41 protein-coding genes and 1 pseudogene are annotated in these 49,339 nt (G+C 65.1%); 21 read left to right on the forward strand and 21 right to left on the reverse strand.

Going from position 1 to position 49,339, the window contains the following annotated elements; genetic code table 11:
* Positions 1 to 130 precede the first annotated feature (130 nt).
* Positions 131 to 2,560: a glucan 1,4-alpha-glucosidase gene (locus VGM61_RS08065; protein WP_331522244.1), complete on the forward strand. Its 2,430-nt coding sequence runs from the start codon at positions 131 to 133 to the stop codon at positions 2,558 to 2,560.
* A complete protein-coding gene (locus VGM61_RS08070; protein ID WP_331522245.1) occupies positions 2,557 to 3,342 on the forward strand; it encodes an ROK family protein in 786 nt (261 codons plus the stop codon). The genes VGM61_RS08065 and VGM61_RS08070 overlap by 4 nt, the downstream gene beginning before the upstream one ends.
* A gap of 58 nt (positions 3,343 to 3,400) precedes the next feature.
* Here the strand turns inward: VGM61_RS08070 and VGM61_RS08075 are convergent, their stop codons facing one another.
* Positions 3,401 to 4,012: a helix-turn-helix domain-containing protein gene (locus VGM61_RS08075; RefSeq protein WP_331522246.1), complete on the reverse strand. Its 612-nt coding sequence runs from the start codon at positions 4,010 to 4,012 to the stop codon at positions 3,401 to 3,403.
* A gap of 53 nt (positions 4,013 to 4,065) precedes the next feature.
* Here VGM61_RS08075 and VGM61_RS08080 point away from each other — a divergent pair, with 53 nt between their 5' ends.
* The gene (locus VGM61_RS08080) at positions 4,066 to 4,641 is read left to right on the forward strand and encodes a hydrolase (protein WP_331522247.1); all 576 of its coding nucleotides are present in this window, start codon (positions 4,066 to 4,068) and stop codon (positions 4,639 to 4,641) included.
* On the opposite strand, the gene thrC is transcribed toward VGM61_RS08080, so the two are convergent.
* The 6 genes from thrC to VGM61_RS08110 form a co-directional block, all read right to left on the reverse strand.
* Positions 4,563 to 5,921, reverse strand: coding sequence for a threonine synthase (thrC, locus tag VGM61_RS08085; RefSeq protein WP_331522289.1), 1,359 nt, complete (start codon positions 5,919 to 5,921; stop codon positions 4,563 to 4,565). The two genes, VGM61_RS08080 and thrC, sit on opposite strands and share 79 nt — an antisense overlap.
* A gap of 5 nt (positions 5,922 to 5,926) precedes the next feature.
* Positions 5,927 to 6,877, reverse strand: coding sequence for a homoserine kinase (locus tag VGM61_RS08090; RefSeq protein ID WP_414694828.1), 951 nt, complete (start codon positions 6,875 to 6,877; stop codon positions 5,927 to 5,929).
* Entirely contained in the window at positions 6,874 to 8,001 is a 1,128-nt protein-coding gene (locus tag VGM61_RS08095) for a homoserine dehydrogenase (RefSeq protein WP_331522249.1), read from the reverse strand. The genes VGM61_RS08090 and VGM61_RS08095 overlap by 4 nt, the downstream gene beginning before the upstream one ends.
* A gap of 106 nt (positions 8,002 to 8,107) precedes the next feature.
* Positions 8,108 to 8,242 carry a hypothetical protein gene (locus tag VGM61_RS08100; RefSeq protein WP_331522250.1) on the reverse strand — a complete coding sequence of 45 codons (135 nt, stop codon included), beginning with the start codon at positions 8,240 to 8,242 and terminating at the stop codon, positions 8,108 to 8,110.
* Between the two features lie 71 nt (positions 8,243 to 8,313).
* A complete protein-coding gene (gene iolG / locus VGM61_RS08105) occupies positions 8,314 to 9,306 on the reverse strand; it encodes an inositol 2-dehydrogenase (protein ID WP_331522251.1) in 993 nt (330 codons plus the stop codon).
* A complete protein-coding gene (locus VGM61_RS08110; RefSeq protein ID WP_331522252.1) occupies positions 9,299 to 10,162 on the reverse strand; it encodes a MurR/RpiR family transcriptional regulator in 864 nt (287 codons plus the stop codon). Before VGM61_RS08110 ends, iolG begins: the two co-directional genes overlap by 8 nt.
* A 173-nt stretch (positions 10,163 to 10,335) precedes the next feature.
* Here VGM61_RS08110 and VGM61_RS08115 point away from each other — a divergent pair, with 173 nt between their 5' ends.
* From VGM61_RS08115 to VGM61_RS08150, 8 genes are read left to right on the forward strand one after another with little or no spacing between them, the layout of a single operon-like run.
* Positions 10,336 to 11,370: a substrate-binding domain-containing protein gene (locus VGM61_RS08115; RefSeq protein WP_331522253.1), complete on the forward strand. Its 1,035-nt coding sequence runs from the start codon at positions 10,336 to 10,338 to the stop codon at positions 11,368 to 11,370.
* A gap of 9 nt (positions 11,371 to 11,379) precedes the next feature.
* Positions 11,380 to 12,516: an ABC transporter permease gene (locus VGM61_RS08120; RefSeq protein ID WP_331522254.1), complete on the forward strand. Its 1,137-nt coding sequence runs from the start codon at positions 11,380 to 11,382 to the stop codon at positions 12,514 to 12,516.
* A 9-nt stretch (positions 12,517 to 12,525) separates the two neighbouring features.
* On the forward strand, positions 12,526 to 13,314 hold the full coding sequence (locus VGM61_RS08125) for an ATP-binding cassette domain-containing protein (protein WP_331522255.1): 789 nt from the start codon (positions 12,526 to 12,528) through the stop codon (positions 13,312 to 13,314).
* Positions 13,315 to 13,340: 26 nt separating this feature from the next.
* On the forward strand, positions 13,341 to 15,278 hold the full coding sequence (locus tag VGM61_RS08130) for a bifunctional 5-dehydro-2-deoxygluconokinase/5-dehydro-2-deoxyphosphogluconate aldolase (RefSeq protein ID WP_331522256.1): 1,938 nt from the start codon (positions 13,341 to 13,343) through the stop codon (positions 15,276 to 15,278).
* Positions 15,275 to 17,149, forward strand: coding sequence for a 3D-(3,5/4)-trihydroxycyclohexane-1,2-dione acylhydrolase (decyclizing) (iolD, locus tag VGM61_RS08135; RefSeq protein ID WP_331522257.1), 1,875 nt, complete (start codon positions 15,275 to 15,277; stop codon positions 17,147 to 17,149). Before VGM61_RS08130 ends, iolD begins: the two co-directional genes overlap by 4 nt.
* Positions 17,146 to 18,048 carry a myo-inosose-2 dehydratase gene (gene iolE / locus VGM61_RS08140; RefSeq protein ID WP_331522258.1) on the forward strand — a complete coding sequence of 301 codons (903 nt, stop codon included), beginning with the start codon at positions 17,146 to 17,148 and terminating at the stop codon, positions 18,046 to 18,048. Before iolD ends, iolE begins: the two co-directional genes overlap by 4 nt.
* 23 nt (positions 18,049 to 18,071) lie before the next feature.
* Positions 18,072 to 18,869 (forward strand): 5-deoxy-glucuronate isomerase, encoded by a 798-nt coding sequence (gene iolB / locus VGM61_RS08145; RefSeq protein ID WP_331522259.1) that lies wholly within the window; start codon positions 18,072 to 18,074, stop codon positions 18,867 to 18,869.
* Between the two features lie 27 nt (positions 18,870 to 18,896).
* Complete coding sequence (locus VGM61_RS08150) at positions 18,897 to 20,426, forward strand: CoA-acylating methylmalonate-semialdehyde dehydrogenase (protein WP_331522260.1); 1,530 nt, start codon at positions 18,897 to 18,899, stop codon at positions 20,424 to 20,426.
* Here the strand turns inward: VGM61_RS08150 and VGM61_RS08155 are convergent.
* Both VGM61_RS08155 and VGM61_RS08160 read right to left on the reverse strand, forming a co-directional pair.
* Complete coding sequence (locus tag VGM61_RS08155; protein WP_331522261.1) at positions 20,423 to 22,405, reverse strand: bifunctional 2',3'-cyclic-nucleotide 2'-phosphodiesterase/3'-nucleotidase; 1,983 nt, start codon at positions 22,403 to 22,405, stop codon at positions 20,423 to 20,425. The genes VGM61_RS08150 and VGM61_RS08155 overlap by 4 nt on opposite strands.
* A gap of 47 nt (positions 22,406 to 22,452) precedes the next feature.
* Positions 22,453 to 24,384: an alkaline phosphatase family protein gene (locus VGM61_RS08160; RefSeq protein WP_331522262.1), complete on the reverse strand. Its 1,932-nt coding sequence runs from the start codon at positions 24,382 to 24,384 to the stop codon at positions 22,453 to 22,455.
* A 107-nt stretch (positions 24,385 to 24,491) separates the two neighbouring features.
* On the opposite strand from VGM61_RS08160, the gene VGM61_RS08165 reads away from it, so the two are divergent.
* The 8 genes from VGM61_RS08165 (at position 24,492) to VGM61_RS08200 (ending at position 33,808) form a co-directional block, all read left to right on the forward strand.
* Positions 24,492 to 26,261: an alkaline phosphatase gene (locus VGM61_RS08165; protein WP_414694829.1), complete on the forward strand. Its 1,770-nt coding sequence runs from the start codon at positions 24,492 to 24,494 to the stop codon at positions 26,259 to 26,261.
* Between the two features lie 58 nt (positions 26,262 to 26,319).
* Positions 26,320 to 27,375, forward strand: coding sequence for a glycerophosphodiester phosphodiesterase (locus VGM61_RS08170; protein WP_331522263.1), 1,056 nt, complete (start codon positions 26,320 to 26,322; stop codon positions 27,373 to 27,375).
* Entirely contained in the window at positions 27,372 to 28,613 is a 1,242-nt protein-coding gene (locus VGM61_RS08175; protein WP_331522264.1) for a sterol desaturase family protein, read from the forward strand. Before VGM61_RS08170 ends, VGM61_RS08175 begins: the two co-directional genes overlap by 4 nt.
* A gap of 91 nt (positions 28,614 to 28,704) precedes the next feature.
* Positions 28,705 to 30,213 carry an amino acid permease gene (locus VGM61_RS08180; protein WP_331522265.1) on the forward strand — a complete coding sequence of 503 codons (1,509 nt, stop codon included), beginning with the start codon at positions 28,705 to 28,707 and terminating at the stop codon, positions 30,211 to 30,213.
* Between the two features lie 49 nt (positions 30,214 to 30,262).
* On the forward strand, positions 30,263 to 30,871 hold the full coding sequence (locus tag VGM61_RS08185) for a 2OG-Fe(II) oxygenase (RefSeq protein WP_331522266.1): 609 nt from the start codon (positions 30,263 to 30,265) through the stop codon (positions 30,869 to 30,871).
* A 140-nt stretch (positions 30,872 to 31,011) separates the two neighbouring features.
* On the forward strand, positions 31,012 to 31,785 hold the full coding sequence (locus VGM61_RS08190) for a DNA/RNA non-specific endonuclease (RefSeq protein ID WP_331522267.1): 774 nt from the start codon (positions 31,012 to 31,014) through the stop codon (positions 31,783 to 31,785).
* A 67-nt stretch (positions 31,786 to 31,852) separates the two neighbouring features.
* Positions 31,853 to 33,301 carry an NAD(P)/FAD-dependent oxidoreductase gene (locus VGM61_RS08195; protein ID WP_331522268.1) on the forward strand — a complete coding sequence of 483 codons (1,449 nt, stop codon included), beginning with the start codon at positions 31,853 to 31,855 and terminating at the stop codon, positions 33,299 to 33,301.
* 99 nt (positions 33,302 to 33,400) lie between these two features.
* The gene (locus VGM61_RS08200; protein ID WP_331522269.1) at positions 33,401 to 33,808 is read left to right on the forward strand and encodes a hypothetical protein; all 408 of its coding nucleotides are present in this window, start codon (positions 33,401 to 33,403) and stop codon (positions 33,806 to 33,808) included.
* On the opposite strand, the gene VGM61_RS08205 is transcribed toward VGM61_RS08200, so the two are convergent.
* Positions 33,781 to 35,493 (reverse strand): ABC transporter ATP-binding protein, encoded by a 1,713-nt coding sequence (locus tag VGM61_RS08205; protein ID WP_331522270.1) that lies wholly within the window; start codon positions 35,491 to 35,493, stop codon positions 33,781 to 33,783. The genes VGM61_RS08200 and VGM61_RS08205 overlap by 28 nt on opposite strands.
* Positions 35,490 to 36,509, reverse strand: a complete 1,020-nt coding sequence (locus tag VGM61_RS08210) for a serine kinase (protein WP_331522271.1) — start codon at positions 36,507 to 36,509, stop codon at positions 35,490 to 35,492. Before VGM61_RS08210 ends, VGM61_RS08205 begins: the two co-directional genes overlap by 4 nt.
* A gap of 231 nt (positions 36,510 to 36,740) precedes the next feature.
* Here VGM61_RS08210 and VGM61_RS08215 point away from each other — a divergent pair, with 231 nt between their 5' ends.
* Both VGM61_RS08215 and VGM61_RS08220 read left to right on the forward strand, forming a co-directional pair.
* A complete protein-coding gene (locus VGM61_RS08215) occupies positions 36,741 to 38,237 on the forward strand; it encodes a radical SAM protein (RefSeq protein WP_331522272.1) in 1,497 nt (498 codons plus the stop codon).
* Positions 38,212 to 39,504, forward strand: coding sequence for a nucleotidyltransferase family protein (locus VGM61_RS08220; protein WP_331522273.1), 1,293 nt, complete (start codon positions 38,212 to 38,214; stop codon positions 39,502 to 39,504). Before VGM61_RS08215 ends, VGM61_RS08220 begins: the two co-directional genes overlap by 26 nt.
* On the opposite strand, the gene VGM61_RS08225 is transcribed toward VGM61_RS08220, so the two are convergent.
* From VGM61_RS08225 to VGM61_RS08270, 10 genes and pseudogenes are all read right to left on the reverse strand, one after another.
* Positions 39,435 to 40,553 (reverse strand): glycosyltransferase family 4 protein, encoded by a 1,119-nt coding sequence (locus VGM61_RS08225; RefSeq protein ID WP_331522274.1) that lies wholly within the window; start codon positions 40,551 to 40,553, stop codon positions 39,435 to 39,437. The two genes, VGM61_RS08220 and VGM61_RS08225, sit on opposite strands and share 70 nt — an antisense overlap.
* Positions 40,550 to 41,665 carry a glycosyltransferase family 4 protein gene (locus tag VGM61_RS08230; protein WP_331522276.1) on the reverse strand — a complete coding sequence of 372 codons (1,116 nt, stop codon included), beginning with the start codon at positions 41,663 to 41,665 and terminating at the stop codon, positions 40,550 to 40,552. The genes VGM61_RS08225 and VGM61_RS08230 overlap by 4 nt, the downstream gene beginning before the upstream one ends.
* 12 nt (positions 41,666 to 41,677) lie before the next feature.
* Positions 41,678 to 43,222, reverse strand: a complete 1,545-nt coding sequence (locus VGM61_RS08235) for a B12-binding domain-containing radical SAM protein (RefSeq protein WP_331522277.1) — start codon at positions 43,220 to 43,222, stop codon at positions 41,678 to 41,680.
* Complete coding sequence (locus tag VGM61_RS08240; RefSeq protein WP_331522278.1) at positions 43,219 to 43,917, reverse strand: class I SAM-dependent methyltransferase; 699 nt, start codon at positions 43,915 to 43,917, stop codon at positions 43,219 to 43,221. Before VGM61_RS08240 ends, VGM61_RS08235 begins: the two co-directional genes overlap by 4 nt.
* Complete coding sequence (locus VGM61_RS08245; RefSeq protein WP_414694831.1) at positions 43,917 to 45,146, reverse strand: amidohydrolase family protein; 1,230 nt, start codon at positions 45,144 to 45,146, stop codon at positions 43,917 to 43,919. The genes VGM61_RS08240 and VGM61_RS08245 overlap by 1 nt, the downstream gene beginning before the upstream one ends.
* Entirely contained in the window at positions 45,143 to 45,961 is an 819-nt protein-coding gene (locus tag VGM61_RS08250; protein ID WP_331522280.1) for a class I SAM-dependent methyltransferase, read from the reverse strand. Before VGM61_RS08250 ends, VGM61_RS08245 begins: the two co-directional genes overlap by 4 nt.
* Positions 45,962 to 45,967: 6 nt before the next feature.
* A complete protein-coding gene (locus VGM61_RS08255; RefSeq protein WP_331522281.1) occupies positions 45,968 to 46,783 on the reverse strand; it encodes a Wzz/FepE/Etk N-terminal domain-containing protein in 816 nt (271 codons plus the stop codon).
* Positions 46,784 to 46,806: 23 nt separating this feature from the next.
* Positions 46,807 to 47,976 (reverse strand): hypothetical protein, encoded by a 1,170-nt coding sequence (locus tag VGM61_RS08260; RefSeq protein ID WP_331522282.1) that lies wholly within the window; start codon positions 47,974 to 47,976, stop codon positions 46,807 to 46,809.
* Positions 47,973 to 48,914 carry a glycosyltransferase gene (locus VGM61_RS08265; protein WP_331522283.1) on the reverse strand — a complete coding sequence of 314 codons (942 nt, stop codon included), beginning with the start codon at positions 48,912 to 48,914 and terminating at the stop codon, positions 47,973 to 47,975. Before VGM61_RS08265 ends, VGM61_RS08260 begins: the two co-directional genes overlap by 4 nt.
* A pseudogene (locus VGM61_RS08270) lies at positions 48,914 to 49,339 on the reverse strand (O-antigen translocase); the annotation flags it as partial. The pseudogene VGM61_RS08270 and the gene VGM61_RS08265, both read right to left, overlap by 1 nt.

Below are 49,339 nucleotides of genomic sequence, written 5' to 3' on the forward strand. Positions count from 1 at the left end.
TCCTTCGGACGATCGTTCGATAGCTGGAAAAAAAGCGAACCTAACAACAGCTTGGGGTCACTCTTGTGAGGGTGGCGACGGTCATCGGGCGGGCGTACAGTCGGGCATTCCAGCCTGACCGGAACGCACCATGTCACAGAACGAAGATCGGCCCGCGCCTGGCCATCCCGGGGTCGCGGCGAGGTGGTCTTCGTCGGCCAAATCCGGTGTCGGCACCGCGCTCACGGCCGAAAGCCGGGTGTGGTTCACCCTCGGCCGCGGGATCCTGAACGAGGTGTACTACCCGCGCATCGACATGGCCTGCATGCGTGACGCGGGCCTGCTGATAACCGGCCCCGACGGGTTTTTTTCCGAGGAAAAGCGTGACGCCCATCACGCGGTGGAATCTTACGAAAGTGGCCTCCCGGCCTACCGGCTGGTCAATACCTGTACTCGCGGGCGGTTTCGCATCATCAAGCGCGTGATCACCGATCCCCGGCGCGACGTGGTGCTCCAGAAGATCCGCTTCGAAGCGCTCGAAGGCAAGCTTGAGGACTACCGCGTCTACATGCTGCTGGCCCCTCACCTGGTGAATGGCGGTGACCACAACACCGCCTGGACCGGGCAATACAAGGGCAAGGACCTGGTATTCGCCCGCGGCGGCGGCCGTACCTTGGCCCTGGGCGCGGAACCGGCGGTACTCCGGCGCAGCGTCGGCTTCGTCGGCCGCTCCGATGGCTGGCGGGATCTGAAGGAAACCGGCGACCTGTCTGCCCTCTACACCCGCGCCGACGATGGCAACGTGGCGATGATCGTCGAGCTGGACATGCGCGATGACGACGGCTGCACCGTGGCGATCGGTTTCGGCACCACGGCCGAGGAGGCCGCCTTCCGGGTACGCGGGAGCCTGCAGGACGGTTTCCTTCACGCGCGTAACCTGTACGTGGCGTCCTGGCGGGAGAAGACCAGGACGATCTTCGACCTGAAGGGTGGCAAGCGCCCCAGCGGCGACGATCTGTATCGCATCGACGTCGGCGTCCTGCTTACCCATGCGCCGGTGGGCTATCGCGGCGCGATGATCGCGAGCCTGTCCATTCCGTGGGGCCAGTCCAAGGGTGATGACGACCTGGGCGGTTATCACCTGGTGTGGCCGCGAGACCTGGTGGAGAGTGCCGGTGGCCTGCTGGCCGCGGGCCTGGGCGATGCCGCGCTGGACGTGCTCAATTTCCTCCAGGCCACCCAGGAGATCGATGGCCGCTGGCCGCAGAACATGTGGCTCGACGGCAAGCCGTACTGGGGCGGGGTGCAACTGGATGAATGCGCTTTCCCGGTCCTGCTGGTCGAGGCGTTGCAACGGGCCAACATCACCGCCGGGCCGGGCACCGCGCGGTACATACCGATGATACGGCGGGCGGCATCGTTCATCGTCCGCAACGGACCGCTGACCGCCCAGGACCGCTGGGAGGAGGATGCCGGTTTCTCGCCCTTCACCCTGGCCGTGACCATCGCCGGGTTGCTGGCCGCTGCCGAGTTGATCGAGCACCATGGCGATGCGCCCTGCGCGCGCTACCTGCGCGAGACCGCCGATGCATGGAACGACGGCATCGAGGACTGGTGCTTCGTGCTGGATACGCCGCTGGCACGGGAAGCCGGCGCGGCCGGCTATTACGTGCGCATGGGTTCGGTGGGTGTCGCAGGCGACCTGGCCTCCAGCCAGATCGTGGTGAAGAATCGCGATGGCGCGAATACCTTCCATGCCACCGCCGAAATCGTCAGCCCCGATGCCCTGGCCCTGGTGCGCTTCGGCCTGCGTAGTGCGCACGATCCCCGCATGGTCGATACGGTGAAAGTGATCGACCACAAGCTGAAGGTGGAATTGCCGCAGGGCCCCTCGTGGTATCGCTACAACGAGGATGGCTATGGCGAGCACGCCGACGGATCGGGCTTCGATGGCGTCGGCATCGGCCGGCCGTGGCCATTGCTCACCGGCGAACGCGCGCACTTCGAACTGGCCGCGGGTCGGGTGGAGGAGGCACGCCGGCTGCTCAAGTCCATGGAGCTGTCTGCCAATCGAGGTGGCCTGTTGCCCGAGCAGGTGTGGGATGCCGACGATATTCCCGCCCTTTTGCTCAAGCGCGGCCGCCCTTCAGGCTCCGCCATGCCGCTGGTGTGGGCACACTCCGAACACCTGAAGCTGCTGCGGTCCCTGGCCGATGGCGTGGTCTTCGACATGCCGCCACTCACCGCCAAGCGGTACCTCGAGCAGGGCGTCACCTCGCGCTTCACCCTGTGGCGCTTTGACCTTCCCAAGGCGCCGCTGGCGCGTGGGCGCGACCTGCGCATCGAAACACTCGAGGCCGCGCGCGTGCATTGGTCGGACGATGATTGGGCTACCGTCCACGATACTGACTCCCGGCACAGCGGTTTCGGCACCCACGTCACGGACCTGCCTGTTGCCAACGCGTCGACATCGGTGACACTACGCTTTACGTTCTGGTGGCCCGGCGGATCGCGCTGGGAAGGGCGCGACTTCTCCCTCACCTTCGGTGACAACGGCAAGCACGCAAGGACCAAGGCATGAAAAAGCAGCAGGCGGGGATCCTCTCCATCGATGTCGGTGGCAGTCACGTGAAAGCCGACGTACTCGATGCGAAGGGAAAAAGCCTCGCCGAGCGCGTCCGCGTGCCTACCCCCAGGCCGTGTCCACCGGATGTGCTGGTGAGCCTGGTCAAGGAGATGGTTACCGGCCTTCCACCCTTCGACCGCATCTCCATCGGCTTTCCCGGCGTGATCTGCCGCGGCAAGGTGATGACGGCGGTGAACCTGGGCAACGATGTCTGGGTGGGCTATCCCCTGGAGCGCGCCCTGGGCCAGGCGCTGGGCGACCACCCGGCAAAGCTCATCAACGACGCCGACATGCAGGGCTTCGGCCTGATCAAGGGCAAAGGGCTGGAATTCGTGGTCACCCTCGGCACCGGCATGGGTACGGGTCTTTTCCTTGATGGCGAACTGATGCCGCACATGGAACTGGCCCATCACCCGCTGAAGAACGGCAAGACCTACGAACAACTCCTTGGCAACGCCGCCTATGAGGATGCCGGCAAGAAGAAGTGGAACAAGCGCCTGCACAAGGCGCTGTGCATGATGAACCGCCTGCTTAATCCCGACCACATCTACCTGGGCGGCGGTAATGCGGACTACGTCGATCCCGACTGCCTGCCGGAGAATGTCAGCGTAGGTGACAACAAGGCCGGTATCGTCGGTGGGGCGGCGTTGTGGCGCAATGAGCCGAAGGCCCGCGCGCCGGTGTCTTCGAGGAAGGCTGCGAAGAAAACCGCGAGGAAGACTGCGCGAAAGCGTTGACAGCCTGGTTACCCGAGGCTGCCTGCGGCCTGATGGCTTCGTACCTCCGTGGCGAGTGTCAGGCGTCCAGATGTTCCAGCGCCAGCACGAAGGTATCTTCCAGTGCGGCAAGTATGTCCTTGCGGCCCTTGATGCTGGGCTCGGCACTGAGCGCTGCGAATGATTTCATCAACTGCAGCAACACGAACGACTGCGGACGCAGTTTTTCCCGCGCGATGTCCGGTGCGAAGGCGACCAGGATGTCGGTGATGAGGTCACGCAAGGTATTGCGCAAGCCCAGCACGATGGTGTCGGGAAGGTTGGTGGCCTCGCCCAGGGTGACGAAACCGGGATTCTTGCGGCGGAAGTCGTAGACGGTCCGCAGCAGTTTGGCGCCCAGGCCCCGCGCGTCCATCGAACGCGCCTGGCCCGCCATGCGCCGGAGGTCCGCATGCAGCGCTGAAACATAACGCGCGACCAGCGCTTCGGCCACCAGCTCCTTGGTGGGAAAAAACTGATATAGCGAGCCGATCGACGCGCCTGCCCCTGCGGCGATCTGGGTCATCGTGGCGGCGTCATAGCCCCTCTCTGCAAATGCCTCCCCTGCCGCCTCCAGCAACGATTCCACCCGCGCAACGCCACGCTGGCGCTGCGGCTTGCGGATCGCCGGGCTTGAATTACTCGAGGCCATCCTCATAAACTCCCATGTGAGACTATCCTCATAAATCTACGAAGGTGGCGGCCATGGCCGATGACAAGCTCGACCCGGGCACCACTGCGCTGGTTCTGATCGACCTGCAGGCAGGCATCATCCCGTTTGCAAAGGGACCTTACACCGGCGAAGAGGTGGTGACCCGTGCCGCTCGTCTGGTATCGCGCTGCCGCGACGCCGGCACCCTGGTGGTGCGGGTAAGCGTGGGCTTCGCGCCGGACTTCGCCGATGCCCTCAAGCAGCCGGTGGACCAGCCCAACGCCGCCCGTACGCTGCCGGATAACTGGTGGGCGGATCCTGAAGGTCTGCCGACCGCGGCGAACGACATCCGCATCACCAAGCGCCAATGGGGCGCGTTCTACGGTACGGAACTGGATCTGCAGCTTCGCCGCCGCGGCATCAGGGACATCATCCTCGGCGGCATCTCCACCAACATCGGCGTGGAGTCCACCGCACGCTCGGCCTTCGAGCATGGTTACGGCCTGGTGTTGGTGGAAGATGCCATGAGCTCGCACGATGCCGCTCATCATCACTTTGCCGTGGAATCCATCTTCCCCAGGATCGGCCGAGTCCGCAGTACCGAAGCGGTGCTGGCCATGCTTGGCTGAAGCAACCATTCGCGCAGAGCGTCGTCGTCCGCGGCCATGGGCTCCGCGTGGCTTGGCCGCGCCAGCATCGCCGCCAGCGCGGGCGGTACCGGCACGGCGCGCGAGGCCCGCGGTTCGACGACACTGTCGAACTTCGCCGGATGCGCCGTGGCGACGATCGTCCAGCGCCGCCGGTCGCCCGCTTCAGCCATGCGCTCACGGACCTTCATCGCGGTCGCCGTATGCGGGCAGAAGAGGTAATGCGATGCATGGCGGCCAATGACATCGCCGATGTCGGTGTCGTCCACGGCCTCGGCGAATCCTGCCAAACGCGCTTTCTCCTCGTTGCCGTGGTACAGCGACATCAGCCGCTCAAAGTTGCTTGGCGCGCCTACGTCCATGGCATTGGCCAGGGTGGCAATGGCTTCACGCGGGCGGTACGCGTCTCCGGCGAAGAAGGCCGGCAGCGTGCGATTGGCATTGCAGGCCAGGCGGATATCGCCGATCGGTAGACCCATGGCCCGCGCCCATAGGGCCGCCAGCCCGTTGCCGAGGTTGCCGGTAGGGATCACCAGGTTGATGCGCGTGGCGGTGGCACGCCAGTGCATCAGGGAAGCCTGGGCGTAGTACGTCATCTGCGGCAGCAGCCGTCCCAGGCTGATGCTGTTGGCGGAGGTCAGTGGCACCTGGGTGTTGAGCCCGGTGTCGCTGAGCGCTGCCTTGGCCATCCTCTGGCAGTCGTCGAAACTTCCTGCCACGCGTAACGCATGCACGTTGCCGCCGAAGCAGCCGAGCTGGTGTGCCTGCCGCGCCGAGACGCGCCCATCGGGATAAAGGATCACCACGCGCAGGCCGGGACGGCCGTGGAACGCCGCCGCCACGGCAGCCCCGGTGTCGCCGGAGGTGGCCACGAGCACCGTGAGTTCCCGTCCATCCGTGCGCGGCAGATGCGACATGCATGCCGCTAGGAAACGCGCGCCGATGTCCTTGAAGGCGGCGGTGGGGCCATGGAACAACTCCAGCACCTCGGTCGATTCATCGAGCGCGACCACCGGCACCGGGAAATCGAAGGCTTCGCTGCAGATCGCCTCCAGTGCCGGTGCGAGCGTGCTGCCAGCGAAGAACGGTGCCAGCAGGCGTGTGGCGACGTCCGGTAGTGTCTGCACGCCGTCGAAGTGCGCGATGTCCAGCGTGGGCAGCCCATGCGGTACGTACAGGCCACCATCGGGCGCCAGACCTGCGGCAATGGCGTCCTCGACAGTGGCCGCGGGTGCACCCCCGCGGGTGCTCTCGAACAACATCCGGCTCACGCGTGCACCACGTGCGCGGCGGGTCCGGCGATCGGTGCCACGAAGCGGTCGCTGTCCAGCCCTTCGGCGGCGAAGGCGGCCACCATTTCCGCCGCGGCCGCATGGGCCAGGGCCGCCGATTCGAACCAGCCGAACACACTCGGGCCAGCGCCCGAAATGCTTGCACCCAGTGCCTCGTGGTCGAGGGCGGCGGCCTTGACCCGCGCGAAGCCCGGGATCAAGCGCGCGCGCCGTGGTTCCACCAGCACGTCGGACAAACCGGCACGAACCAGCCCGGCATCGCCGCGGTAGCAGCCGGCCAGCACCTGGGCCAGGTTCGCGCTCTGCGCGATGAACTCTGCCAGACGGTAGTCGCCAGCCAGCGCGGCACGTGCCACGCGGGTTTCCAGCACGAAATGTGGATGCACCAGCGCGCAATGCCAGTGCGCGGGAACCGGGATCGGCACCAGGTGTTCAGCGGTGGCCAGTACCAGGCCACCCATCAGCATCGGGCCAACGTTGTCCCCGTGCAGGCCGCCGCTGGCCACCGCTTCGCCGTGCATGGCCAGCGGGTACAGGGCATGGATGTCCAGCGGTTCGTCCAGCAGTGCATTGCCCGCCACCAGCGCCGCCACGCAGCTGGAGGCGGAGCCGCCCATGCCCGAGCCCAGTGCGATGCCCTTGTAAAGCTCGAGCTCGAAGCCGAAGGAGAGTTGCTGCCGGTCGCGCAGCGCGATCAGTGCGGCGCCCGCGGTGTTGAGCGGGGCGTCGAGGGGCAGGTCCCGGAACACGCCGTCGACCAGCTTGATGCGCACTTCTGGTTCGTCGATGCGACGCACGCGGGCGCGGTCGCCGGCACCGGCCAGGGTATGGCCGAGGATGTCGAAACCCACGCCGACGTTGCCGACGCTGGCCGGAGCGACGGCTTCGGCCTGGAGCCGGGAAGAAGGGAGCGATTCATGGTTCATGCGCATACGTTAGCGCCCAGCGAGCCTGCAATGCGCAGGATGTCGGTGAAGACACCCGCCGCCGTCACTTCCGGGCCGGCCCCGGGACCCTGCACGATCAATGGGTTGTCGCGGTAACGGCGCGTGCAGAATTGCACGATGTTGTCGGTGAGCCGGGTATGGGCGAAGGGGTGCTCGCGCGGCAGCACGGCCAGCCGCACGCTGGCGTGGCCGGCGCGATCCAGGTGGGCTACATGCCTTAGCACGCCATCGCCTGCGCGGGCTTCCGCCAGCCGCGCATCGAGAGGTGCGTCCAGTTCATCCATGCGTGCCATGAATTCATCCAGGGCCACCGACTGCAGGGCAGCCGGGACAAGGCTTTCCACCTCCACATCTTCCAGGGCCAGCGGCACGCCGGATTCCCGCGCCATGATCACCAGCTTCCGGGCCACGTCGCGGCCGGAAAGATCATCGCGTGGATCAGGCTCGGTGTAACCCAGGGCGTGCGCCTCCCGGACGCAGGCGGAAAAAGGCTCCCTGCCGTCGAAGCGGTTGCACAGCCATGCCAAGGTGCCGGAAAGCATGCCGTCCACGGCGACCAGTTCATCACCGGTATCGAGCAGGTCGCGCAAGGTCTGCATCACCGGCAGGCCCGCACATACCGTGGCCTCGAAACGGAAGCGGGCATGGCCGTCGTGCGCGGCCTCACGGATGGCGCCATAGCGGGCCAGGTCGCCACTGCCTGCATGCTTGTTCGGGGTGGCCACGTGGATGCCCTGGCGAAGCCAGCCGGCATAGCGCGAGGGCACCTCGTCGCTGGCGCTGCAATCGATGATGAGCGTCGGGAAGCCGTCGGCGCCCACATAGCCGGCGAAGGCTTCAAGGTCCGTCGGGCGCCAGGTCTGCGCGCCATCGTGGCGCTCGTGCATGGCCTCGTCGTCGACATCCAGCCACATGCGGCGGCTGGCAGCCACCCCGCGCAGGCGCAGGTCCAGGCGCATCGGCAGCAGGCGCGAGCGCGCGGCGTGCAGTTGGGCGACCAGGGCGGTGCCAACCTTTCCCGGACCGATCAGACCGATATCCAGGCGTCGGACAGGCGCCAGTGACGGGGCGGGGCTTATGTGGTGGATGGCCTGGCTGTACACGGGAATACCCTTCCTTTGTATGAAAGGCCCGTGTTCTTCGAGGGGAGGGTTCGCATTTACGGCCCGCGTTCCCTTGTCGAGGGACGGGCCGTTGGCGATGGGGTTGCTAGTCGCGCGCGGGCTGCCGTCCGGTGACGGTAGTGGTCGTGGTACCCGAGCCGATCATCGAACGCAGCGCGTGCGCCGCCAGGCCGGTGGATACCGGGTGGCTAATGCTGGCGATGGCGGGAATGTTCGACATGGCTCGACGTTATGTGTGGCGCCGGGCCCGTGTCAAGGCCCGGCGACTAGGCCGTTCGAGGTAAGGCAGGGTTAAACGGCGCATTCCAGGGCGCGTCCTTCGCGCCACGACTGCGTGGCAAGTTCGGCCAGTTCCAGCGCCTTCAGGCCATCGGCCACCGTGGTGCGCACCGGTGTACCGGCTGTAAGGGCATCGAAGAAATGGGCGATTTCCGCAGCGTAGGCGTCTCGGTAGCGTTCGAGGAAGAAGTGCTCGGGAAGGTCGCTTGAGATGTGCTTGCCGCCCCAGGAAACTACTTGCGTGGGACGTACGTTGCCAGCTTGCAGCATGCCCTTGTCGCCGAGCACCTCGAAGCGCTGGTCGTAGCCGTAGGCCGCGCGTCGCGAGGTATTTATCTGGCAGATACGCCCCTTGCGGGTGCGGATGGTCACCGCCGTGGTGTCGATATCGCCCGCCTCGGCAATGGCCGGGTCCGACAAACAACTGCCGGTGGCGTGGATCGACACCGCTTCATCGCCCAGGATCCAGCGGAAGATGTCGAAGTCGTGGATCAGCATGTCCTTGAAGATGCCGCCGGAACCCTTCAGGTATTCCACCGGCGGGGCGCCGGGGTCGCGGCTGGTCACCACCAGCACTTCCGGCGTGCCGATCTCGCCCTCGTCCAGCCGCCGCTTGAGCGATGAGAACGTGGGATCGAAACGGCGCTGGAAACCGATCATGCAGGTCACCCCGGCCGCTTCCACTGCCGCTGCGCATTCGCGGGCGCGGGCAATATCCAGGTCTACTGGTTTCTCGCAGAAGATCGCCTTGCCGGCCGCCGCCGAGCGCAGCAGGAGGTCGGCGTGGGTGTCGGTGGAGGATCCGATCACTACAGCGCCGACAGCGGGATCCGCCAGCGCCTCTTCGATGCTTGCCACGCGGGCGCCGTGCGTACCGGCCAGCGCCTGGGCGGACGGGGCGTGTACGTCCACCACGTAACGCAGTGTCGCGCCCGGATGCGACGCGACATTGGCCGCGTGGATCTTGCCGATGCGTCCTGCACCGAATACCGCTACCTCAATCATCGAACTCTCCTGGTTCACTGGTTTCTTCCACGTTCAATTGCAGCCGGTAGGCCAGGGCCACGAAAAGCGCCTGGCAAAGGCACATGGTGCTGGTGAGGCCGCGGAAGGCGAAAGCGCTGCCCTCGGTCACCTTCAGCAGCACCGACGAGCGCTGGGCCAGCGGGCCCAGGTCGCTCTCGGTGATCGCAAGCACCTTCGCCTGCCGCTCCACGGCCATCCGCACGCAGGTGAGTGTTTCCTTCCCATAGGGAGGAAAACTGATCGCAATCAACGCGTCACCTTTGCCGATGCTGCGGATCTGCTGCTGCTCCATGCCGCCAAGGCCGCTGATCAGGTGCACGCGCTTGGGCGTGTGCTGCAGTGCATAGGCGATGTAGCTGGCGATGGCGAAGGACCGCCGTACGCCCACCACGTAGATGTTCTGCGCCTCGGCAAGCAGTTCCACCGCCTTGTCGAAGCGCTTTTCGTCCAGGCCGTGGGAAAGTTCGTCCAGGCCCGCGCGGCTGGCTTCTATGAAACGCGCGGCGATCGACGCCGCCGGCATCGGCTGGCTCTGCTCGATGACGCTGCGGATGCGTTCCTCGTAGCTGCGCGAAGGCGCCGTGCGCTCGGTATAGGCGGAGCGGAACACCGCCTGCATCTGGGTGAAGCCTGAATAGCCAAAACGCTGGGCGAAACGAACCACGGCCGACGGATGCACGCCGCAGCCTCCGGCGATCTCGTTGACGCGACGGACCATGATGCTGCCGCGGTGCTGTTCCAGGTATCGGGCCACGCCCTGCAACTGGCGCGGCAGGGATTCGAAATCCGCCTTGATGCGCTGCATGAGCTGGTCGACTTCGTTGTGCTTGGCCATCGGCCCTCCGTCCTTACCTCAAGGATGAAAGCACGAAATAGAATGAAAATTCCATTTATTTCCATGTTGCAATGCAAGTTGCAATCCCGGCGGGAGCACGCCTATGCTCGGTGGACCCCGGAGTTGGCCGGCAAGAACGCTAGCCATCCCGGTCACCGCAAGCGGAGACAAGCATGCGCGTCATGAACCTTTCCACCATCGCGGCGGCATGGATGCTCGGCCTCGCGATGATTTCCCCGGCACACGCCGGTCCGGGTGAGCGCTACGTACTGGTGAGCCACGCGGCGGATTCCGATTCCTGGTGGAACACCATCAAGAACGCCATTCGCCAGGCCGGCCAGGACTACGGCGTGGACGTGGACTACCGCAACCCGCCCAATGGCGACCTTTCCGACATGGCCCGGTTGCTCGAGCAGGCCGCGGCGCGCAACTACACCGGCGTCGCCTACGACGTGGCCGACATCGATGTGCTTACCAAGCCTGTTGCGCGCATCCGTGCCAAAGGCATCAACACCGTCACCATGAATTCCGGCACGCTGGAACAAAGCCGCAAGCTCGGCGCCATCATGCACATAGGCCAGCCCGACTACGAAGCTGGCAGGGCCGCAGGCGAGAAGGCGAAGGCGGCGGGCGTTTCAAGCTTTCTGTGCGTCAATCACAACGCGACCAACCAGGCGCAATACCAGCGTTGCAAGGGTTTTGGCGACGCCCTGGGCTTGAAGGACCTGCGTTCCTCGATGATCGATACCGGCGTTGACCCCACGGTCGTGGCCGCCAAGGTCGGCGCCTACCTGCGCAACAATCCCAAGACCCAGGCCATCCTGGCCCTGGGGCCCGATTCGGCCGAACCGAGCGCGCAGGTGGTGCAGCGCATGGGGCTGACGGGCAAGATCTTCTTCGCCACTTTTGATCTTTCGCCCGGCATCACCGATGCAATCAAGAAGGGCACCATCACCTTCGCGATCGACCAGCAGCCCTACCTGCAGGGTTACATCAGCATCGCGGCGCTGGTGATCGCCCACCGTGACAACACCACCGATCCGGTTCGCATCATCGCCGCCCTGAAGGCCGATCCGAAGTTCCAGGCGCGCCTGGCCGCCTATGGCCTCAAGCCCATCTACGGCGAGCGTGACATCGCCTCCGGCCCGGCATTCGTGACAAAGGAAAATGTTTCCCTCGTCGAGAAATACGCCGGACAGTATCGATAAGGACATCCCATGACTGTCATCGAAGAGACCCTGGGCATGAGCGAAGCAGGCAAGACCGGCCCCGACGAACGTGTACGGCGCCTCACCGCAATGCACCTGCTGATGGGCCGGCCGGAGCTCGGCGCCATTGCCGGCGCCATCCTGGTGTTCAGCCTGTTCGGCGTGTTCGCCGGCGACTCGGGCATGTTCGCCATCGACGGCGTGATGAACTGGGCGCAGGTTGCCGCCTACCTTGGCATCCTGGCCGTGGGTGCCTGCCTGTTGATGGTGGGCGGCGAGTTCGACCTGTCGATCGGCTCGATGATCGGTTTCGCCGGCGTGATGGTGGCGGCACCGGTGATGTACCTGGGCTGGCCCCCGTGGGCGGCGGTACTGTTCGCCTTCGCCGGGGCCATGGCGCTGGGTTCGCTCAACGGCTACCTGGTGGTGCGCACGAAGCTGCCTTCGTTCATCGTCACCCTGGCTTTCATGTTCATCCTGCGCGGGCTCACCCTGGTGCTGTCCACGTACTTCGCCAACGGCACCATCATCTCAGGCGTAGGTGATCGCCTGGCCGAGGACCCCATCGTCAGTACCCTGTTCGTCGGCAGCACCGGCGCGTGGATCTTCCACGGCCTGGCGTCGCTGGGCTGGATCGAAGTACTGGCCGGTGGCCAACCGGTGGTGGAAGGTATTCCCAAGGTCATCCTTTGGTGGGCGGCGCTGGGAGCCATCGCTGCGTTCGTGCTGGCCCGCACGCGTGCGGGCAACTGGATCCGCACCGTGGGTGGCGATGCCAATGCCGCGAAGAACGTGGGCGTACCGGTGAAGCGGGTGAAGATCTCCCTGTTCGTGTTCACCGCGTTCTGCGCGTGCCTGTTCGGTGTGCTGCAGGTGTCGGACGTGGGTTCGGCCGCGGCCGATCGCGGCCTGCAAAAGGAATTCGAGGCGATCATCGCGGTGGTGATCGGCGGCACCTTGCTCACCGGCGGCTTCGGGTCGGTGGTCGGTGCCTGCTTCGGCGCGCTGATCTTCGGCGTGGTGCAGATCGGCATCTCGTTTACCAACATCAACTCCGATTGGTACCGCGTGTTCCTGGGCGCCATGCTGCTGATGGCGGTGCTGTTCAACCATTACATCCGCGGCCGCGCCGCGGCTGGCAAATAGGGACGCGCCATGGCCGACGATTTCATCCTCGAGCTGGATAACGTAAGCAAGTTCTTCGGCACGGTGATCGCACTGAAGGACGTCACCCTGCGCTTACGCCGCGGGCAGGTGCACTGCCTGCTCGGTGACAACGGCGCGGGCAAGTCCACCTTGATCAAAACCCTCGCCGGTGTGCACCAGCCGAGCGTCGGTGAGTACCGCGTGGACGGCAAGGCCGTGGCCTTCCGTTCGCCGCGCGAAGCACTGGACATGGGCATAGCCACCGTCTACCAGGACCTGGCCCTGGTGCCCCTGATGAGCGTGGCGAGGAATTTCTTCGCCGGGCGAGAACCTGTGAAGAAGCTGTTCGGCCTGGTGCCGGTGATGGACATGGCTCATGCCAATGCCACCGCAGTGGAAAAGCTCGCCGAGATGGGTATCTCCGTGCGCGATGCCAGCCAGCTGGTGGGATCGATGTCCGGCGGCGAACGCCAATGCCTGGCGATCGCGCGCGCCATCCACTTCGGCGCCCGCGTGTTGATCCTGGATGAACCCACCGCCGCACTAGGGGTGAAGCAGAGCTGCAACGTCCTGAAGCTGATACACACCGTTCGCGCCCGCGGTATCTCGGTGATCTTCATTACCCACAACGTGCACCACGCTTATCCGATCGCCGACAGCTTCACCGTGCTCAACCGCGGGCAGTCGCTGGGCACCTTCGACAAGGCGGATATCAGCAAGGAAGCGGTGCTGGAGATGATGGCCGGTGGATCGGAGATCCAGGGCCTGTTCGATGAACTGGAAGGCCGCGCGGCCTGACGATGCGCCCAATGATGGAAGAAACCATGATGTTGCACGCTCCCCCGGCTGCCTCCCGCGACTTCGATGTAGCGTGCCTTGGCCGCCTTGCCGTCGACCTCTACGCCCAGCAGATCGGCGCGCCGCTGGAAGACGCCACCAGCTTCGCGCGTTACCTGGGCGGCTCGTCGGCGAATATCGCCTTCGGCAGCGCGCGCCTGGGCCTGCGGTCGGCGATGATTTCCCGCGTCGGCGACGATCATATGGGCCGCTTCCTTACCCGCGCGCTGCAGGCGGAGGGCTGCGATACCAGCCAGGTGTCGCGTGACGTGGAGCGCCTGACCGCGCTCGCCATGCTCGGCATCGAGGACCGCGAGACTTTTCCGTTGCTGTTCTATCGCGAGAACTGCGCCGACATGGCGCTGGACGAGCAGGACATCGACGAGGCCTTCATTGCCCGATGCCGCGCGCTGGTGATTACCGGCACGCATTTCTCCACGCCGCGTGTGCATGCGGCCAGCACCCGCGCCATCGCCGCGGCACGGCGCGGCGACGTTCGCACGGTGCTGGATATCGACTACCGGCCGGTGCTGTGGGGCCTTACCGGTCGCGGCAATGGCGAGCAGCGGTTCATCGCTGCCGCGCACGTCACCGGCCATTTGCAGTCGATCCTCCCCGGCTTCGACGTGGTCGTGGGCACCGAGGAAGAATTCCACATTGCCGGCGGTAGCCAGGACCTCATCCAGGCCCTGCGTGACGTACGCGAAGTTACCAAGGCGCTGCTGGTGGTCAAACGCGGTCCGATGGGCTGCAGCCTGGTCGAAGGCGATATCCCGGCCGATATCGACGACGCGCCGACCTGGCGCGGCGAGCGTGTGGAAGTACTCAATGTGCTCGGCGCCGGCGATGCCTTCCTTTCAGGGTTCCTGGCCGGCTGGCTGGGCGATGGCAACCTCGACCGCGCATGCACGCTGGCCAACGCGTGTGGTGCCCTGGTGGTGTCCCGCCACGGCTGCGCTCCGGCCATGCCCACGCGCGCGGAACTGGCGCACTTCCTTGACGCGGGCCGGCCGCCGGAACTTCCGCACCGCGACGAGGCGCTGCAGCACCTGCACCGGGTGAGCGTACCGCGCAAGGCGTGGCCGGACCTGCACGTGTTCGCCTTCGATCATCGTACGCAGTTCTTCGACCTTGCCCGCCAGATCGGCGTCGATGACGCCCGCGTGCCGCGCCTGAAGCAGCTGCTGGTGCAGGCCGTGGCGACTGTCGAACGCCGTCAGGGCCTGGAAGGTCGCATTGGCGTACTGATCGATGACCGCTATGGCCAGGATGCCCTCAACGATGCCACCGGCCGCGGTTGGTGGGTGGGGCGCCCGGTGGAGCTTCCCGGCTCCATGCCGCTGGAATTCGAACATGGCCGTTCCGTGGGCACGGACCTGGTGTCATGGCCGCGCGAACATGTGATCAAGTGCCTGGTGCAGTTCAATCCCGATGCCGCCGCCGAAGAGCGCGTGGAACAGGAGACCCAACTGCTGTCGCTGTGGCGCGCCGCCTGCGCCAGTGGCCACGAGCTGCTGCTTGAGGTTATCCCGCCCGCCGGTGGCGCGGACCGCGTGCTGCGGTCGATGAAGCGCATCTATAACCTGGGCATCCGTCCGGAATGGTGGAAGCTGTGTTCGGCACAGCCGATGCCCTGGACGCAGATCGACGCACTGATCGCCGAACGCGACCCCTACTGCCGGGGCGTGCTGTTGCTGGGGCTCAATGCCTCCTTCGACCAGTTGCGTGAAAGCTTCCGTGGGGCGGCCACTGCGGATAGCTGCCGCGGATTTGCCGTGGGCCGCACATTGTTCATGGAGCCGGCGCGGGCATGGCTGGCCGGCGAGATCGACGACGCCACGCTGGTCGAGGGCGCGGCGCTGGCCTTCGAACGCATGATCGGCATATGGCGCGAGGCCCGCGAGCCTGCCGGGGTAAGCGCATGAAGGACACCGTGCGACTGACCTGTGCGCAGGCCCTGGTGCGCTATCTCGCCGCGCTGCGCACGCGCGACGACGATGGCGAACGGGTGCCGCTGTTCGGTGGCGTGTTCGCCATCTTCGGGCACGGTAACGTGGCAGGGCTGGGTGAGGCGCTGCATGGCGTGCGCGATGCACTGCCCACCTATCGCGCCCACAACGAGCAGGCGATGGCGCATACCGCGATCGCCTATGCCAAGGCGCACATGCGTCGTCGCATGATGGCAGTCACCAGCTCCATCGGCCCCGGCGCGACCAATCTCGTCACCGCCGCCGCCCTGGCCCATGTCAACCGGCTTCCGGTGTTGTTGCTGCCGGGCGACGTCTTCGTTTCGCGCGCGCCCGATCCGGTACTGCAGCAGCTTGAAGATTTCCAGGACGGTACTGTTTCGGTGAACGATTGCTTGCGGCCGGTGTCGCGCTACTTCGACCGCATCGTGCGGCCGGAACAGCTGCTGGTGGCGTTGCCACGCGCCATCGCCGTGCTTACCGATGCCGCGCTTTGCGGGCCGGTGACACTGGCCTTGCCACAGGACGTGCAGACCGAAGCCTACGACTACCCCGCAAGCTTCTTCGAGCCACGCGAAATCACTTTCCGCGCAACGCCGGCCGCCGCCGATGAACTCGATGCCGCCGTGGCGATGCTGCACCAGGCCAGGCGCCCGGTGGTGGTGGCCGGCGGTGGCGTGTTGTATGCCCGTGCGAGCTACGCCCTGCAGCAATTCATCGAGCAACATGGTGTACCGGTATGCGAGACGCAGGCAGGCAAGGGCGCATTGCCCTGGGACCTGCCGTTGCAACTGGGACCTGCCGGCGTAAGTGGCTCCACGGCGGCCAACCAGATGCTCGCGCAGGCCGACCTCGTCATCGCCCTCGGCACGCGCCTGCAGGATTTCACCACCGGGTCGCAGGCACTCATCGGTGATACGCCGGTACTGGGCATCAACGTCAATGCGATCGACGCGATCAAGGCCAATGGGGCGGGTCTCGTGGCCGATGCCCGCCTCGCCGTGGAAGCCATCTCCGATGCCCTGGGCCACTGGCGCGCCGACGAGGCTTGGACAAACCAGGCCGTACGCGCCGCCGACGACTGGCGCGGTGTCGTGCAAACCATCACCAGCCGCCCGGCCCCGCAAGGCCGTCTCCCTTATGACGGGGAAATCATCGGCGCGGTGCAATCCTCCGCGGAGGACTCACCGGCGCGGGACATCGTGGTCTGCGCGGCCGGCACCCTGCCCGCGGAGCTGGAAAAGCTCTGGCGCACCAGCGTGCCCGGCGGCTACCACATGGAATACGGCTACTCGTGCATGGGCTATGAGATTGCCGGCGGACTCGGCGTGAAGATGGCCCACCCCGATCGCGAGGTGGTGGTGATGCTCGGTGACGGCAGCTACCTGATGATGAATTCGGAAATCGCGACCTCCCTCATGCTCGGGGCCAAGCTCGTCATCGTGCTACTGGACAACCGCGGCTACGGTTGCATCAACCGCCTGCAGCAGGCATGCGGTGGTGCGCCTTTCAACAATCTTTTTGATGATTGCGTACAAGGTCCCCACGGCGCGCCGCCCATCGATTTCGCGGCTCATGCCCGCTCACTGGGTGCTTTGGCCGAGCACGTGGACGGCCTGGACGGACTGCGCGACGCACTTGTCCGTGCGCGTGCCGCCGACCGCACGTATCTCATCAGCATCGACACCGATCCGGACCGCACCACGGACGAAGGTGGCGCGTGGTGGGAAGTGGCGGTGCCGGAAGTCTCCACCCGCGGCGAAGTGCATCATGCCCGCGCCGCCTACGAACAGGCGCTCACGCGCCGCCGCGAAGGAAAGCGCCCGTGAACGACATCCGCATCGGCATCAACCCGATCTCCTGGAGCAACGACGACCTTCCCTCCCTGGGTGGGGAAATTCCCCTGGCCACCGCGCTGGAAGAAGGGCGCCGGATCGGCTACGAAGGCTTCGAACTGGGTAACAAGTTTCCCCGCGAGCCCCAGGCGCTGAAGTCGCTCATGGCCGGCTACGGCCTGGCCGTGGTATCCGGCTGGTATTCCGGACGGCTGGCCGAGCGCTCGGCAGGGGAAGAAATCGCGGCCGTAGAAAGCCACCTGGATCTCCTCGCGGCCAATGGCTGCAAGGTGATGGTGTACGGCGAAGTGGCCCACGCCATCCAGGGCGAGCCCGTGGCGCTGTACCGCCGGCCGCAATTCCGCAGCCCCGAAGACTGGAAGCGCTATGGCGAGAGGCTCGACACTTTCGCCCGCCATACGCTTTCGCGCGGCGTGCGGCTGGCGTATCACCATCACATGGGCGCCTATGTGGAATCACCTGTCGATGTCGACCGCCTGATGACGAACACCGGTGACGATGTCGGCCTGCTGTTCGATACCGGTCACGCCTTCTTCGGCGGCGCCGATCCGCTGAGCCTTCTCGAACGCCACATCGACCGCGTCTGCCACGTGCATTGCAAGGACGTTCGCCCCTCGATGGTGGCGATGTCGCGCAACCGCCAATGGAGCTTCCTGCAGTCGGTATTGAATGGCGTGTTCACGGTACCGGGCGACGGCGCCATCGACTTCGCCCCGATCATCGCCCGCCTGCGCCAGCACGGTTACCGCGGCTGGCTCGTTGTCGAGGCAGAACAGGACCCGGCCGTGGCGCCGAGCTACGACTTCGCCGACAAGGGCTACCGCACGTTGCGTGGCCTGCTTGGCGACACCACCACCCATGAGGCGGCCTGAGATGGCCGCGGGAGCCTAAAGGCATGAGTTTGCTGGTGAAGGCGCGCCCGGACGGGCGCGAGATCGTCGAAGTGACGCCGGCTTCGGCAGGCTGGAGCCACGTGGGCTTCCGCGCCGTGCGCCTGGATCCAGGCGATGCGTTCGAGACCGATGTTCCCGCAGGCCGCGAAGCGTGTTTCGTGGTGCTCGAGGGCATCGTCGACATCGTCGCGGGAGACCAGGGCTGGACGGGCCTGGGCACCCGCAGCAGCGTTTTCCAGGACCGCCCGACGCATGCGGTGTACGCCCCGCCGGGCACGCGGGTACGGATCGTGGCTGACGTGGTCAGCGAGATCGGCATCGCCTCGGCCCCGGCCAAGGGCGGCCTGCCGGTACGGTTGATCCACCCGGACGGCATGCGCAGTTCCGTGCGTGGCGCGGGCAGCAACACCCGTTACGTATGCGACATCCTGCCCGAGACGGAGCTTGCCGAATCGCTGCTGGTGGTGGAAGTACGCACCCCCGCGGGACATTCCTCCAGCTATCCGCCGCACAAGCACGATACCGACGCCGTCCCGGCGGAGAGCGTGCTTGAGGAAACTTATTACCACCGCCTCGACCCGCCCCAGGGCTTTGCCTTCCAGCGGGTGTACACCGATGCGCGTGACATCGACGAATCCATGGCGGTGGGCAACCACGATGTGGTGATGGTGCCCCGCGGCTACCACCCGGTGGTGATGCCGCACGGCTACAACGGTTACTACCTCAACGTCATGGCCGGCCCGCGCCGCGCCTGGCATTTCAAGAACGATCCCGACCACGAATGGATGCTCGCGCGCTAATCGGCGCGCGTACTGGAGAGCCACCCAATGTCTGCCCTGCCCAACGACACGCCCAACGCGATCCATAGACGCCACTTTATCGACGGCGCCATCGTCGACGGCCATGCCGCGCGCCATGCGCCGGTGTTCAACCCAGCGACCGGCGAAGTGGCGTCCACCGTGAGCCTTGCCGATGCGCAGGACGTCGATGATGCCGTGCGCGCCGCCGACGCGGCCTTCCCGGCCTGGGCCGCGGAGCCGCCGCTCAAGCGAGCACGCGTGATGTTCCGCTTCAAGCAGCTGATCGAACGCGACATGGACATCCTTGCCGGCGCCATCGTGCACGAGCACGGCAAGGTGTTCGACGATGCGAAGGGCGAAGTGGTCCGCGGCCTGGAGGTGGTGGAGTACGCCTGTGGCATTCCCGAACTGCTCAAGGGCGAATACACCGCGCAGATCGCCCGCGGTATCGATGCCTGGACCATGCGCCAGCCGCTGGGTGTGTGCGTGGGCATCACGCCGTTTAATTTCCCGGCGATGGTGCCGATGTGGATGTTCCCCATGGCCATCGCCTGCGGCAATACCTTCGTATTGAAGCCCTCCGAACGCGATCCGGGCACGGCGCTGCTGCTGGCCGGGCTGCTGAAGGAAGCTGGCCTTCCCGACGGGGTGTTCAATGTGGTGCAGGGCGACAAGCTTGCGGTGGATGCGCTGCTTGATCATCCGAAGGTGCGCGCGGTGAGCTTCGTCGGTTCAACGCCGATCGCTGAATACATCCATACCCGCGCCGCGGCCAACGGCAAGCGGGTGCAGGCGCTGGGCGGTGCCAAGAACCACATGATCGTGATGCCCGATGCGGACCTCGACAAGACGGTCGACGCCCTGATGGGCGCGGGCTACGGGTCGGCGGGCGAACGCTGCATGGCGATCTCGGTGGCGGTGGTCGTGGGCGACGATACCGCCGATGCATTGGTGGCGAAGCTGGCGCCGAAGGTGCGCGCGCTGCGCATCGGCAACGGCATGGACAAGGGCATGGATATGGGGCCGGTGATTACCGGTGCCCATCGCGACCGTATCGAGGGTTACATCGGCCAGGGCGTGGCCGAAGGCGCAGCCCTGGTGGTTGATGGCCGCGGCCATCGCGTCGAAGGCCACGAGGGCGGGTTCTTCGTCGGCGGCACCTTGTTCGACCGTGTCGTACCTTCGATGTCGATCTATCGCGACGAGATCTTCGGCCCCGTGCTGTGCATCGTGCGCGCCGCCGACTTTGCCAGCGCCCTGGACATCGTCGACGGCCACGAGTACGGCAACGGCACCGCCATCTTCACCCGCGATGGCCATGTCGCCCGGGAATTCGCCCATCGCGTGCAGGTGGGGATGATCGGCATCAACGTGCCGATCCCGGTGCCGATGGCCTTCCACAGTTTCGGTGGCTGGAAGAAGAGCCTGTTCGGCGACCACCACGCGCACGGCCCGGAAGGCGTGCGCTTCTACACGCGGCAGAAGGCCATCACCCAGCGCTGGCTGGCATCGGATGTGGCTTCAGGTGCGCAGTTTTCGATGCCGACCCATAACTAGAGGTTGATGCGGTAGACGGCGGTGCCGTCGCCATTGTCCTTCAACTGCGACACATGCAGGCCGGCGGCGGTGGCGACATCCGCCTTGCCGCTGGCCGACGTGAACACGATCGGCCCCTTGGCCTTCATCCGGACGAACTTCCACGATGCCTTGGGGACATTGGCGATGGTCAGGCTCTTGTGGGCCTGGATCCACTTCACCACTACCTCACGGTTGCCGTCCGGTGCCGCCAGCGCGATATTCTTTCCATCCAGGCCCGGGAAGTTGCCGCCGCCGCTGGCGCGGTAGTTGTTGGTAACGACGAAGAACGGATCGTGATCTCTTACCGGCTTGCCACGGTAAGTGAGGTGGCCGATACGTGAACCTTCAGGCTTCGTCACGTCGATGGTATAGGACAGGTCGCCCTGCATCTGGTCGAAGTTGTAGCCGACGAAACGCGTATTGATCAGCGCCTGCTCGCCGTCCTTTGCAGGATCGATGCGGTTGAAGCGCCCGGCGCCATGCTCCAGCCACGCACGCACACCGGCACCGTCGGTCTTCACCGCGGCCAACGTGTTGGGATAGAAGTAGAGGTCGGCCGCGTTGCGGATGGTCAGCGCACCGGCGGGCACGTCGGTGTAGTCCTCTGGCCCGCCGAAGCCGGTACGAAACGATGCCGCCGCCGAGACGACGGGGATGTCCTTCCATTCGGGATGCTCACGGTCAAGCTCGCGGCGGGCGTAGTCACGCTGCGCGGCATTGACCACGGCCAGCGCGCTCATGTCACCGACGTCGGCAAAGTAGGTGGACATGCGATGGTCGCTGCTGCCGATCGGCGTATTCACATAGGCGATGGCAGCTTGATGCACATCGTGCACCAGCGGCGCGATGTCCGGGTCGGGAGCCACGCACTGGTTCTTCTTCGGGCAGATCGGGCGTACCTGGCTGACCGTGGCGCTGCGATCGACCACCCAATGTCCGCTGCTCCAGGTCAGGGCCAGTTTGATGATGCCCAAATCCTTGCCGAAGAAGCCGCCCATCACCGCCGGCACGCCACGGACGAAGCCTCGTTTGGCATCGACGTCCTTCATGCCCTCGTAGCGAGGTCCGGGGAATTCGGTGTGCGAGTGGCCCAGCAGCATGGCGTCGATGCCCGGCACGCCGGCCAGGTACCAGCCGCCGTTTTCCATGTCGGGCGTGTAGGGCGCGGTGTTCAGGCCGCCATGCAGGATGGCGATGACGATGTCCGGGTGCTGGGCGCGAAGCTCCGGCACGTAACGCTGCGCCGCTTCCACCACGCCGGTAACGGTGACCTTGCCATCGAGGTTCTGCTTGTCCCACTCCATGATCGGCGGAGGCGCGAAGCCGATGATGCCGATCTTCAGTGGCACCGAAACCTTGCTGCCGTCGGCCGTGTAGGTGATCACGGTTTTGTCCACGATGGCCCAGGGGCGGAACAGCGGCTTGCCGTCGCGTGCGCTGAACACGTTGGACAGCACGATGGGGAAATGCGGGCCGGCGCAGTGCTTTGGCGATGCACCTTCCACGTTCATGCCGCCGCCGGTGACCTGCGACAGATACGCCAGGCCATAGTTGAACTCGTGGTTGCCCGACGTGCCGCCGTCGTAGCCCATCGCGTCCATGGCCTTGTACATGGCCAGTTCCTCACCGCAACCCACGGGCTTCACCATCGCCTGGTAGTCGGCAAGCACGGTGCCCTGGATGGTGTCGCCCGAATCGAAAAGTACCGTGTTGGGGAATTCCGCACGGGCATTTTTGATCAGCGTAGCCAGGCGCTCGTAGCCGAGCGTGGGGTCGTCTTTCTGCTTGTAGTAGTCGTAGCTGAGGATGTTCGAATGGATGTCGGTGGTTTCAAGGATGGCAAGGTCCGCCCGGGCGCCATCGGCCAGGGGCTGGATCGGCGCCTTCATCGCGGGCTTGGGCCCGCAGGCGGCGAGCAGGGCGCAGGCCAGGGCCGCCATCGTGACATTCTTCGACATCGTATTTACCGGGCAGGGGGAAGAGGAAGTATTACTGAACGAGTGGTTCAACGCACAGCCTTGGCGCGGTCGAAGTAGGTCCAGGTGTGGCCATCGAGGGTGAGGTCTTTCATATAGATCGTCGGCGCATAGTTGCTGCTTGCCGCGGTGCTGCCGTCGATGCGCTTGACGGTGAGCCCGTGCACCGCTTCGGCGGCTTGCTGGCGTGGCTTCACGCTATAGGCCGATTCCTGGCGCGCCAGCTTTCCCGTGAGCGCTTCGGACAGCACACGCCCCTGGGCCTTGGGCAGCGATAAACCCATGATCGCGGCAACCGTGGGCGCAAGGTCGACATTCCCACTGGGCAAGGCATCGCGGAACCCTTCGCGGAAACTCGGGCCATGCGCCACGAAGGTGTTGTGCACGTCCACGGGGCTGAAGCTGCCGTGCATGCCGCGTTCGGTCGACATGCTCGAATACAGCGTGCCGGGAAAGCCCTGCACCATTGCATCGGCGTTGTAGTCGTAGCTCAGCACCACATCGGGGCTGTCGCGACCGGCAAGGTGCACCATGTCCAGCGGGAAAGTACCCGGCAAGTGGCCGTAACGGCGATCGACGAAGATCACGCCCACCGGTTCCTGTGCCTGCAGGTAGCGAACGGCGCGCGCCACCAGCGCCTTGTCATGCGCGGGCAGGTAGAGATATTCGCTGCCCCCGTTGGGTGCCAGCACGAAGGCATCGGCCGGGAGTTTGGCGGGCAGCCGGTAGGCAGGCGTGGTGTATGGGCCTGGCTTGCCGCAGATATGGCCGTCATCGTCGTAGTGGGTGGGCTGGGCCTGGCTGCCATCGGCGCGAATGCCCGACTGCACCGGGGAATAAACGCAGCCGACACCGTCGAAGGCCTTGAAACCACCCCGTGTGAGCAAGTCCGCCATGCGTACGCCGCCAGATACCGTGAAACCCCATTGCGGATCGATCCCGGCCACGCGCCCATCGTTGATGGCGCGCAGGGGGAAGAGATCCGTGGGGCCGGAAATATTGCTGTGGCCGTGATCGGACACCACGATGAGATCGGTGTCAGTGTCCATGTGAAGTGCCTTCAACTTCTCCAGCAACTGGCCGAGCAAGGCGTCCTGCGCCTGCACGGCCAGGTGGAAGTTGGGTGAGCCCGGGCCGTAGATGTGCTCGGTGGAATCGGGATTGCGCAGCCACACCACCGAGATGTCAGGCTTCTTTTCCGGAAGGATGTACTCCAGGTACACCTTCATAAGCCACGCATTCGACACGGTCGGCGGAGCGCCGCCCGCATCGGATGCATCGCTGGACACGCCGTCTTTCAGCTTTACCGTCGGCAGCTGCGCGGTAGGGGTGCCGTTGTCTGGTTCCAGCGTCAACGCGCCGTCGTAGGCATTTGGCGTGTTGGCCGGAAGCGGGTAGCCGGCCTTTTCAAGCTCGCGGGCAAACGCCAGCGGCGTCGCCACGTTTTCATCCAGTACCACGCCGCCATGGTGGACGTCCTGCAGGAACGCAGGGCCCGACTTACCCACGGTAGCTGTCGTCAGTCCACGCTTGTTTGCCGCCTGCAGTAGCGTCTGCACCGACATCACGGCGTGGCCGTCCCTGGAATCCAGATCGCTCAATACGGCGTAGTCCTCGGTAAACACCGGAATCGAGAAATCCACCGGAGCACCCTTGGCATCGAAACCCTTCGCGGTGGGTGCCCAGAAGCGGTTGCCATAGAAGCCGATCGTCCCGGGGAAGGCGCCGGTGGCGAAGCTGGACGCATTGACCATGGTGAAGGTGGGATACGTGGCATGGTTGTCGCTGAAGAACGTGCCGTCCTTTACCAGTGCCGCCAGGTTCGGCGTGTCGCTTTGCGTGATGGCGTCGGGCCGCATGCCGTCCCAGACGAAGACGATCACCCTATGGGCGGGGGCTGCGTGCACAGTTCCGGCGGCAAGGGCGACCAGGCAAAGGCAGCGGCGGAGAAGGCGGGTCATTGACGTCATGCGATCTGGGTGTGGGAGAGGGAAGACGACATCATCGCGCGCATTTGTTTCATTGTGCCAACGTTCTATCATCGCCTGTCCCCTGCCGTGGATGCGTTATGAAGCCGTCACCTTGCCTGGTTCGCCTGTCCTACGGTGTGTCTGTCCTCGCCCTGGTGGCCATGGCCGGATGCGCCGCCGTGCGGCCGGACACCTCGCCGATGGCGAGTCCGAAGGCCTCGCCGGGTGGGTCGGCGGCGGCCATCGACGTCCCGGTCATTGCGCGGCCAGGGGGTGAGACACCCGCATGGTGGTTCCGCAATGGCGCCGCCGAGGCCGCGCGGATCGCCGCCCAGGCACAGTCGCAAGGGCAGCGTGCGAAGAACGTGATCGTGTTCCTTGGCGATGGCATGAGCATCCCCACCATCGCCGCGGCGCATGTACTGGCTGGCCAGCAGAAGGGTGTCGATGGCGAAAGCTATCGCCTGTCGTTCGAGAAATTCCCGTACTCGGCATTGAGCCGCACCTACGAGACCGATCAGCAGACGCCCGATTCGGCGGGCACCATGACGGCCATCATGACCGGGGTGAAGACACGGGCTGGATACATCGGCGTATCGCAGGTTCCCCGTCGCCAGGATTGCGCAGGGTCCCACGGCCAGGAGCTGGTCACTACGCTCGAACTCGCCGCCGCGGCAGGCATGGCCACGGGCGCGGTTACCACCACGCGCATCACCCACGCCACACCCGCGGCCACCTACGGCCACCTGCCCGAACGCAACTGGGAAGTGGACAGTGAGATCCCCGCGGCGGAACGGGCCAAGGGTTGCAAGGATTTCGCCGCCCAACTGGTGGATTTTCCCTTAAGCCATGGCCTTACCGTGGCCATGGGCGGCGGCCGCAGCGCATTCATGCCCAAAGCCATGCATGACCCGGAATATCCGCAGAAGAGCGGCCAGCGCGCCGATGGCCGCGACCTCGTCGCCGAGTGGAAGGCACGCCATCCCGATGGCGCTTTCGTCTGGAACGAGGCGCAACTCAAGGCGTTGGACCTTTCCCGCACACCGCGCCTGTTGGGCCTGTTCGAACCATCGCACATGAAATACGAGCACGACCGGCCTGGCGACGCTGCCGGTGAGCCGAGCCTTGCCGAGATGACCACCAGCGCGATCAAGGTACTTGGACGCAATCCCAACGGCTTCTTCCTGATGGTCGAGGGCGGCCGTATCGATCACGCCTTGCATGGCGGCAATGCCTTCCGCGCGCTCACCGAAACCATTTCCATGGCCGATGCCGTGCAGGCCGCGCTGGACAACACCGACGCTGCCGACACGCTGATCATCGTTACCGCCGACCACAGCCATACCATGACATTCGGCGGCTACCCCGCACGCGGCAACCCGATGCTGGGCCTGGTTCGCGGCATGACCGATAGCTACGACGATGAAGCGGAGGCGGGCATCGCGCACGACGCCACCGGCAAGCCGTACACCACGCTCAACTTCGCCAATGGACCGGGTTATACCGGTGCCAGCAACGAGCAACCTGAAGGTAGCAAGCGGTTTCCGCACAACCCGAAAACGATGATGCCGGCCACGAAGGGCCGGCCGGACCTCTCGAACATCGACACCCGCGGTCCGGACTACATGCAGGAAGCAACGGTGCCGCTCAAGAGTGAATCCCATGGTGGAGAGGACGTCGCCATCTTCGCGCACGGCCCGGGCGCGGCGGCCTTCCATGGCGAGATCGAGGAAAACACCATCTTCCACGTGATCGTGCAACACGCGCCGGCCTTGCGTGCGGAACTGTGCAAGCTTGGCAGCTGCGATGCGAACGGCGCACCGGTGAACCGGCCCACCTACCAGGACTGGCTGCACTCGGCCCGATGACATGCGCCTGTTTCCCGTTTTCATCGCTATGCTTGTGTTGAACCCGGGAGCGGCAAACATGGCGTCGACCTTCCATCCTGGCCAGCCCATCGCCAGCAAAGTGCGGGTGATCGGCCACCGCGGCGCCAGCGCGCTGCGGCCGGAACATACGCTTGCCTCCTACGCCAGGGCGATCGCCGATGGCGCGGATTTCATCGAACCGGACCTGGTAAGCACGCGCGATGGTTTCCTGGTGGCGCGGCACGAGAACGAGATCGGCGGCACCACCGACGTTGCATCGCATGCTCAATTTGCTTCGCGGAAAGCCACTAAGATCGTCGACGGCAAGCCCGAGACCGGCTGGTTTACCGAAGACTTCACCCTGGCGGAACTGAAGACCCTGCGTGCGCGCGAGCGCTTGCCGGAGCTGCGCGGTACGGCCTTTGACGGGCAGTTCCAGCTGGTGACCTTCGACGAGATCATCGATTTCGTCGCCGCTGAATCCGCCACGCATGGCCGGCCTATCGGCATTATTCCCGAGATCAAGCATTCAACCTACTTCGCGCAGCTGAAGCTGCCGATGGAAGACAAAGTGCTTGCCGCCATCGACGCGCATGCGTACACACTTTCAGCCCCAGTGGAGATCCAGAGTTTCGAGGTGGCGAACCTGCGGTACCTGAAGGCGAAGCTTGGGAAAGGCCATCCCAACGTGCGCCTGCTGCAGCTGATGGATGCCGGTGATGAAAAACCCTGGGACGAAGCCGCGCGTGGCGGCAGCCTCACTTACGCGGCGATGATGACCCCGGCAGGCCTTGCCACCGTGCGCGAATATGCCGACGCTATCGGCCCGTCCATCCGCAGCCTGATTCCACTGGACACGAAGGGCAACCTGGGCAAACCCACCGCGCTGATCGACGATGCGCATCGTGCAGGGCTAGAAGTGCACCCTTATACCTTCCGCCCGGAAAATCATTTCCTGCCGAAGGACCTGCGCGGCCCAGGCTTCGACGCCGCCCGCAACGACGAAGGTTCGGTGACCGAGATCCGCCGCTACCTGGCTGCCGGCATCGATGCCTTTTTCACCGACGACCCGGCGCTCGGCCGCAAGGCCGTGGACGGGCGTGCCACGCGATGAATACCCAGGAAGCCATCATCAGCCTGGCAACGCCGGTGTTCTTCCTGCTGATCGCCATCGAATGGCTCATTGCGCGGCACCGGGGCGAGGTGGCCTATCGCGGCAACGACACCGTGGCCAGCCTCGGGCTGGGGGTGATGTCGCAGATCGTCGGTGTGTTCACCAAACTCTTCACCATTGGCATCTATGCGTGGGTCTACAACCATGCCGCTTTGCTGCACCTGCCCAACGACAACCTGCTGGTGTGGGCAGGAGCGTTGCTGGCCTATGATTTCCTGTACTACTGGCTGCACCGCGCCGGGCACGAGGTGAACATCCTGTGGGCGGCGCATGTGGTGCATCACCAGAGCGAGCAGTACAACCTGTCCACCGCGCTCAGGCAGACCGGTTCGGGTTTCCTGCTGGGCTGGTTGTTCTACCTGCCGCTGGCCATCGTGGGGGTGCCGGTGGAAGTGTTCGTGGTAGTGGCCCTTATCGATCTTCTGTACCAGTTCTGGATCCACACCGGGCAGATCCGCAAGCTCGGCTGGTTCGACCGCGTGTTCGCCTCGCCATCGAACCATCGCGCCCACCACGCGGTGAATGACCGCTACCTCGACCGCAACTACGGCGGCATCCTTATTCTCTGGGATCGACTGTTCGGCAGCTTCGTGGAAGAAGACGACCGCGATCCGCCGGTGTACGGCACGCGCTCGCCGCTACGAAGCTTCAATCCGCTGTGGGCGAATGCGGAGGTGTACTGGGCCACTGCCCAGGATGCCTGGCATGCGCGGCGATGGCGGGACAAGCTGCAGGTGTGGCTGCGGCCGCCCGGCTGGCGTCCGGCGGATGTGGCCGCGCGGTTCCCGAAGGCGGCGTTCGAGATCCGGCGCGAACTCTACAATCCGCCGATCCCTCCGCACCTGGCCTGGTACGCGCTGGCGCAGTTCGCCGTGCTGCTGGGCCTGGCCGTGCATTTCCTGCAGCTGGCGCCCGTGGCACCGCTGGGCACGCTTACCGGCTATGCGGTGTATTTGATGGTGAGCCTTTGCGTACTGGGCGCCCTGTTCGATGGCCATCGAACGGCGCCGTGGCTGGAGGGCGCGCGCCTGGCCGGCACCGTTGTATTCGTGCTGGCGAGGCGATGCTGGTTCGGCGTAGCCGCCTTGCCGGCGCCCTGGGTGGCTATGGCATGCCTCTTGGCAGCGGTAAGCGCGGCGTGGCTTTGCCTGCCCAGGCATCGGCCGAACCTCTCGTAACCGTCGGAAAAAAGCCGGCAGTGTTGTCGGATCTGAACGACAGCGGCCAACCATTCGCTATGATCGCGGCCGGACCCACCTGGAAGCGCCCATGAGCCTGATGAACCGGATCCTCCGCCACAAGACGGTGGAGCAGCTGCAAGCGGAAGTTGGCCAGCGCCACGATTTCCGCCGCGTGCTAGGCCTTTGGCAGCTCACCGCCATCGGCATCGGCGGCATCATCGGCGTGGGCATCTTCGTGCTCGCAGGCCAGCAGGCGGCCCTCAACGCCGGGCCAGCGGTGGCGCTGAGCTTCATCATCGCCGGCTTCGGCAGCGCCTGCGCCGCGCTGTGCTACGCGGAATTCGCCGGGCTGATCCCGGTGACCGGAAGTGCCTATACCTACGGCTACGCGGTGCTGGGGGAGGGCGCGGCCTGGATCATCGGCTGGGATCTCCTGCTCGAATATGCCCTGGTGGTGGCCGTGGTGGCCATCGGCTGGTCCGGCTACGTACAAGTGCTGTTGCAGTCGTTGTTCGGCGTGGTACTGCCGGTATGGGCGCAGAAAAGCATGAGCGCCGACACCATGTCGTACTTCGTGCAGCAGATCATGGGCACGGTGGGCTGGCACAGTGCGCACCCGGTGGCGGCCCCCAGTGATGGCCACCGTTTCAACGTGATCGCCGCGGGCATCAGCCTGGCGGTGGCGGTGCTGCTGTCGGTGCGTACCGAATGGGGCGCCCGCTTCAATACCGTCATCGTGGCCATCAAGGTGATTGGCGTGATGCTGGTCATCGGCGTGGGCGCGTTCTACATCAATACCGCCAACTGGCATCCCTTCGTGCCTGAGCGCATTCTCGATGCCACCGGGGCAGGGCACTTCGGCTGGTCGGGTGTGCTCACCGGCGCATCGGTGGTGTTCTTCGCCGTCTTCGGCTACGACACCCTCACCACGGCCGCCGAAGAAGCCAAGAACCCGCAGCGTGACCTTCCGCGTGCGGTGCTGCTGTCGCTGGCAGTAGCCATGGCGCTGTATATCGCCGTGTCGCTTGTGCTCACTGGTGTAGTGCATTACTCGCAACTCGGCGGCGACGCCTCGGTATCCGATGCCTTCAACGCCATCGGCCTGCACTGGCTGTCCAACGTGATCGCCTTCGCCGCGGTGGTCGGTGTGATCAGCGTGCTGTTCGCCTTCATGCTGGGTGCGGCGCGCATCTGGTTCGCACTGTCCCGCGACGGCCTGCTTCCGGCATGGTTCGCGCGCGTACATCCGCGCTACGGCACACCGGCCCGTCCCACCATGATCCTTGGCGTGTTCACTGCCATCGTCGCGGGCCTGCTGCCTATCGGCGAGGTGGCGGAACTGGTGAACATCGGCACCCTTAGCGCGTTCATCCTGATCTGCGCCTCGGTGATGGTGCTGCGTGTGCGCAAGCCGGAGCTCAAGCGCAACTTCCGCACACCAGCCGTATGGTTCGTGGCGCCGTTGGGCATCGTGTTTTCCCTGGCCCTGATTTACGGCCTGCCGTGGATTACATTCGAGCGCTTCATCATCTGGATGGCCCTGGGCCTGGTCGTTTATTTCGCTTACGGCATCAGGCACAGCAAGCTTAATCGCTGATAAAAAATGACCCCGACCCCGAATGGGGTTGGGGGGGTAGACTCGGGGCATGGATCTTTCCCGAGATGGTTTCGCGCCAGTGGCGGTGGCGCTGGCTGCCCAGGGTTGGTGTGTGGCCGACGGGCTGTTGACGGTGGCGCAGACTGATGCCCTAGGGAAGGAATGCGCGGCGCAGCATCTGCGTGGGGCCCTGCGGATGGCGGCCACGGGATCCTCACATAGTGCCGGTGTATTGCGTGGGGACGTCACGCAGTGGTTCGACACCCTGGCGCCGACGGTTGCGCAGGCGGTTTTCGTGGCGCGCATCGATGCCCTGATGCGTTCGCTCAACCGTGCGCTGATGCTCACCATGGTGGAAAGCGAATCGCATTATGCGGTGTATGCCATTGGCACGGGTTACGTGCCCCATATGGACCGCCTGCGCGATTCCGACGAGCGCGTGGTGTCGGCAGTGTTCTATTTGAACGACCGCTGGCTCGATGCTGAAGGCGGTGCATTGCGGTTGCACCTGGGCGGCGATGCCGCGCACGACATATTCCCGATCGCCGGAACGCTGGCCTTGTTCATGTCTTCGGACATCCTGCACGAAGTGCTGCCGGCCACGCGGACGCGGATGAGCATCGCCTGCTGGATGCGGCAACGCCCTCGACATTGCTGAACGCATGATCTTGCGATCGTGTGACGCGTGTCCCACTACGGGCATGCGCATGTGAAAGCGCGGACAGCTGCAACACTTGGCGCGGCACACTCGATCATGCAGGGGGAGTTTGCGTAATCCTTCTCATGGGGAAACTGCCAATGTCCAAGCGTCACCTTCGCATCGTCCATGCGGCTCTGTTGCTGTTCGCATTGCCATTCGCCGGCCACGCTGCCGATACCAACTGCCCAGCCCTGTTCCAGGGAGGCCAGGCGCCTGACCTGATCGATACCTCGCTCACCGAGCGCACCACCACCCTCTGCTATGACGCCTACTCCATGGATGCCTCGGGCATTACCAAGGGCCCACTGTGGTCCGCCGAGCACATCACCGCCGAACAGGTGGCCGACGCGGGGAATATTTCGCGGAAGGATGCATTCCACGCCGAAACCGGCATCCCGGTGGCGGACCGCTCGGAACTGGCCGACTACAAAGGCAGCGGCTACGACCGCGGTCACATGACACCCGCTGGAGACGAGCCGGACGCGCCTTCGCAGAAGCAGAGTTTTTCGCTGGCCAACATGGTGCCGCAGTCGCACGTGCTGAACACCGGCAAGTGGGAACGCATCGAGACCACCGTGCGCGACATGGCCACCAGCGATGGCGAGGTCTACGTGGTGACCGGTCCTGCTTTCGACGGGCCGACACCATCGACCATTGGTAACGATGCCGTGGTGGTGCCCAACTACACATGGAAGGCGATCTACGATGCCGAAGAAGGCGGCGCCGCGGTGTGGGAATGCACCAATGTCGACGAACCCACCTGCGAGGTGGTCTCCGTGCAGGCGATCATCGACGAGACCGGTATCGACCCGTTCCCGTCGCTCAGCACTTCGGTCAAATCCCACTCGATTTCGTTGCCCCTACCCAACTAATCGGTCTATACGCGACCACGCCTGAAACGCTTATGCTGATGGCCACATCCGTTCAGGGTGCAAGGCCATGGGCGAGCGGTTCGACGTGGTGATCATCGGGGCAGGCCTTGCCGGCATCGGCATGGCCTGTCACCTGGCGCGCGAGCATCCCGGTAAACGGGTGGCGTTGATCGAGCGCCGCCAACGGTTGGGCGGCACCTGGGATCTGTTCAAGTTCCCGGGAATCCGCTCGGACTCCGACGTATTCAGTTTCGGCTATGCGTTCCGGCCGTGGCAGTCGCCGACCATGATGGCCGATGGTGAATCCATCCGGCAGTACATCCAGGATGCCGCCCGCGAATACAGCGTCGAAGAAAAGATTCATTGTGGTCTTCGGGTGCAGCGTGCCGAATGGAGCAGCGCCGATGGTGCATGGACGCTGCATGCGTTGCACGAGGCCACAGGCGAACTGCAGGTATTCGAGGCCCGGTACCTGGTGAGCTGCACGGGATATTACGACTACGACGCCGGTTACCAACCATCATTTCCCGGACAGGAGCATTTTACCGGCACGATCGTCCATCCCCAGCACTGGCCGTCCGATCTCAACTACGCGGGCAAGAACGTGGTGGTGGTCGGCAGCGGCGCCACGGCGGTAACGATCGTACCGGCGATGACGGACAAGGCGGCCCATGTGACGATGCTGCAGCGGTCGCCTTCCTACATTATCTCGCTCCCCGGCGTGGATCCGATCTCGAAGCTGCTCGGCCACGTGCTGCCCAAGGCCGTCGTGCACCGCATGTCACGACGGGTCATGATCGGCATCCAGCGCGGCCTGTATATCGCCTGTCGCCGCTGGCCGAAGGGCATGCGCCGCCTGCTGGTAGCCCAGATGCGCCAGTACGCCGGCAAGGGCATGGACATGCGGCACTTCACTCCTGCGTACATGCCCTGGGACGAGCGTGTCTGCGTGGTGCCCGACGCGGACCTCTTCAAGGCGATCAAGGCGGGCAAGGTTTCCATGGCCACCGACCGCATCGATACCTTCACGCCGACGGGCATTCGCCTGGCATCGGGACAGGAGTTGCCCGCGGATATCGTGGTGAGCGCCACGGGCCTGACGATCCAGGTACTGGGCGGCATGCAGGTGCGCGTGGACGGCGTATTGCAGCCGCTGCGTGACCGCATGCTCTACAAGGCCGTGCTGGTGCAGGACATGCCCAACTTCGCGTGTGTCATTGGTTATGCCAACGCGCCCTGGACATTGAAAGCCGACCTCGCCGCGGCCTATGTTTGCCGCTTGCTCACCCACATGGATACCCATGGCGCCGTAGTGGCAACGCCACGCGATCTCGATGGCGCGGCTGCCGAGGGCAATGTGCTGGGCCAGCTCACCGCAGGCTATGTCCGGCGTGGTGATGCAGTGATGCCCCGCCAGGGCCGGGCCTATCCCTGGGCGGTAGAGCACCACTACGGACGCGACCGCCGCATGCTTGTCGCCGGGCCGATAGCCGACCGATGGCTGGAGATCCGTTAGCCATGGCGTAACGGGGGGTAACCCGCTGCCATAGCGGACGCTTCCGCCGGATGCGGATCGGCATACCATGGGCGTGCGTCCCCACCGGGAGGAATTCCCATGCGCACCCTCACCAGAATCTTCGCCTTCGGTAGCGCTGCCCTGATCGTTTCCGGCAGCGTCCTGGCCGCCAGCAAGCACGACCCTGCAGCAGAACTGGCCAAGGTGCTCGAAGGGCGCGTTGCCGGAGCTCCTGTTACCTGCATCAACCTGCCCCAGGTGCAAAGCAGCCGCGTGATCGACCACACGGCCATCGTGTACGACTTCGGGTCGACGATCTACGTTAACTATCCCAGGGGCGGCGCCGACTCTCTGTCGAGCGACGATATCCTGGTGACGAAGACACCCGGCACCCAGCTGTGCAAGATGGATATCGTGCGCATGGTCGACCGCAGCGTGGGTTTTCCAAAAGGCTTCGTCAGCCTCGGGCCATTCATTCCCTACAAGCGACCCGCCGCGGCGAAATGAGTAGCACTGCGCTGGACGAGCGAGTCTTCGATGCTGATGTGCTGGTCGGCGATGTCCGCGACCCCCGCACGATGCGACACCACCAGGACGATGGTGTCGGGCAAGCGTTGCTTTACCGCCTTGAGCACCGAAAGTTCCGATGGCGTATCCAGCGCGCTGGTTGCTTCATCCAGGATCGCAAGACGGGGTTTGCGCAAGATCACCTGGGCCAGCATAAGTCGTTGCAGTTCGCCGCCTGAGAACCGGCTCGAGGCGTTGTCCAGCGCCGTATCCCATCCGTCGGTCGAGGCGTCCAGCCGCATCTGAAGGCCAACATCGCGCAACGCGTTGCCCAGGTCCTGTTCGGTGGCGCCAGGCGCTGCCCATAACAGGCATTCACGCACCGTTCGTTGCCATGGCCGCACCTGCTGGCCCACATAGGCACCGCGGCGGACGTGCGCGCGATAGTCGTCCAAACCGATCGGCCCAAACCTGTCGTGCGCAAGGAACACTTCAGGTTCGGCCATGCCCGCAAGCACGTCCACCAGGCTCGTCTTGCCTATCCCTGAGCGCCCGGAGATCAGCGTGAGCTCGCCTGGCTTGAGTTCGATATCCAGAAGGGTGAGGCCCGCAGCCGGTGGGGTCACCCGCACCCGGTCGATGTAGATCACTTCCACTTCGCCACGGACCTGCAGCGGGGGAGCAGCCGTTTCCGTCGTACCCAGTTGCATGTACTTCTGCCACAGCTCGAACGCCGGCACGGCCGACCGCCATTGCTGGAAGCTTTGCCTGGTAAGCAGCAAGGAAGGCAGCAGCCGTACCAGCAGCAGGCACACGGCCACCAGCGAGCCCTGGTCGATCCCCTGCCAGCGGTGTGCAAGCATGAATACCGCGCCCACCCCCAGCGCCGCCATCAGTTCCAGCACCAGCCTGCTGGAGGCAATCAGTTCCAGCTGCCGCCCGTAGCCCTGGGCCAGGCGACAGGACACGGCGTGGTGGCTGGCTTCCTCGGCCGATTCGCGTTCGAACGATCGCACGTGGCGCAGACGGCGCGGGAAATCCTCGCTGTGCCAGAAAAGGTCGGTGAGGTCCCGTACGTAGCGGCGGCTCACGAGCGATTGCTCGCGGCCGAAACTGCGTGACACCAACACGCCCGCCACCACCAGCACGGGCACGGCCAGTACCAGCCAGGGTGATATCCAGATGGCGAAGGCGAGGGTAACCACTGAGGTGAGCGCTGCCACCAGCAGTTGTTGCAGTGCGCCGTATCCCGGCACGATGATCTCGATGTTGTAAGTAAGGACGTTGGCGATTTCCGCCGAAGGGGAATTGGCCAGCGATGCCATGGGCGCGCCCATCAGGCGGGCATGCACGCGTTGGCGCAGGGTGCGGGCAAGGCTTCCCACCAACCAGGCGCCCAGCCGCGCCGATTGCCAGCGCATCAGGGCGAAGGCGACGGTGGCGACGCTGAAGGCAATCGCCTGTGCGTCGGTGCCGCCCATGCTGAACAGGCCGCGGCCCAGTAGAGATGGCTGCACCAGGGGCACCAACAGAAGGGCCGCTACGCTTCCCGACAGCGCCACGCCGAGCGATAGCGCGATGTAACACAGCGTTCCGATCCATTCGCCCCGTGTAAGCAGGCTGGCCAGCGTGCGCACCATCACGCCCGCGGACATGGCATCGGGGGGCGGGCGGCGGGTAATCATGCCAGCAGGGTCAGCAGGGCATCCACCGAATCCCGCGGATGCGGTCCACGCCGCAGTTCATGTACACCACGCCGCGTCAGTCGTTCTTCGAAACAGCGCCACCCGGGCTGGCCCGAAGCATAGGGTTGGTCGGCCACCAGGCGCGAGGCCGCTTCATCCGGCCCCAGGCGATTGACCAGGCGGGCGCCGGCTGCCGGTTCACTGCTGACGAAGACAGCCGAGATGAGTTCCAGCGGTTGCGCTGCCACCTTGAACTGCCCCAGCCGAAGATCCGCCTCGAATTTCGCCACGCCACTGCGCCGATGGATCACCGGTGACTGGCCGATCCAGCGCCGGGCGCCGTCGTCGTCGATGAAACCCAGCGCATCGGCTTGCACGTGAAGGAAATTGGCCACCCCCGTGGCCAGCAGGCTTTCCGGGCGCACGAACACGGCATCTTCGGCAAGGAAATCCAGTCCGTGCAGCAGGCTGTGCAGGGCCAGCGTGGATTTCCCCGAGCCACTGGCGCCCAATACCAGCACGCCCCGGCCGTTGCGACCGACACATGCGCCGTGCAACGGCACCAGGCCCAGGCCGCGCGTGGCCAGCACGAAGACGGCGAACTCAATCAGCTCATAGCGAACATGGTAGGGCTGGTCGAGCATGTCCGCCGACACGACGACGAGCGCACGGCGCTGACCCGGCGCCAGCACCACGTAATTGGATGCATCCATCACGCCGCACAGCAACCCGGCGCCCGACTGCACGCGCACCGGCGGCGGTTCCCCGTTAGCGGTCCCGGCCCGGCGCGGCAGCAGCCGCAACTCGATGCGGAATTCCGGCGCGGTCACCGGCAACCGGTGCCGGGGCAGGCCCGCGTATGTGGCCTGGGCAAGGTCCACCAGCGTCTGGTCGTTACCTTCGAAGCGGAAGCGGGCGCCGAGAATCTGCTGCGAGAACGTGAAACGGTGCTCGATGGCCTCGGCAAAAGGATCGGCACTGGCGTGGGTGACGCCATGCAGTTCGGTCAGGGCCATCGTCGTCTTTTCGCAAGGTGGGCCGTGGCGGCGGCATTGCCTGCCGGCCGAATCGAGGTTCACGTTCCATGGGTGCCCTTCCCGATGGGAAAGGTTGTGCGGGCACGGGCAACGCAACCGATCGCCGCCACCTTGGCACTTACCCCCATGCAGCGGGCAACGACGAGCACGGAACCGCACGTCTTCCGCCGCCGTCCGTCCCTCCGGCGACGATCCAAGGCCCCGTAACCGATGTTAAAGATCCAGGTCAGCCACTCCTATTTCCTGCGGTACGACAGCAAGCAATGGGAGCGAGGCAAGCCCTATCCGCCGCTGGCGACGATCCAGGTCGCCGCCTTCCTGCGAGACGCCGGGCACGCGGTGAGCCTGTTCGATTCGATGCTCGCCGAAGGCGTGGAAGACTACGAGCCGGCCTTCGTGGAAGCGGCGCCGGACGTGGTGGTCTTCTACGAAGACAATTTCAACTTCCTGACCAAGATGTGCCTGGGTCGCATGCGCGAGGCGGCCTGCCGGATGATCGCCGAAGCAAGTTCGATGGGCGCGCGGGTGATCGTGGCCGGCTCCGATGCCTCCGACCATCCCGATGCATTCCTGGCGGCGGGCGCCCATGCGGTGCTGGTAGGCGAGGGCATCGCCGCGCTCGCCCAGCTGATCGACCGGCTGGACGCGAACCCGGCGATGGATCCGCGCGAATGGGTGTCGAACATCGACGGCGTGGCTACGCTCGTTGCCGGCCAGGCGAAGGTGCCACGCATCGGTGCAATGCCGCCCGATCCCCGCCTGGTGGGTCACCCGGCCTGGGACCTGGTGGATATCGAACGCTACCGTGGGCTGTGGAACGAGCGGCACGGATACTTCAGCCTGAACATGGCCGCTTCGCGCGGCTGTCCGTTCCGCTGCAACTGGTGTGCGAAGCCGATCTGGGGCAATCACTACAAACAGCGCGACGCAGCCGACGTGGCCGCGGAGATGACCTACCTCAAGCACGCGTTCGCACCTGACCACATCTGGATGGCCGACGACATCTTCGGCTTCCACATCGACTGGGTTAACGCTTTCGCCGACCATCTGGACGAAGCCAACGGCTCGGTGCCCTTCACCATCCAGACGCGCGCGGACCTTTGCAGCGATCGCATGGCCGACGCGTTGTCGCGGGCCGGCTGTGCCGAAGCATGGATCGGAGCCGAAAGCGGCAGCCAGCGCGTGCTGGACAGCATGACCAAGGGCACCCGGGTAGACGACCTGGTGACCGCTCGCCAGCGCCTGGGCGAGCGCGGCATTCGCGTGGGATTCTTCATCCAGCTGGGTTACCTCGGCGAACAGCTCGATGATCTGCTGGCGACGCGTGCACTGATTGCCCGCGCCGCGCCCGACGACATCGGCGTGAGTGTGTCCTATCCCCTTCCGGGGACGAAATTCTTCGAGCAGGTACAGGCCCAGTTGGGCGAGAAAACGCACTGGCAGGATTCGGGCGACCTGGCCATGATGTTCAGCGGCGCCTACGACTCGCACTTCTACCGTAGCTTCCGCGACCTCCTGCATACCCAGGTGGAGTTGCAGCAGGCAGGCCACGATGGACATGCGATGGCGCAGGCCAGTCTCCAGGCGCGTTGGGATGCCCTGATCGCCTGCGAGGGCGCGCATCGCAACGCGAACGCCACGCCCCCGCTGGCACCCGCCGATGCAAGCCAGGTGAAGCGCCGTGCTGCCACCTCCCAGAATCGTTAGCCGCGGCCTGCGCCACGCCACCGAGGCGCTGGCCCTGGAGCTTGCCAGGCCAGGTGGCCCGATCCCTGCGTGGGACGAAGCGCAGTGGCGCCTGGCATCGGCCGCCGCCGCCATCCACGGCGTAGCGCCGCTGATGGCCAAATGCCAGGCCTGGCAAGGGCCGCACTGGTCGGCCTTTACCGCGAGCCAGCGCGAGCACGTGGAAGTACGCCACCAGCGCATTGAGGACCTGCTTTCGCGGATCGACCAGCAGGCATGCATCGCAGGCATTGCCACGGTACCGTTGAAGGGTTCGGCCCTGCATGCGATCGGGCTCTACCAGGCCGGCGACCGGCCCATGGCCGACATCGACCTGCTGGTGCGGGAAGGCGACATCGACGCGATGACGGCCGTGCTGCAGGGCCTTGGCTACGTGCAGTCGTTTTCGGTGTGGAAGCACCGCGTGCTGAGGCCCGTCGATGGCGAACGGAAGTTCTGCCTGGGCGAACACCGTGATACCCCGGTCAATATCGAGTTGCATACGCGCATCCAGGAGCGCCTGCCGGTGGCCATGATAGACATCACCGAACGGATATTCCCCGGCATGGCGCATCCGGGACTCAACGCGTATCCATCGAACGGTGCGCTGATGAGCCACCTGTTGCTGCATGCGGCGGGGAATATCTGCAATCGCAGTATGCGTCTATTGCACCTGCACGATATCGCGCTGCTGGCCGCGCGCATGTCAGCCAATGACTGGGACCAGCTGTGGGCTGCCAATGGACGCGGCGCATGGTGGGCGCTCCCCGCGCTGGCCATGGTGGACCGCTACTATCGGCACGCCATCCCCGGAGCCGTGACCCGCCGGTTGGCCGCCACCGGCCGTGGCCTGTTGCGCATGGTCTCGCGTCGCCGCACGCTCACCGAAGCTTCGTGCACCGGCTTCTGGCATCACACGCTGCACGGCATCGAATGGTTCGGTTCGTTCGGCGAAATGCGCAAGTACCTGGAAAACCGTCTTCGGCCGTCCGCCGAGGCGTTGCAGGAACAGCAGGACATGATTCGCACGCAACTGTGGTTGCGCGAGCGCAGTTGGGTGGATCTGCCGCGGGGACGCCGGTTCCTTCGCGTGTTGACCAAGCCGGTGCCGCGGCCGGATGCCTTATACGCGGTGCGCGCTGCCTTCGACGACATCGTCAACCCGGTGACACCTACTCCTCAGCCAGTAGCGGCGGGCAACGGACCGAGCACTTCCAGGTACAGCGTCTCGAACGCACGCGCGGTGTAGTCGGCGTCCTCGATGATGGCGCGATGCTGTGCGATGCCGGCCATGTGCAAGCGCAGATCCTCGTTGGCCAGCAGGCGCTCGATACCGCTGGCAAGCGCCGTGGCATCGCCCACGGGTACCGCCAACGCCGCGGACGGTGACCACTCCACCAGGTGTCCCACCGCGGTACCCACCGTGGGCACGCCGGCGATGGCAGCCTCGAACAACACCATGGGGCCGGCTTCATGCGCGGATGACATCACCAGGAGGTCGGCTGCCTTGACCAGGTCGCGAAGTTCACGATGCGTCCTGAAACCCATGAAGTGCACGTTGCCATCCAGCCCCAGGCGGTTTGCCAATGCCTGCATCTCACCGTCGAGCGTATCCACACCCACGATATTCATCTGGAAGGTAATGCCCGCGCGCTTCAATTTCGCCAGCGCCTGAAGCAGGGTGGGTTGGTCCTTGACCCGGTTGAGGCTGGCCACGTGGATCAGGCGCGGCACGGATTCACCGCGCCGGCGTGGCGCCAGTGGTGGCCAGGAGCGCAGGTCCACACCGAGCGCAATGCGCCGCGCATGAATGCCAAGCGCCAGCAGCGATTGAACCACCGGCATGCTGGCCGCGGTGACAGCATGCGCCCCGCGCAGCACGCAGGCTTCGCGCAAACGACCCTTCCAGTTCCGCCGCCCGCCGTAACCGATGCGCGGCATCGACACCAGTTCGCCACCCCCGATATGCACCACACCACGCGCGTGCAACCCTCGCGCGGCGAGTACCGCCACCTGGCCGCACGCTCCGGAGAACAAGGCCTGCACCACGTCGAACGGACCGCGGCGGTGCTCGTTGCGGATTGCCGCCAGCGCCCGCAGGCGGGTCCAGCCATCACCGATGTTGTGGACCGTTGCACCGAGCAGGGGCCATTGGCCAGGCTTCGCTTCCTGCCGCAAGGCGAATACGTGCACCTCGTGTACCTTGGCCAGGCGTTCCACCAGCGCAAGGAATACGGGAATCACCCGCTCTTCGCCGCCACGATCGACCCCTCCGGGAAGCACCAGGGCGATCTTCATGGCGTACCCACGCGTGATGCCTGAATCACCTGGGCGTAGGCATCGGTCCAGCGGCGGCCCAGCACGGCGGGTGAAAGTTCTTCGTCGAAACGAGCACGGACACCCCGGCGTGCCGATGCGTTGGTCGCCACGACGACAAGGGCGTCCGCCAGCCGGTCCGGATTACCAGCCGGCCACAGGCGGCCTACGGCGCCTAGCCCAGTGATGGCGCGGAACGAGGGAATATCGGTCACCACCGGTATCGTGCCGCATGCCATCGCTTCGAGCAGGGCATACCCGCTGCTCTCGCGGTGGCTGGCCGAGACGAAGATATCGGCCGCCTGCATCAGTCGTTCGATGCGTGCGTGCGGCACGCTGCCGAGTAGGTGCACGCGGCCGGCCAATCGCGGGTCTGCAGTGATGTACCGATGCATTTGCTCGATCAACGGCGAGGTGCCAAAGGCGCACCACACCTGGATACCGGGCAGTCGGTCGCTCGCCTGGGCCACGCCTTCGAGCATGACAAGCGGGTCCTTGTCCGTTACCAGGTGTCCGACCCAAAGCAGGCACGGGTTGCCATGCAGGCCTGTTTCCACGCGCGCCGCCTCGCCGCTTCCCACGTTGAAGGAACAACTGGATTCGGGTATCGAAAACTGCAACGTCCGTGGCCCAAACAATTTTGCATCGGTGAAGGGACGCGCCAGTTCCGGCGCGGTGAACGACACACCCGCGGCCACGGCATACCAGCGCCGCCATTGCGCGCGCCGCCACCACGGTGGCGCGCGGTCGGCGTGGTCTTGGAACACGATCGGAAGGTCCGGGCGATGGCGTGACACCTCGTGCGCCTGCCGGGCGAAGCCCAGTCCATTGGCATGCAGAACGTCAACACCAAGGTCGCCCAGCACGGTGGCCACGCGCCGTCCGCCGTCGTCGGGCGTGGTTGGGATGAAGTGGTAGTCCACCGAGCCACGCGTCATCCGGCACTGGTATGGCGCTACCTGCACCACCGACACCCGCGTGCCTGTGCTCGCCACGGCGTCGGCCACATCACCGAGCGTGTTCCACCGGGCGAGCAATGCCTCGGGCGGGATATCCGCCGGTGCAGGCAGGAAATTGACCTGGGCCACATGCATCGACAGTGCGCCCTAAAGCCCCGAAACCTGCGGCATGCGCAGGCGGACCAGGCGGTTGGCCAGATTCAGCTCCCACGGCTTGTCGTACCTGCGCTGGTGGTAGCGCCACCGGGCCATCATGCTCAGGCTGCGCTTGGCCCACCGTGGTGATTTCAGATCCTGCACGGTGGGAAAGCGGCAACGCAGCACCGTGACGAAATCCTGGATGCGTTGACGGAGCTTGTCGTCGAGCCAGGGGGCGTCGGCGTGGCAGGCATAGTTCACCCACTGCGGTTGTGTCCATTCGTCGGGCGTGGACGGGAACACCAGGGGTTCGCCATTGAAGTCAAGCAGCGGCATGCTGCTGCGTTTGCCGCGGTCTTTCTCGTGCTTGCTGCTTTCCGGCAGCGGGGTGTAGATGTAGATGACGACTTCGGACTCCGGGTTGATCCGCTTCAGTTCGCGGATGAATTCGAAGGTATGTTCGGTTTCTTCCACGGTGTTCTCCGGCGGAGCCACCATGAAGGACAACTCCGGGATCACCCCGTTCCGGCGGCAAAGTTCAACCACTTCCAGGGTCTGGTCCGGGCGCGTGCCCTTGCGGATTTCCTTCAGCATGGCGCCGCTGGGCGATTCCGCGCCGATATAAGCCATCTTCAACCGGCTCTTGCGCACCAGCTTCCATGTGCTCTCTGACAGATTCAACAATGCATCCGAACGCGCAAAACACCACCACGGCAGTTCATACCGGGCCATCACTTCCAGCAACGGCACCATGTCCCGTTCGCGATCGAAGAAGTTGTGGTCCATGTACTGGACCGAATCGGCACCCAGTTCGTACTTGAGGTAATGCAGGTCGCGATCGAGTTGTTCGGCCGCCGGAAGCACCGTGGTGCCGCCGAACATCGCGGCCACCCCGCAGAACGTGCAGCGGAAGCGGCAGCCTACCGACGCCTGGTGGGCGACTGTCCGGTTCCCCAGGAATGTGCGCGCGTGGTAGCGCGTCAGGTCGCCGAGCTTGTCGTAGGGCAGCACCTTGCCCGGGTCGCTCATGTTGAACCGCCGGTTGGGGTTGTGTACCACCTCGCCATCGCGGCGCCACGACATGCCGCCGATCTTGCCCAGGTCCGGTGTACCCGAACCGGTAATGGCGGTGATGAGCTCCGGAAGGCTCTCCTCGGCCTGGCCGCGGATGGCGTAATCCACGTAAGGCGCGGCCAGCGTGGTATCGGGATACAGCGTGGGGAAATACCCGCCCCAGATGATTGCCACATGCGGATGGTGTTCGCGGATCGCCCGCGAGAGGGCAATCGCGGGCGCCACCTGCGGGCCGCCCATCACGCTTATGCCCACGGCGTCGAAGCTCTCCTGCGCCATGCAGCGCAAGACGGCCGCTACGGTATCCCGGTCGATGTTGCCGTCGATCAGATGGCTTTCTCCCGTGCGCTCCAGTGCCGCGGCCAGGTGCAGTATCGCCAGCGGAAAGCGCGTGCCCGAGCGCGAGGTGATGGTTGGGTTGATCAACAGGGTTCGCGGCTTGCCACGCAGCGGCAACGACAGGGAGTGGAGGGCATTCATGGAATTCGCCTTAAGCTGAATATCAACGCCACCGGCACTTCGAGCGCACGCGCATCAAAGTGCGCCCCGGCGGGTATGTCATTGGGATCGAGCATGGGTTCGAGCACGCTTTCGATGGCCAGCCCATGGGCGGCGCAAGCGGCGTGCCAGTGGTGGTAAAGGTGCTGGGTATGGCGCACGGCGTAGCGCTTTCCCGCCGACTTGAAATCGCGGGCCCAGCCCAGGGCATGGCCGATCGGATGCACATCGCTGCACAACACCATGCCGCCGGGCCGGGTGGCGCGGCGAAGTTCGCCCAGTGCCGCGTCGAGCCCTTCCAGATGGCCCAGCACCAGGCCGCACAGCGCGATGTCGGCAAAGGCGTCGGGCACGGGCAATGCGTCCACGCTTCCCTGCATCAGGCAATAGCGGCTGGGGTCCGCGCACGATGCAAGTTCATCCTGCGCGCGCAGCAGCATGGGTAGCGACAGATCCACGCCCGTGACCGCTACCGTGCCGCGATCGAGCACATGGCGCATGTACCGCCCGCTGCCGCAACCGGCATCGAGCACCGTAATGCCGCTCAGGTTCGACGGAAGAAGGCCGAGCATCGCCCGCTCCTCGGTCTGCATCACCGCGTTGTGGGCATGCGCCGGATAGCTGGGCGCCCACAATGCATACGCGTGGGCCGGTTCCAGGATGGACGGCCAGGACATCAGTGGACTCCAACGGCAATGTGGGTGTCGCGGTGATGCCCCCGGGGGGTGCGGTGGAATTCCAGCCCCGGTTCCATCGCGATCAGTGCAGGTGTTGCCAGGCGCTCGTCCAGCAGCTTTGCCCGGCCATCAAGCGTCACCGGCACGGTGTCCACCCCGGCGGCCTCAAACCAAGTGGCGAAATCCGTGTCGGCAATGCGCGGCACGCCGTTGCGCACCACCGCGCGAATCTCGTGGCGGGAGATGCCCGCCAGGTTCCCGGCGCCAAGGCCCCGATCTTCCACGACTAACAAGTCCGCCGGTTGGCCCGCGGACAGGTTGCCGTGATCGTGAAGCTTGAGCAGGCGCGACGCGTCGCTGGTGGCAAGCCGCAGGAGCCCGGCGGCATCGAGTTCGCCGCGCGACAGCACGCCGCGCATTTCCTCCAGTAGGTCGCGCTCGCCGCTCAGGCGCGAATCGCTGCCCAGCGCCAACCGGCCAGCTTCGGCCAGGGGCCGCGGGTCGAGCGAGCGCCCCAGCAAGGCGCGGTTGCTGCCCGGGCACCACACCACCGTGGCACTGCGGGCAATCACGCGGCTGATGTCGTCATCGTTCATGCCCACGCCATGCACCAGCACGCTGTTGGCGGCCAGGCAACCCATGGCATCGAGCGCCGACAGTTCAGCGGCGGCATCGGCATCGGTGCCTTCGGCCAGGTGGATGATCCAGGGACGTTCTGGCGGCGTGGCCCTGAAACTGTCGCGTACCGAGGGGCCAAAGGCCGGGCCGCCGAGCGCATAGCTCCAGCCGAAGTCGCGCAACAGCGCAACGGGGAAATCTTCGGCGTCCAGAGCGCGGTGCCAGGGGTCGTGGTGCACCACGCAGGTGGTTCCGGCCAGGAGGTTCTTCAGCGCACCATGGCGCATCCGCAGGCTCTTGGGCTGTTGCAGGGATGCAACCACTTCCGGCGCCCGGAAATGTTCCTGGAACGCTTCGATCCATGCATAGCTGTTGGGGAACGGCGCGCCGGTCAACAGCGGCGGAACCGCGTTCACGTGCAAGTGTTCGTGCGCGTTTATCAGGCCCGGAAAAACCATGTGTCCGCGAAGGTCCATGGTGAAGGCACGCGGGACCGATCCGGAGGCGAGCCGGCCATCCTCGATCGACAGTGGCCCGCGCGACAGCCCCGCGGGTGTCATCGACACCGCATGGGCCAGCGTAGTGTGGACCGGTCGCGTGCTCATCGTCATGCCGCCTGGCGTTTGCGCATGACGATCAGGAAGTGATCACCCATGTTCCGGAGCACCGGCCATCCGCCCATGCGGTCGTCCATGCGACCCAGCCGTTCACACCACGCCGGATGCCGGCGCTGGAAGTCCACCAGGTACGGCGGCGGTACGAACAGGCTCAGCGCGCGGTAGCTCGACAGGTCGAACTGCCCGGCGAACGAGCGGTAGAACTCCCGCGGAAGGTAATACCGCGTCCAGATCACATGGCGGTTCATGCCCACCGGCGTGTCGCCACGCGCCGCTCGCACCGCCGCCCGCCGGAACCGGCCTCGCAAACCGTAGTGGCCCACTTCCCAAGGGCAGATCCGGCCCATGACCGAGAACACCAGCGTGCCGCCCGGGCGCAGCAGGCGCGCGCACTGGTTGGAAAGGGCAATGAGGTCCGGCGCGCAGTTCAATGGCCCGAAGTTCGAGTAAATGCCATCGAAGCTGGCGTCGCCCTCGAGCTGGCCGAGTTGCTGAACGCCAAGGTGCGCGGTATCGACGCGTCCTTGCAGGTCTTCGGCGATCGCCCGTGCCCGGGTGCGGCCGACCATCTGCGGCGACCAGTCGGTGGCGACCACCTCGTGGCCTTCGCGGGCGAAGTGCACGGCATCCAGGCCCGTGCCGCAGCCAAGGTCGAGCAGGCGGGAACCCGGGGCGAGGGTATCGCGCACGGTGTCCCATAGGGTCACGCGCATGCGCTGGATCAGTTCATTGTTGCCACGCGGGCCGTCGTAGTCGGCCGCCACGCTGTCGAAGGCAAGCTGGGTTTGCAGGAGCTGTGTTTCATTCATGGCGGGTTACCTCGTGCTTGCGCGGCGGAATGCGTTGCGCGCCATGGCCGCCAGCGCGCCAAGGAACAATCCGAAAACAATGCCGATGCCCCAGCCCAGCGTCACGTTGGGAAACGATGGCCCCTCCGGTACGTACACCGGGAACACCAGCGAGGTATCGAAGGTATAGGTGGGACTGAGCCGGGCGGTCAGGTCGGAGGTGGACTGCCGCAGGCTGCGCACTTCCTGTGTCTTGCTGGCCAGCAGTACCGCTGCCAGCGACGCTTCCTGGCCCGGTTTGCCGTTGACTATCTGCAACAGGCGGTCGCGGTCGGCCGTGGCGACGTCGAGCTGTTCCTGCAGCTCCACCAGGGTCGCCCGGGCCATGTGCAGCGGTGCGCTTTCTATCTGCTGGTGCAACGCATGAAGTTCGTTGACCGTGGCCGTGGCCAGCCTGCCTGCCAGGTCGGCCGACGCGCCACGCACGTTGAGCTTGATCATTTGCCCGTAGGGCGAAGGGTCAAGCTTCACGCTTTTGCGATAGAGCCGCGCCTCGGGCGAATCCAGCGCGAACCCCTGGTTCTTCAATACCTGGTTCTGGAAGTCCGCCGTCTGCAGTCGCTCAAGAACGCGCTGTAGCGACTCGGCATGTGGATCCTGCCCGGAAGGCACCTGGCCTACCTGTGCGATCTGGAACCATGCGGTGGCTTCCCACTGGCGCTTGGTTGCGTGGATGAAGGCGAACGTACAGGCCAGCACCACCACCAGTACGATGGCGAACCAGCGCCACTCGCGGGCAAACACACGCCAAAGGTCGGCAATGTAGATTTCGTCTTGTTCCATGGTCGGATGGCTCGCGGTAGAAGTCAGTGAGAAGGCGATGCGCCACGCGCCACCGGCGCCGTGGCAAACAGGGATCTGGGTTCACCGCGTACCGGCAGGCACCAGGCCAGCAGCTGCAGCACCAGGCACAGCAGAACGAAACCGATGTTGGTCCAGGTAAACGCCTGGGGCGCGAAAGGCGCCATCACGCATACGTAGGCCACGCGCAGGAATATCAGCAACGGAAACAGCGACACTGCGGCGCGCAAACGTCGCACGCTCCACAGCAGCATCGCGTACAGCGCAGCCATGGAACCCACCGCACCGGCGGGTCCCCAGGCCATCAGGAAAGGGAAGAACTCGGTGCCCACGTTGATGTTGGACGCATCCAGTGGGATGTTCGTGCCTGCTGTGGCCACCGAGCCGCTCATGGGTATCAGCTGGTTGATGAGAAAGCTGGCGTTGATGTAATGCTTCGCTTCAATCGCGCCGAAGTTGTACGGTCCGGCACTGGCATACAGAAGCAGCCACTTCAGGCCTTGTGGCAGTGAGCGATAGAGCGCGCTGAAAGGCAGCGCCACGGTATCGAGCGTGCCTGAGCGAATGGCGCCGAGGATCGAGAATATCGCGCCGCTCACCAGAACGATCGCTATGATCCGTTTCCACGGCAGCGGCCGGTTTTCGTCGCGGCGCAGGGCAATGACCAGGGCCAGCGAAAAAAATGTGGCGAAGATGCGGTTGCGATCGATCACCAGTACCGGAAACACCAGCCCCACGAACACCAGCGTGTTCCGCACTGCTTTGCTCCGGGCGCACAGCAGGCCGATCACCGGCAAGGTCCAGCACATGTCCGAGATATGGCGAACGTGCTCACGGCCGTTCTCCATCACCGCATATGACGACGGCTTGTCGAACAGCGGGATGGGGAACAGGGCCAGGTCGATGAGGCAAAAGAGCACTACGCCCCAAGCGTAGGCCAGGGCCACGAAGGCTTCGCGCGTTCCCGTGTAGCGCCGCAGGCGAAACTTCGCCACCGGCGGCAGGCGCGTACGCGACCAGGCATCGAAGACAATAGTCGCCGTGGCCATCATGGCCAGCAGCAGCAAGCCCTGGGTGTAACCGGTGGCAAGGTCATAACTGAGGTACGTAAGCGCGCACGAAAAAAGCAGCGGCAGGCCCAGGTAGGTGGACGGCAGGTGCAGGAGGTTCTTCATGCCTTGCCCGTCCGCGGCACGCCATGGGTCACCTTCAGCCGCGAGGCCAGGCGCAGGCATGCATGGGCTGCCATGTGCACGGCCAGCGCCCAGGCTTTCTTCTGAAGGAAGGCGACCTTGGCGTCGATCAGGTGCACCTGCGCGCGCAACAGCGTGGCGTGGGGCTCGTCGAACAACGGTAGCCGGCGTAGCGCCACCTGGCGCGACTCCAGCAGGTTCTTCACCCTCGTGGGCGCGTGCCGGGTCTTGCTGAGGTTCGTGCCGTGCAGTCGGTACGCACACACGCTCACGTCGATGAAACCCAGTGCATCGCGGGCGGCCAGGCGCAGGAAGAGGTCCCAGTCGTCGATGTGCAGGCCCTCGTTCCAGCGATCGACAGTCTCCAGCGCGCTCTTGCGGATCAATACCACCGGGCCGCCGACCGCCCATTGGGTGATCACCGCGCGCCGGATGCCGTCGTCGGACAGGTAAAGGCGTTTGTCCGCGCCGTGCAGGTCGCACATGCCGCTGGCATGGATCGGGTTGTCGTCGGCGTCGATCACCACCGAGTCGCCGATTACCGCGCCCTTGGCCGGATGCTCGCGCAGATAGCGCACCTGCGCATGCAACCCCCCGGGTAGGAGGTAATCGTCGCTGGCGCCCAGGCGGAGGAATTCGCCGTGGGCACGGGCGGCCAGTTCGTTCAGCGTTGCTGACACGCCCTTGTTCGCACGGCTACTGTATTCGATGGGGATCTCATGGCCATGCCGTGCGATCCACGCGGCAATGACATGGGCGGTTCCATCGTTGGAACCGTCGTCGATTACCACGATTTCCTTGGCCGGGTAGGGGTCTTCCAGCACGCTGTCCAGGCACCTTTCCACATAGCGTTCATGGTTGAACGCCGGGATCAGCACCGAAACCAGCGGCGCCAACGTGGTTGAACCGTCGGCCATCATCAAAGGCTCCCCAGGTAGCGGCGCACCACCACCGCGTTGAACAGCAGGTACATGAGGTAGTTCACGGCAAATGCGTACATCGCGCCCACCAGGCCGAAACGGGCGGTGAAGAGATACACCAGACCAAGGTAAGTGCCGGCAAACACGCATTCGGACACCACGAAGAGCCGTGTCATCGCCTTGGCCAGCATCATGTAAGACAGGATGAACGAGGCGATCTTCACCACATCACCGGCCAGTTGGGGCGCATACAGCGCGTTGGCGGCGCTGAAGTCGCTGCTGAACAGCACGCGTGTGACCAGGTCCCGGGCCAGGTACACGCCCACCGCCAGCATCACCACCGCCGGCATCAGGTAGCGAAAGCCGTTCTGCAGCTCCGTCATCAGCGCGCCGCGCTCGCCCGTGGCGGCAAGTTTCGGCAGGTA

Origin of the sequence: Pinirhizobacter sp. (assembly GCF_036499745.1) — a bacterium.
GTDB lineage: Bacteria > Pseudomonadota > Gammaproteobacteria > Xanthomonadales > Rhodanobacteraceae > Pinirhizobacter.

Excerpts from the sequence above, each read along its gene's own strand:
- VGM61_RS08065 (WP_331522244.1), top strand. The coding sequence starts at position 131 with ATGTCACAGAACGAAGATCGGCCCGCGCCTGGCCATCCCGGGGTCGCG.
- VGM61_RS08070 (WP_331522245.1), top strand. The coding sequence starts at position 2,557 with ATGAAAAAGCAGCAGGCGGGGATCCTCTCCATCGATGTCGGTGGCAGT.
- VGM61_RS08075 (WP_331522246.1), bottom strand. The coding sequence starts at position 4,012 with ATGGCCTCGAGTAATTCAAGCCCGGCGATCCGCAAGCCGCAGCGCCAG.
- VGM61_RS08080 (WP_331522247.1), top strand. The coding sequence starts at position 4,066 with ATGGCCGATGACAAGCTCGACCCGGGCACCACTGCGCTGGTTCTGATC.
- thrC (WP_331522289.1), bottom strand. The coding sequence starts at position 5,921 with ATGTTGTTCGAGAGCACCCGCGGGGGTGCACCCGCGGCCACTGTCGAG.
- VGM61_RS08090 (WP_414694828.1), bottom strand. The coding sequence starts at position 6,877 with ATGAACCATGAATCGCTCCCTTCTTCCCGGCTCCAGGCCGAAGCCGTC.
- VGM61_RS08100 (WP_331522250.1), bottom strand. The coding sequence starts at position 8,242 with ATGTCGAACATTCCCGCCATCGCCAGCATTAGCCACCCGGTATCCACC.
- iolG (WP_331522251.1), bottom strand. The coding sequence starts at position 9,306 with ATGATTGAGGTAGCGGTATTCGGTGCAGGACGCATCGGCAAGATCCAC.
- VGM61_RS08110 (WP_331522252.1), bottom strand. The coding sequence starts at position 10,162 with ATGGCCAAGCACAACGAAGTCGACCAGCTCATGCAGCGCATCAAGGCG.
- VGM61_RS08115 (WP_331522253.1), top strand. The coding sequence starts at position 10,336 with ATGCGCGTCATGAACCTTTCCACCATCGCGGCGGCATGGATGCTCGGC.
- VGM61_RS08120 (WP_331522254.1), top strand. The coding sequence starts at position 11,380 with ATGACTGTCATCGAAGAGACCCTGGGCATGAGCGAAGCAGGCAAGACC.
- VGM61_RS08125 (WP_331522255.1), top strand. The coding sequence starts at position 12,526 with ATGGCCGACGATTTCATCCTCGAGCTGGATAACGTAAGCAAGTTCTTC.
- VGM61_RS08130 (WP_331522256.1), top strand. The coding sequence starts at position 13,341 with ATGATGTTGCACGCTCCCCCGGCTGCCTCCCGCGACTTCGATGTAGCG.
- iolD (WP_331522257.1), top strand. The coding sequence starts at position 15,275 with ATGAAGGACACCGTGCGACTGACCTGTGCGCAGGCCCTGGTGCGCTAT.
- iolB (WP_331522259.1), top strand. The coding sequence starts at position 18,072 with ATGAGTTTGCTGGTGAAGGCGCGCCCGGACGGGCGCGAGATCGTCGAA.
- VGM61_RS08150 (WP_331522260.1), top strand. The coding sequence starts at position 18,897 with ATGTCTGCCCTGCCCAACGACACGCCCAACGCGATCCATAGACGCCAC.
- VGM61_RS08155 (WP_331522261.1), bottom strand. The coding sequence starts at position 22,405 with ATGTCGAAGAATGTCACGATGGCGGCCCTGGCCTGCGCCCTGCTCGCC.
- VGM61_RS08160 (WP_331522262.1), bottom strand. The coding sequence starts at position 24,384 with ATGACCCGCCTTCTCCGCCGCTGCCTTTGCCTGGTCGCCCTTGCCGCC.
- VGM61_RS08165 (WP_414694829.1), top strand. The coding sequence starts at position 24,492 with ATGAAGCCGTCACCTTGCCTGGTTCGCCTGTCCTACGGTGTGTCTGTC.
- VGM61_RS08170 (WP_331522263.1), top strand. The coding sequence starts at position 26,320 with ATGGCGTCGACCTTCCATCCTGGCCAGCCCATCGCCAGCAAAGTGCGG.
- VGM61_RS08175 (WP_331522264.1), top strand. The coding sequence starts at position 27,372 with ATGAATACCCAGGAAGCCATCATCAGCCTGGCAACGCCGGTGTTCTTC.
- VGM61_RS08180 (WP_331522265.1), top strand. The coding sequence starts at position 28,705 with ATGAGCCTGATGAACCGGATCCTCCGCCACAAGACGGTGGAGCAGCTG.
- VGM61_RS08185 (WP_331522266.1), top strand. The coding sequence starts at position 30,263 with ATGGATCTTTCCCGAGATGGTTTCGCGCCAGTGGCGGTGGCGCTGGCT.
- VGM61_RS08190 (WP_331522267.1), top strand. The coding sequence starts at position 31,012 with ATGTCCAAGCGTCACCTTCGCATCGTCCATGCGGCTCTGTTGCTGTTC.
- VGM61_RS08195 (WP_331522268.1), top strand. The coding sequence starts at position 31,853 with ATGGGCGAGCGGTTCGACGTGGTGATCATCGGGGCAGGCCTTGCCGGC.
- VGM61_RS08200 (WP_331522269.1), top strand. The coding sequence starts at position 33,401 with ATGCGCACCCTCACCAGAATCTTCGCCTTCGGTAGCGCTGCCCTGATC.
- VGM61_RS08205 (WP_331522270.1), bottom strand. The coding sequence starts at position 35,493 with ATGATTACCCGCCGCCCGCCCCCCGATGCCATGTCCGCGGGCGTGATG.
- VGM61_RS08210 (WP_331522271.1), bottom strand. The coding sequence starts at position 36,509 with ATGGCCCTGACCGAACTGCATGGCGTCACCCACGCCAGTGCCGATCCT.
- VGM61_RS08215 (WP_331522272.1), top strand. The coding sequence starts at position 36,741 with ATGTTAAAGATCCAGGTCAGCCACTCCTATTTCCTGCGGTACGACAGC.
- VGM61_RS08225 (WP_331522274.1), bottom strand. The coding sequence starts at position 40,553 with ATGAAGATCGCCCTGGTGCTTCCCGGAGGGGTCGATCGTGGCGGCGAA.
- VGM61_RS08230 (WP_331522276.1), bottom strand. The coding sequence starts at position 41,665 with ATGCATGTGGCCCAGGTCAATTTCCTGCCTGCACCGGCGGATATCCCG.
- VGM61_RS08235 (WP_331522277.1), bottom strand. The coding sequence starts at position 43,222 with ATGAATGCCCTCCACTCCCTGTCGTTGCCGCTGCGTGGCAAGCCGCGA.
- VGM61_RS08240 (WP_331522278.1), bottom strand. The coding sequence starts at position 43,917 with ATGTCCTGGCCGTCCATCCTGGAACCGGCCCACGCGTATGCATTGTGG.
- VGM61_RS08245 (WP_414694831.1), bottom strand. The coding sequence starts at position 45,146 with ATGACGATGAGCACGCGACCGGTCCACACTACGCTGGCCCATGCGGTG.
- VGM61_RS08250 (WP_331522280.1), bottom strand. The coding sequence starts at position 45,961 with ATGAATGAAACACAGCTCCTGCAAACCCAGCTTGCCTTCGACAGCGTG.
- VGM61_RS08255 (WP_331522281.1), bottom strand. The coding sequence starts at position 46,783 with ATGGAACAAGACGAAATCTACATTGCCGACCTTTGGCGTGTGTTTGCC.
- VGM61_RS08260 (WP_331522282.1), bottom strand. The coding sequence starts at position 47,976 with ATGAAGAACCTCCTGCACCTGCCGTCCACCTACCTGGGCCTGCCGCTG.
- VGM61_RS08265 (WP_331522283.1), bottom strand. The coding sequence starts at position 48,914 with ATGATGGCCGACGGTTCAACCACGTTGGCGCCGCTGGTTTCGGTGCTG.